57 protein-coding genes and 1 tRNA gene (2 of these 58 cut by a window edge) are annotated in these 55990 nt (G+C 63.5%); 26 read left to right on the forward strand and 32 right to left on the reverse strand.

Annotation, left to right across the window (positions count from 1 at the left end; translation table 11 throughout):
* Both ggt and WA950_RS16540 read left to right on the forward strand, forming a co-directional pair.
* Positions 1 to 598, forward strand: the 3' end of a protein-coding gene (gene ggt / locus WA950_RS16535; RefSeq protein ID WP_424552810.1) for a gamma-glutamyltransferase. The gene continues 1157 nt to the left of window position 1, outside the view; only the last 598 of its 1755 coding nucleotides appear in the window; its start codon lies off the left edge, out of view; its stop codon occupies positions 596 to 598.
* A gap of 63 nt (positions 599 to 661) precedes the next feature.
* Positions 662 to 1912 (forward strand): cytochrome P450, encoded by a 1251-nt coding sequence (locus WA950_RS16540; protein ID WP_424552811.1) that lies wholly within the window; start codon positions 662 to 664, stop codon positions 1910 to 1912.
* A gap of 41 nt (positions 1913 to 1953) precedes the next feature.
* Here WA950_RS16540 and WA950_RS16545 read toward each other — a convergent pair whose 3' ends face one another.
* The 4 genes from WA950_RS16545 to WA950_RS16560 all read right to left on the reverse strand — a co-directional run bounded on the left by WA950_RS16545 (position 1954) and on the right by WA950_RS16560 (position 4684).
* The gene (locus WA950_RS16545) at positions 1954 to 2298 is read right to left on the reverse strand and encodes a cupin domain-containing protein (RefSeq protein ID WP_424552812.1); all 345 of its coding nucleotides are present in this window, start codon (positions 2296 to 2298) and stop codon (positions 1954 to 1956) included.
* A gap of 57 nt (positions 2299 to 2355) precedes the next feature.
* Positions 2356 to 3639, reverse strand: coding sequence for an O-acetylhomoserine aminocarboxypropyltransferase (locus tag WA950_RS16550; protein WP_424552813.1), 1284 nt, complete (start codon positions 3637 to 3639; stop codon positions 2356 to 2358).
* A gap of 115 nt (positions 3640 to 3754) precedes the next feature.
* Complete coding sequence (locus tag WA950_RS16555) at positions 3755 to 4183, reverse strand: CoA-binding protein (RefSeq protein WP_424552814.1); 429 nt, start codon at positions 4181 to 4183, stop codon at positions 3755 to 3757.
* A gap of 63 nt (positions 4184 to 4246) precedes the next feature.
* Positions 4247 to 4684 (reverse strand): CoA-binding protein, encoded by a 438-nt coding sequence (locus tag WA950_RS16560; protein ID WP_424552815.1) that lies wholly within the window; start codon positions 4682 to 4684, stop codon positions 4247 to 4249.
* Positions 4685 to 4933: 249 nt separating this feature from the next.
* Here WA950_RS16560 and WA950_RS16565 point away from each other — a divergent pair, with 249 nt between their 5' ends.
* Positions 4934 to 5770, forward strand: coding sequence for an EamA family transporter (locus WA950_RS16565; protein WP_424552816.1), 837 nt, complete (start codon positions 4934 to 4936; stop codon positions 5768 to 5770).
* 3 nt (positions 5771 to 5773) lie between these two features.
* Here WA950_RS16565 and WA950_RS16570 read toward each other — a convergent pair whose 3' ends face one another.
* Positions 5774 to 6595, reverse strand: a complete 822-nt coding sequence (locus tag WA950_RS16570; RefSeq protein WP_424552817.1) for an enoyl-CoA hydratase — start codon at positions 6593 to 6595, stop codon at positions 5774 to 5776.
* 136 nt (positions 6596 to 6731) lie between these two features.
* Between WA950_RS16570 and WA950_RS16575 the strand changes: the two genes are divergently transcribed.
* The 5 genes from WA950_RS16575 to argC all read left to right on the forward strand — a co-directional run bounded on the left by WA950_RS16575 (position 6732) and on the right by argC (position 10482).
* Complete coding sequence (locus WA950_RS16575; protein WP_424552818.1) at positions 6732 to 7163, forward strand: PaaI family thioesterase; 432 nt, start codon at positions 6732 to 6734, stop codon at positions 7161 to 7163.
* Between the two features lie 228 nt (positions 7164 to 7391).
* Complete coding sequence (gene rplM / locus WA950_RS16580; protein ID WP_424552819.1) at positions 7392 to 7856, forward strand: 50S ribosomal protein L13; 465 nt, start codon at positions 7392 to 7394, stop codon at positions 7854 to 7856.
* Positions 7857 to 7858: 2 nt separating this feature from the next.
* Positions 7859 to 8335, forward strand: a complete 477-nt coding sequence (gene rpsI, locus WA950_RS16585) for a 30S ribosomal protein S9 (protein ID WP_424552820.1) — start codon at positions 7859 to 7861, stop codon at positions 8333 to 8335.
* A gap of 188 nt (positions 8336 to 8523) precedes the next feature.
* A complete protein-coding gene (gene speB, locus WA950_RS16590; protein WP_424552821.1) occupies positions 8524 to 9477 on the forward strand; it encodes an agmatinase in 954 nt (317 codons plus the stop codon).
* A 72-nt stretch (positions 9478 to 9549) separates the two neighbouring features.
* Positions 9550 to 10482 carry an N-acetyl-gamma-glutamyl-phosphate reductase gene (argC, locus tag WA950_RS16595; RefSeq protein WP_424552822.1) on the forward strand — a complete coding sequence of 311 codons (933 nt, stop codon included), beginning with the start codon at positions 9550 to 9552 and terminating at the stop codon, positions 10480 to 10482.
* Positions 10483 to 10504: 22 nt separating this feature from the next.
* On the opposite strand, the gene WA950_RS16600 is transcribed toward argC, so the two are convergent.
* Complete coding sequence (locus WA950_RS16600; protein ID WP_424552823.1) at positions 10505 to 11581, reverse strand: COX15/CtaA family protein; 1077 nt, start codon at positions 11579 to 11581, stop codon at positions 10505 to 10507.
* Positions 11582 to 11777: 196 nt separating this feature from the next.
* On the opposite strand from WA950_RS16600, the gene WA950_RS16605 reads away from it, so the two are divergent.
* Both WA950_RS16605 and WA950_RS16610 read left to right on the forward strand, forming a co-directional pair.
* A complete protein-coding gene (locus WA950_RS16605) occupies positions 11778 to 11996 on the forward strand; it encodes a DUF2842 domain-containing protein (protein ID WP_424552824.1) in 219 nt (72 codons plus the stop codon).
* A gap of 168 nt (positions 11997 to 12164) precedes the next feature.
* Entirely contained in the window at positions 12165 to 13412 is a 1248-nt protein-coding gene (locus WA950_RS16610; RefSeq protein WP_424552825.1) for a GNAT family N-acetyltransferase, read from the forward strand.
* Here WA950_RS16610 and WA950_RS16615 read toward each other — a convergent pair.
* The gene (locus WA950_RS16615) at positions 13409 to 15640 is read right to left on the reverse strand and encodes a GumC family protein (protein WP_424552826.1); all 2232 of its coding nucleotides are present in this window, start codon (positions 15638 to 15640) and stop codon (positions 13409 to 13411) included. The two genes, WA950_RS16610 and WA950_RS16615, sit on opposite strands and share 4 nt — an antisense overlap.
* 197 nt (positions 15641 to 15837) lie before the next feature.
* On the opposite strand from WA950_RS16615, the gene WA950_RS16620 reads away from it, so the two are divergent.
* From WA950_RS16620 to WA950_RS16640, 5 genes are all read left to right on the forward strand, one after another.
* On the forward strand, positions 15838 to 16413 hold the full coding sequence (locus WA950_RS16620) for a polysaccharide biosynthesis/export family protein (protein WP_424552827.1): 576 nt from the start codon (positions 15838 to 15840) through the stop codon (positions 16411 to 16413).
* Positions 16414 to 16418: 5 nt separating this feature from the next.
* Positions 16419 to 17558, forward strand: coding sequence for a glycosyltransferase family 4 protein (locus WA950_RS16625; protein WP_424552828.1), 1140 nt, complete (start codon positions 16419 to 16421; stop codon positions 17556 to 17558).
* Between the two features lie 105 nt (positions 17559 to 17663).
* On the forward strand, positions 17664 to 19217 hold the full coding sequence (locus WA950_RS16630) for an undecaprenyl-phosphate glucose phosphotransferase (protein ID WP_424552829.1): 1554 nt from the start codon (positions 17664 to 17666) through the stop codon (positions 19215 to 19217).
* Positions 19214 to 20461: an O-antigen ligase family protein gene (locus tag WA950_RS16635; RefSeq protein WP_424552830.1), complete on the forward strand. Its 1248-nt coding sequence runs from the start codon at positions 19214 to 19216 to the stop codon at positions 20459 to 20461. Before WA950_RS16630 ends, WA950_RS16635 begins: the two co-directional genes overlap by 4 nt.
* Positions 20458 to 21612 carry a glycosyltransferase gene (locus WA950_RS16640; RefSeq protein WP_424552831.1) on the forward strand — a complete coding sequence of 385 codons (1155 nt, stop codon included), beginning with the start codon at positions 20458 to 20460 and terminating at the stop codon, positions 21610 to 21612. Before WA950_RS16635 ends, WA950_RS16640 begins: the two co-directional genes overlap by 4 nt.
* A 53-nt stretch (positions 21613 to 21665) precedes the next feature.
* Here the strand turns inward: WA950_RS16640 and WA950_RS16645 are convergent, their stop codons facing one another.
* Both WA950_RS16645 and WA950_RS16650 read right to left on the reverse strand, forming a co-directional pair.
* A complete protein-coding gene (locus tag WA950_RS16645) occupies positions 21666 to 21917 on the reverse strand; it encodes a GlsB/YeaQ/YmgE family stress response membrane protein (RefSeq protein WP_424552832.1) in 252 nt (83 codons plus the stop codon).
* A 119-nt stretch (positions 21918 to 22036) separates the two neighbouring features.
* Positions 22037 to 22113 (reverse strand) — tRNA-Pro (locus tag WA950_RS16650).
* Positions 22114 to 22508: 395 nt separating this feature from the next.
* On the opposite strand from WA950_RS16650, the gene WA950_RS16655 reads away from it, so the two are divergent.
* Positions 22509 to 22727: a dehydrogenase gene (locus WA950_RS16655; RefSeq protein WP_424552833.1), complete on the forward strand. Its 219-nt coding sequence runs from the start codon at positions 22509 to 22511 to the stop codon at positions 22725 to 22727.
* Positions 22728 to 22936: 209 nt separating this feature from the next.
* Here WA950_RS16655 and WA950_RS16660 read toward each other — a convergent pair whose 3' ends face one another.
* From WA950_RS16660 to WA950_RS16685, 6 genes are all read right to left on the reverse strand, one after another.
* Positions 22937 to 23467, reverse strand: a complete 531-nt coding sequence (locus tag WA950_RS16660; RefSeq protein ID WP_424552834.1) for a MerR family transcriptional regulator — start codon at positions 23465 to 23467, stop codon at positions 22937 to 22939.
* 128 nt (positions 23468 to 23595) lie between these two features.
* A complete protein-coding gene (locus WA950_RS16665) occupies positions 23596 to 23934 on the reverse strand; it encodes an integration host factor subunit alpha (RefSeq protein WP_424552835.1) in 339 nt (112 codons plus the stop codon).
* Positions 23935 to 24079: 145 nt separating this feature from the next.
* Positions 24080 to 25051, reverse strand: a complete 972-nt coding sequence (locus WA950_RS16670) for a beta-ketoacyl-ACP synthase III (RefSeq protein ID WP_424552836.1) — start codon at positions 25049 to 25051, stop codon at positions 24080 to 24082.
* 1 nt (position 25052) lies between these two features.
* On the reverse strand, positions 25053 to 26108 hold the full coding sequence (gene plsX / locus WA950_RS16675) for a phosphate acyltransferase PlsX (protein ID WP_424552837.1): 1056 nt from the start codon (positions 26106 to 26108) through the stop codon (positions 25053 to 25055).
* A 118-nt stretch (positions 26109 to 26226) separates the two neighbouring features.
* Positions 26227 to 26781 (reverse strand): YceD family protein, encoded by a 555-nt coding sequence (locus tag WA950_RS16680; protein ID WP_424552838.1) that lies wholly within the window; start codon positions 26779 to 26781, stop codon positions 26227 to 26229.
* Between the two features lie 18 nt (positions 26782 to 26799).
* Positions 26800 to 27354 carry a ubiquinol-cytochrome C chaperone family protein gene (locus WA950_RS16685; protein WP_424552971.1) on the reverse strand — a complete coding sequence of 185 codons (555 nt, stop codon included), beginning with the start codon at positions 27352 to 27354 and terminating at the stop codon, positions 26800 to 26802.
* Between the two features lie 152 nt (positions 27355 to 27506).
* On the opposite strand from WA950_RS16685, the gene WA950_RS16690 reads away from it, so the two are divergent.
* Positions 27507 to 27974: an outer membrane protein assembly factor BamE gene (locus WA950_RS16690; RefSeq protein WP_424552839.1), complete on the forward strand. Its 468-nt coding sequence runs from the start codon at positions 27507 to 27509 to the stop codon at positions 27972 to 27974.
* Between the two features lie 74 nt (positions 27975 to 28048).
* Here WA950_RS16690 and WA950_RS16695 read toward each other — a convergent pair whose 3' ends face one another.
* From WA950_RS16695 to ribH, 4 genes are all read right to left on the reverse strand, one after another.
* On the reverse strand, positions 28049 to 30184 hold the full coding sequence (locus WA950_RS16695; protein WP_424552840.1) for a sodium-translocating pyrophosphatase: 2136 nt from the start codon (positions 30182 to 30184) through the stop codon (positions 28049 to 28051).
* 191 nt (positions 30185 to 30375) lie between these two features.
* Positions 30376 to 31602, reverse strand: a complete 1227-nt coding sequence (locus WA950_RS16700; RefSeq protein ID WP_424552841.1) for an MFS transporter — start codon at positions 31600 to 31602, stop codon at positions 30376 to 30378.
* Between the two features lie 12 nt (positions 31603 to 31614).
* Positions 31615 to 32094 (reverse strand): transcription antitermination factor NusB, encoded by a 480-nt coding sequence (nusB, locus tag WA950_RS16705; protein ID WP_424552842.1) that lies wholly within the window; start codon positions 32092 to 32094, stop codon positions 31615 to 31617.
* The gene (ribH, locus tag WA950_RS16710) at positions 32091 to 32552 is read right to left on the reverse strand and encodes a 6,7-dimethyl-8-ribityllumazine synthase (protein WP_424552843.1); all 462 of its coding nucleotides are present in this window, start codon (positions 32550 to 32552) and stop codon (positions 32091 to 32093) included. Before ribH ends, nusB begins: the two co-directional genes overlap by 4 nt.
* 196 nt (positions 32553 to 32748) lie before the next feature.
* Here ribH and WA950_RS16715 point away from each other — a divergent pair, with 196 nt between their 5' ends.
* Entirely contained in the window at positions 32749 to 33252 is a 504-nt protein-coding gene (locus WA950_RS16715; RefSeq protein ID WP_424552844.1) for a cupin domain-containing protein, read from the forward strand.
* A gap of 5 nt (positions 33253 to 33257) precedes the next feature.
* On the opposite strand, the gene WA950_RS16720 is transcribed toward WA950_RS16715, so the two are convergent.
* From WA950_RS16720 to WA950_RS16755, 8 genes are all read right to left on the reverse strand, one after another.
* Complete coding sequence (locus WA950_RS16720; protein ID WP_424552845.1) at positions 33258 to 34394, reverse strand: GGDEF domain-containing protein; 1137 nt, start codon at positions 34392 to 34394, stop codon at positions 33258 to 33260.
* 135 nt (positions 34395 to 34529) lie between these two features.
* Positions 34530 to 35147 (reverse strand): riboflavin synthase, encoded by a 618-nt coding sequence (locus WA950_RS16725; protein ID WP_424552846.1) that lies wholly within the window; start codon positions 35145 to 35147, stop codon positions 34530 to 34532.
* A complete protein-coding gene (ribD, locus tag WA950_RS16730) occupies positions 35147 to 36247 on the reverse strand; it encodes a bifunctional diaminohydroxyphosphoribosylaminopyrimidine deaminase/5-amino-6-(5-phosphoribosylamino)uracil reductase RibD (protein WP_424552847.1) in 1101 nt (366 codons plus the stop codon). Before ribD ends, WA950_RS16725 begins: the two co-directional genes overlap by 1 nt.
* Entirely contained in the window at positions 36248 to 36727 is a 480-nt protein-coding gene (gene nrdR / locus WA950_RS16735; protein ID WP_424552848.1) for a transcriptional regulator NrdR, read from the reverse strand.
* Between the two features lie 9 nt (positions 36728 to 36736).
* A complete protein-coding gene (gene glyA / locus WA950_RS16740) occupies positions 36737 to 38035 on the reverse strand; it encodes a serine hydroxymethyltransferase (RefSeq protein ID WP_424552849.1) in 1299 nt (432 codons plus the stop codon).
* A gap of 191 nt (positions 38036 to 38226) precedes the next feature.
* Positions 38227 to 39549 (reverse strand): L,D-transpeptidase family protein, encoded by a 1323-nt coding sequence (locus WA950_RS16745; RefSeq protein ID WP_424552850.1) that lies wholly within the window; start codon positions 39547 to 39549, stop codon positions 38227 to 38229.
* Between the two features lie 284 nt (positions 39550 to 39833).
* A complete protein-coding gene (ldtR, locus tag WA950_RS16750; protein ID WP_424552851.1) occupies positions 39834 to 40346 on the reverse strand; it encodes a transcriptional regulator LdtR in 513 nt (170 codons plus the stop codon).
* A gap of 130 nt (positions 40347 to 40476) precedes the next feature.
* Positions 40477 to 40914: a DUF6163 family protein gene (locus WA950_RS16755; protein WP_424552972.1), complete on the reverse strand. Its 438-nt coding sequence runs from the start codon at positions 40912 to 40914 to the stop codon at positions 40477 to 40479.
* Positions 40915 to 41068: 154 nt separating this feature from the next.
* On the opposite strand from WA950_RS16755, the gene hemB reads away from it, so the two are divergent.
* The 5 genes from hemB (at position 41069) to WA950_RS16780 (ending at position 44839) form a co-directional block, all read left to right on the forward strand.
* Positions 41069 to 42085 (forward strand): porphobilinogen synthase, encoded by a 1017-nt coding sequence (gene hemB, locus WA950_RS16760; protein ID WP_424552852.1) that lies wholly within the window; start codon positions 41069 to 41071, stop codon positions 42083 to 42085.
* A 121-nt stretch (positions 42086 to 42206) separates the two neighbouring features.
* Complete coding sequence (locus WA950_RS16765; protein WP_424552853.1) at positions 42207 to 42671, forward strand: RDD family protein; 465 nt, start codon at positions 42207 to 42209, stop codon at positions 42669 to 42671.
* Between the two features lie 162 nt (positions 42672 to 42833).
* A complete protein-coding gene (locus WA950_RS16770) occupies positions 42834 to 43598 on the forward strand; it encodes an arginyltransferase (protein WP_424552854.1) in 765 nt (254 codons plus the stop codon).
* 18 nt (positions 43599 to 43616) lie between these two features.
* A complete protein-coding gene (locus WA950_RS16775) occupies positions 43617 to 44534 on the forward strand; it encodes a DMT family transporter (RefSeq protein WP_424552855.1) in 918 nt (305 codons plus the stop codon).
* A complete protein-coding gene (locus WA950_RS16780; protein ID WP_424552856.1) occupies positions 44531 to 44839 on the forward strand; it encodes a type II toxin-antitoxin system death-on-curing family toxin in 309 nt (102 codons plus the stop codon). The genes WA950_RS16775 and WA950_RS16780 overlap by 4 nt, the downstream gene beginning before the upstream one ends.
* Here WA950_RS16780 and parC read toward each other — a convergent pair whose 3' ends face one another.
* Positions 44840 to 47092: a DNA topoisomerase IV subunit A gene (gene parC / locus WA950_RS16785; RefSeq protein WP_424552857.1), complete on the reverse strand. Its 2253-nt coding sequence runs from the start codon at positions 47090 to 47092 to the stop codon at positions 44840 to 44842.
* Positions 47093 to 47301: 209 nt separating this feature from the next.
* Here parC and WA950_RS16790 point away from each other — a divergent pair, with 209 nt between their 5' ends.
* Complete coding sequence (locus WA950_RS16790) at positions 47302 to 48492, forward strand: hypothetical protein (RefSeq protein ID WP_424552858.1); 1191 nt, start codon at positions 47302 to 47304, stop codon at positions 48490 to 48492.
* Positions 48493 to 48565: 73 nt separating this feature from the next.
* Here WA950_RS16790 and creD read toward each other — a convergent pair whose 3' ends face one another.
* The 4 genes from creD to WA950_RS16810 all read right to left on the reverse strand — a co-directional run bounded on the left by creD (position 48566) and on the right by WA950_RS16810 (position 55018).
* Positions 48566 to 49990, reverse strand: a complete 1425-nt coding sequence (gene creD / locus WA950_RS16795; RefSeq protein WP_424552859.1) for a cell envelope integrity protein CreD — start codon at positions 49988 to 49990, stop codon at positions 48566 to 48568.
* A 182-nt stretch (positions 49991 to 50172) separates the two neighbouring features.
* Positions 50173 to 51963 (reverse strand): aspartate--tRNA ligase, encoded by a 1791-nt coding sequence (aspS, locus tag WA950_RS16800; protein WP_424552860.1) that lies wholly within the window; start codon positions 51961 to 51963, stop codon positions 50173 to 50175.
* A 255-nt stretch (positions 51964 to 52218) separates the two neighbouring features.
* Positions 52219 to 52821 carry an NUDIX domain-containing protein gene (locus WA950_RS16805; protein ID WP_424552861.1) on the reverse strand — a complete coding sequence of 201 codons (603 nt, stop codon included), beginning with the start codon at positions 52819 to 52821 and terminating at the stop codon, positions 52219 to 52221.
* Between the two features lie 16 nt (positions 52822 to 52837).
* Complete coding sequence (locus WA950_RS16810) at positions 52838 to 55018, reverse strand: molybdopterin-containing oxidoreductase family protein (protein WP_424552973.1); 2181 nt, start codon at positions 55016 to 55018, stop codon at positions 52838 to 52840.
* Between the two features lie 36 nt (positions 55019 to 55054).
* Here WA950_RS16810 and WA950_RS16815 point away from each other — a divergent pair, with 36 nt between their 5' ends.
* The gene (locus WA950_RS16815) at positions 55055 to 55915 is read left to right on the forward strand and encodes a 23S rRNA (adenine(2030)-N(6))-methyltransferase RlmJ (RefSeq protein WP_424552862.1); all 861 of its coding nucleotides are present in this window, start codon (positions 55055 to 55057) and stop codon (positions 55913 to 55915) included.
* 74 nt (positions 55916 to 55989) lie between these two features.
* A protein-coding gene (locus WA950_RS16820; RefSeq protein ID WP_424552863.1) for a ribonuclease T2 family protein crosses the window boundary here: on the forward strand, position 55990 shows a 1-nt sliver of it. The gene runs 728 nt beyond the window's last position; only 1 of the gene's 729 nt is visible here; the start codon is cut by the window's right edge — 1 of its three bases falls inside, at position 55990; the stop codon falls past the right edge of the window.

Consider the following 55990-nt stretch of genomic DNA (forward strand, 5'->3'; position numbering starts at 1 on the left):
GGAATGGGACCATGCCTTCAATTTCGGCCGGGATGCGGCGATCGAGCTGCCTTCCACCAGCCATTTCGTCATCGTCGACAAGCAGGGCAATGTCGTCTCCATGACGACGACCATCGAGAACGGTTTCGGCTCGCGGTTGATGACGGGCGGCTTCCTGCTTAACAACGAGCTTACCGACTTCTCCTTCAATACGCATGACGAGGGGCTTCCCGTCGCCAATCGCGTGGAGCCGGGAAAACGCCCCCGCTCCTCCATGTCGCCGACCATCGTCCTGAAGGACGGCAAGCCGCTCCTCGCCATAGGTTCGCCCGGCGGCAGCCAGATCATCGGCTATGTCGCACAGGCGCTGATCGCCTATATCGACTGGGGCATGGACGTCGGAGAGATCGTCGCCATGCCGCATCTCATCAACCGCTTCGGCACCTATGACCTCGAGGCCGGCACAGAGGCTGAAAAACTCGCCGAGCCGCTGAAGGCGCTGGGCTACGAGGTGAAGGTCGGCGACATGAATTCCGGCCTGCACGCCATCGAGCTTTCAACGGAAGGCCTGAAGGGCGCCGCCGACCCGCGCCGCGAGGGTGTTGCGGTCGGAAAGTGATGTGGCTGTTGAATGCTGATCGCCGCGCTTTCATGGCGCGGCGAAATCCGCTAGGTCATTGCCATGACCACGACACCATTTCCCTTCCTTTCCATCGACCCCGCCAGCCGCCGCGTCAGCCTCGATGGCCGCAATCCCGATTTCTACCGCGACCCCAATCCGGTCTATGCGGCGCTGCATGCGCATTGTCCCACCTTCTGGTGGGAAGAGCAGAAGCAATGGTATTTCACGGGCTACGACCATGTGAATGGCCTCCTGCGCGACCGTCGCTTCGGCCGGCAGATCCTGCATGTGGCGACGCGCGAGGAACTCGGCCTGCCCGAGCCGCAGGACCATGTCCGGCATTTCGATGCTGCGGAGGCCTGGTCGCTGCTGGAACTGGAGCCGCCGGAGCACACCCGGCTGCGAACGCTCGTCAACCGCGCCTTCGTTTCGCGCGTTATCGACCGGCTGACGCCGGAAATCACCGCACTCTGCCATCAGGCGATCGACCGTTTCGAGAAGGACGGGCGCGTCGAGCTGCTTTCCGCCTTCGCCGACATCCTGCCGGTGACCATGATCGCCCGCATGATCGGCATTCCGGACGAGATGGGGCCGCAGCTCCTGAAATGGTCGCATGCCTATGTGCGCATGTACATGTTCGGTCGCACCCGCGAGGATGAGCTTGCGGCCGACAGGGCGGCGCAGGAATTCGCCGACTATGTGCGCGGCGTGATCGCCGAGCGCCGCGCGGAGCCGCGCGACGACCTGCTTTCGCACATGGTGCATACGGAGCATAAGGGCCAGCTGCTCACCGAGGACGAGCTGATCTCGACGACCATCGTGCTGCTCAATGCCGGCCACGAGGCGACGGTGCACCAGATCGGCAATGCCGTGCGCACCATCCTGGAGGCCGGCGCGGACCCGTCCGCCCTCTTCGCCGACGCGAAGGCGACGGAACGCACGGTCGAGGAATGCCTGCGCATTTCCGCGCCCGTTCACATCTTCCAGCGCTATGCGCTCGAGGACGTCGAACTGGACGGCATCCCGTTCCGCCGCGGCGACAAGGTGGCGATGATCCTCGCCGCCGCCAATCTCGATCCGCAAAAGTTTACCGACCCGCAGGCCTTCCAGCCTGCTCGCGACGAGGGCGCGAACCTTTCCTTCGGGGCCGGTATCCATTTCTGCATCGGCGCGCCGCTTGCCCGGCTGGAGCTGAATATCGCGCTCCCGATCCTCTTCCAGCGCCTGCCGGGGCTGAAGATCGCGAAGCCGCCGGTGGTCAAGGACGTCTATCACTTCCACGGCCTGGAGGCGCTGGAACTGACCTGGTGATCGGAGCACGTCGCGAAAGCCGCGACGTGCCTTTGCCTGCCCTAAAGCCGGATGACGTAGTCCTTGCGAGTCGTTTCAACGACTTCCCAGGTTCCCTTGAAGCCGGGTCTGAGGATCAGGCGGTCGCCCGCCTTGAGGTGGAAGACCTCGCCGTCATCCGAGGTGACGGTCGAGCGACCTTCGAGAATGTGGAAATATTCCCACTCGTCGTACTGGATGCGCCACTTGCCGGGCGTCGATTGCCAGATGCCGGAATAGATGCCGCCTTCCGCCTCCTCGATATTCCAGCTGGTGAAGACCGGATCACCGGAGATCAGCCGATCCGCCGCCGGCCGGCCCTCTTCCGGTTCGATGCCGGAAATGTCGAAGGGTTGCGCCTTGTTCATGGTCTTGTCCGCCCGATAAAATGAGAAAGGGCGGCCGCGAGGGCCGCCCGTTTGGACTCAGGCCTTGGCGAGCGCCTGCTCGATATCGGCGATGATGTCGGCAACGTCCTCGATGCCGATCGACAGGCGCACGACATCGGGGCCGGCGCCCGCAGCCACCTGCTGCTCTTCGGTGAGCTGGCGGTGGGTGGTGGAGGCCGGATGGATGACGAGCGAGCGCGTATCGCCGATATTGGCGAGGTGCGAGAGCATTTCCAGCCCTTCGACAAAGCGCTTGCCGGATTCATAGCCGCCCTTGAGGCCGAAGGTGAAGACGGCGCCTGCGCCCTTCGACGAGTAGCGCTGCTGGAGGCCATGGTTCGGATCGTCCTCGAGGCCGGCATAGGTGACCCAGGAAACCTTGTCGTGGCCCTTCAGCCACTTGGCGACGGCAAGCGCGTTGTCGCAATGGCGCTGCATGCGCAGCGGCAGCGTCTCGATGCCGGTGAGAAGCTGGAAGGCATTGAACGGCGAAATGGCGGGGCCGAAATCGCGAAGGCCGAGGACGCGGCAGGCAATCGCGAAGGCGAAATTGCCGAAAGTGGCATGCAGCACCACGCCGGCATATTCCGGGCGCGGCTCGGAGAGCGCCGGGTACTTGCCGGAGGCGGACCAGTCGAAAGTGCCGCCATCGACGATGACGCCGCCCATGGAATTGCCGTGGCCGCCCATGAACTTGGTCAGCGAATGCACGACGATGTCGGCGCCATGTTCCAGCGGGCGCAGGAGATAGGGGGTCGCCATCGTGTTGTCGACGATGAGCGGCAGGCCGTGGCGATGAGCGATCTCGGCAATGCCGGCAATATCGACGAAGGTGCCGCCCGGATTGGCAAGGCTCTCGATGAAGATCGCCTTGGTCTTGTCGTCGATCTGGCTTTCGAAGCTCGAAACATCGTCGGTGTCAGCCCAGCGGACCTGCCAGTCGAAGCTCTTGAAGGCATGGCCGAACTGGTTGATCGAACCGCCGTAGAGCCGGCGTGCGGCGATGAAGTTGTCGCCCGGGCGCATGATCGTGTGGAAGACGAGGAGCTGGGCGGAATGGCCCGAGGCGACGGCGAGCGCCGCGGTGCCGCCTTCAAGCGCGGCGACGCGCTCTTCCAGCACGGCCTGCGTCGGGTTCATGATTCGGGTATAGATATTGCCGAAAGCCTGCAGGCCGAAGAGCGAGGCGGCATGATCCGTATCGTTGAAGACGAAGCTCGTGGTCTGGTAGATCGGCGTTGCGCGTGCACCCGTCGTCGGGTCCGGCTGTGCGCCGGCATGAACGGCGAGCGTGGAAAATCCGGGCTTGTTCTTGGTCATGAAATGGCCTCCCTGGCAAAAGTTTTGGGGACTATTTCAGAGAGTTAGAGGCCGGTCAAAGAAAGATTTTCCACAAAGGCGCGGGTTCGGCAAAGCGCTTTGCCCGCAGAAAATCTCAGGCGACGAGGCGCGGATATTCGATGGCCGGGCAGCGATCCATGACAACTTTGACACCCGCTGCTTCCGCCACGGCGGCAGCCGCATCATGGCGCACGGAAAGCTGCCCCCAGATCGCCTTGGGCAGCGGAGAAAGCGCAAGCGCCTCTTCCACGACGGACGGCAGCGCATCGGCGGCGCGGAAGACATCGATCATGTCGACCGGCTCGACGATATCGGCAAGGCGGGCGACGACCGGCTGGCCGAGGATCTCCTTGCCGGCCTGTCCGGGATTGACCGGAATGACGCGGTAGCCCTTGCGCAGCAGGAAGGCCATGACGCGGTAGCTCGGGCGCTCGGGATTGGGGGACGCGCCCACAAGCGCGATCACCTTCGTCGAACGAAGGATATCGGCGAGGTAATAATCCGGATAGGAATCGTGGTTCATGGCGCTGTCCCGTTTCTGCCCGGAGAATTGGGGTAACGCAGCGTGAAGTCAACCCGCGCGCCGTCAGGATGCCTTGAGCATCAGCACCGGATATTCCGTGACGGGGCAGCGATCCATGACGACCTGGATACCGGCAGCCTCCGCGCGGGCCGCGGCCGCATCGTCGCGCACCGTGAATTGCCCCCAGAGCGCCGACGGTAGCGGCCAAAGTGTCAGCACCTCGTCGACCACCGACTGCAACTGGTTCGCCGCGCGAAAGACGTCGACCATGTCGATCGGCTCGGGAATATCGGCTAGGCGCGCATACACGGTCTGGCCGAGAATAGTCTTTCCGGCATGGCCAGGATTGACCGGGATGACGCGATATCCCTTGCCGAGCAGGAAGCCCATCACGCCATGGCTCGGCCGCGTGTCGTTCGGCGATGCGCCGACCACGGCGATCGTATGCACGGATTTCAGGATGTGGCGGATATAGTCGTCGGCATAGTGATCGTGGTTCATCGCTGCCTCCTCGGGCGTTCGCGACCGTCTCTCACTGGTCTTCCAGTCACGCAGCCTAGCGCGAAACCTTAAAGAAGACGACCGGCCCGAAAGGCCCGCGCGCGGGCCGATTGTGTCAATCCGGATCAACTTATGCGGTTTCGGCCGCAAACGGCGTAGGAAATGCTGAAATCCTGATTGCAAATCGCCGGTTTTGGGCGGATGAAGAGGCCGCTCCCCTTCCCAAGCCGCCCCTTCCGAGGTTCCCGATTGCCGTTAGACGTTCTCCTTCTCGTGCTGTTCGGCGCGGCGCTGCATGCGACCTGGAACGCCCTCGTCAAATCCGGCACGGACAAGTCGCTCGACGCCTCGATGGTGTCGCTCGGCGGCGGCCTGGTCGGCCTCTTCTGCCTGCCGCTGGTCCCGATGCCGCATCCCGAGGCATGGCCCTTCATCCTGATGTCCGCCGTCCTTCAGTTCGCCTATTTCCAGCTTGTCGCCGCCGCCTACCGGACAGGCGATATCGGCGTCGTCTATCCGCTGATGCGCGGCGCCGCGCCGCTTCTCGTTGCCATGACGAGCGGCTTTGTCCTTGGCGAACACCTGACGCCTGCCGCCACGGTCGGGGTGCTGGTCATCTGCGCCGGCGTGCTGACGCTCGCCTTCGAAGCACGCCACGGCGGACGGCGGGCCATCCTTTACGCGCTCGCCAACGCCGTCGTCATCGCCAGCTACACCTTCGTGGACGCGGCCGGCGCTCGCGTCTCGGGCAATGCCGTTTCCTATACGCTCTGGATGTCGCTGCTGCCGCCCTTCCTGCTGTTCGGCTGGGCGGTCTGGCGGCGCGGTTCGACCACGGTCTGGACCCATGTGCGCAAGAACTGGGCGCGCGGCCTTTTCGGCGGCGTCGGCTCGATCTCTTCCTACGGCCTTGCGCTCTGGGCCATGACCAAGGCACCGGTCGCAACCGTTGCGGCCCTGCGCGAATCCGCCATCCTCTTCGCCCTTTTCATCTCCGTCTTCATTCTCAAGGAGACGGCGAGCATCTGGCGATACATCGCCGGCGCGGTCATCGCGGCGGGCGTGCTGGTGCTGAAACTGGCGTAACTGTTACTTGCGGTCCCATTCCGGCATGCGCTTGCCGAGGAACGCGCCGATACCTTCCCTGGCGTCGTCGACAAGCATGTTCTCCGTCATCGTCGCGACCGCGACATCGTAAGCCTCGGCCAGCGGCAGCCCGGCCTGGGCGCGGAAGGCGACCTTGCCGATGCGCAGCGCCTGAGGCGATTTCGCCGCGATGACGGCGGCGTATTTGTCGACGACCTGGCGCAGGTACTGCTGCGGCACGATGCGGTTGACGAGGCCGAAATCCTTAGCGGTCGAGGCGTCGATGGTCTCGCCGGTCAGCAGCATTTCCATTGCCTGCTTGGGGTGCGCCGCGCGGCTGACGGCGACCATCGGCGTCGAGCAGAACAGCCCGATATTGACCCCCGGCGTGCAGAAGGTGGACGTGTCGGTGCAGATGGCAAGATCGCAACTGGCGACGAGCTGGCAGCCGGCGGCCGTGGCAAGCCCGTCGATCTCGGCGACCACGGGCTGCGGCAGCGCGGCGATCTTCAGCATGATATCCGCCGCCATGCGTATGGTCCTCTCGAAGAATCCGCGCCCGCCATCGCCATCGTCGCGATGCGCGGTCATTTCCTTGAGGTCATGGCCGGCGGAGAACACCTTGCCCGTTGAGGCCAGCACGACAACGCGGATAGCCTCGTCGGCGGCCGCGGCATCGAGCGCTTCGCCAAGGGCCTCCATGACGGCTATGGACAGGACGTTGGCCGGCGGATTGTTGAGCGTGATCCGCAGGATGGGTTCAAAACGCTCGACCCGCACGAGGCCGCCAGCTTCCTCTTTCCTGAACGACACCACATCCGCCATGACTGTCTCCTTCGTTTGCCTTCCCGTGGTCGTACCCCTCACGGAGGATCGTTTCAAGCGCGTCAGCATAGACTTTGAGAGGGCTTGCCGCCGCCTTCAAATCGGTCTGTAAAGCAGGCGACAGGAGATGCACGCCATGGAACTGACGCCGATCATGGACCGGGAAGCGCTGAACCGCTTCCTCGAAACCGACTTTCCGCAATTGCACACGGATGGAAAGATCTTCGAGGTGATGGAGGTCGTCCCCGGTTCGGTGATCATGCGCCTCGTGCCCAACGAGCGGCATCTGCGCCCCGGCGGGACGATTTCCGGCCCGACCCTCTTCGCGCTGGCCGATGTGAGCGCCTGGTGCACGGTGCTCGCCCATATCGGGCCCGTGGCGCTTGCCGTCACCACCAGCCTCAACATCAACTTCCTGCGCAAGCCGGAACCCGGCCCCCTCTCCTGCACATGCCGGCTTCTCAAACTGGGCAAGCGGCTGGCGATCATGGACGCATCGATTTTCGACGAGGCCGCAGACAATCTGGTGGCGCACGCGACCGCGACCTATTCGATTCCGCCGCGATAATTTGTGGTATCCAAACACCACAAAGCTAACACGCTGTTTTTATTGACATATCATTAGTCGCGCCCGGATTGCGTCCCTTGACGTCAAATCGGCGCTCGCTTATAAGCCGCTCCAGATCGAGGCCCTCGCTGGCCACGGTCGCCTTTGGCATCCGCAAGGCGCCAAACCAAGCAACAAGAAACGCCCATGGCCGCAAGGTTATGGGACCTGAAAAGAGAGAGACCTCCCATGGCAACCTTCGTACAGAAGCCCGCCGAGGTAGAGAAGCAGTGGATCCTCATCGACGCCGAAGGCCTCGTTGTCGGTCGCCTCGCTACCCTCATTGCCAACCGCCTGCGCGGCAAGCACAAGGCCACCTTCACGCCCCACGTCGACGACGGTGACAACATCATCGTTATCAACGCTGACAAGGTCGTGTTCACCGGCAAGAAGTACTCCGACAAGAAGTACTACTGGCACACCGGTTACCCGGGCGGCATCAAGGAGCGCACGGCTCGCCAGATCATCGAAGGCCGCTTCCCGGAGCGCGTCCTTGAGAAGGCTGTCGAACGCATGGTTCCGCGCGGCCCGCTCGGCCGTCGCCAGATGAAGAACCTGCGCGTCTACGCCGGTTCCGACCACCCGCACGAAGCCCAGCAGCCCGTCACCCTCGACGTCGCCAAGCTGAACAGCAAGAACACAAGGAGCGCCTGATAATGGCCGACCTCTCCTCGCTCAAGGACCTCGGCGTTGCCGCTGCAGCTCCGGCCGCTTCCGCCCCGGTTCACGTCAAGAAGGTTGACGCCCAGGGCCGTTCCTACGCAACCGGCAAGCGCAAGGACGCCGTCGCCCGCGTGTGGGTCAAGCCGGGCTCCGGCAAGATCACCATCAACGGCAAGTCGTTCGAAGCCTATTTCGCCCGTCCGGTCCTGCAGATGATCCTGCAGCAGCCGATCGTCGCAGCTGCCCGTGACGGCCAGTTCGACATCGTCGCCACCGTCGCCGGCGGCGGTCTTTCCGGCCAGGCCGGTGCCGTTCGTCACGGCATCTCCAAGGCACTGACCTACTTCGAGCCGGGCCTGCGTCCGGTCCTCAAGAAGGGCGGCTTCCTGACCCGCGACTCGCGCGTCGTCGAGCGCAAGAAGTACGGCCGTGCAAAGGCACGTCGTTCGTTCCAGTTCTCCAAGCGTTAATCGCTCGGAAGACTTGTTCTTCAGGAAAGGCCGGGGTTCGCCCCGGCCTTTTCGTTTTCCGGACCAGCCAAATCCAACGAAGGAGCGCAGGGGCTGGTCGTCCGCGCCGGCGCAGGATCGCCGAAAAAATCCGCTTGCCTTGAAGGCCGCGATTGGCGAACGTCCCGCCAGACTTCGGAGGAGTTTTCATGGCCAACAAGACGATCGACCACGCCATCACCGCAAGGGCGCTGAAAAGCGCCGCTTCGGATCCGACCCATGCGGGCATCCTCTCCTTCATGCGCCGGCGCTATACGAAGGTGCTGAAAGATGTCGACGTGGCGGTATGGGGTATTCCCTTCGATGCAGCCACCTCCAACCGTCCCGGCACGCGCTTCGGGCCGCAGGCGATCCGCCGCGCCTCCGCGATCATGGACAACGACCCGCAATATCCCTTCGAGCGCGATCTCTTCGAGGACATGGCCGTCATCGACTATGGTGACTGCCTGCTCGACTACGGCAACCACCAGAAGACACCGGCAACGATCGAGCGCGAGGCCAGGAAGATCCTCAAGTCCGGCGCCTACCTGCTGACGCTCGGGGGCGACCATTTCATCACGCTGCCGCTGCTGCGCGCCCATGCGGAAAAGCACGGCCCCCTCTCCCTCGTCCAGTTCGATGCGCATCAGGATACCTGGGCGGATGAGAAGGGCCGCATCGATCACGGCTCCTTCGTCGGCACTGCCGTGCGCGAGGGACTGATCGATCCCGCGACCTCGATCCAGATCGGCATCCGGACGATTGCGCCGGACGATTGCGGCATCCGCATTCTCTACGGCTATGACGTCGAGGACATGAGCGCCGGCGCGATTGCCGAAACGATCATCCGCCATGTCGGCGACCGGGCCACCTATCTGACCTTCGACATCGACTGCCTCGACCCGGCATTCGCCCCGGGCACCGGGACGCCGGTCTCCGGCGGACCCTCGAGCGCAAAAATCCTTTCCGTCATGCGCAAGCTCGGTGCGCTGAATGTCGTGGGCTCCGATGTCGTGGAGGTCGCGCCAGCCTATGACCATGCGGACATCACCGCCATCGCCGGTTCGACCATTGCCATGTACATGCTCGGCCACCGCGCCGAATGGCTGGCAGAGCGCCGCTGAAGCGGCATTGAATGCGACAAGGCAAGGGGCTATATCGGCCGCATACAGGGCTTTGACAGGATTGGATTGCAGATGAAACCGAAGATCTTCATCGATGGCGAACACGGCACGACGGGTCTGCAGATCCGCACGCGCATGACCGACCGCAACGATGTCGAGCTGCTCTCCATTCCGGAAGCCGAGCGCCGCAACGCCGCGCTGCGCGAAGACCTCCTGAACAGCGCCGACGTCGCCATCCTCTGCCTGCCGGACGATGCGGCAAGGGAAGCGGTCGCCATGGTTTCCGGCAACAACCAGGTGCGCATCATCGACACCTCGACGGCGCACCGCGTCCACCCGGACTGGGCCTATGGCTTTGCCGAAATGGACCGGGAGCAGCCGAAGAAGATCGCCGAGGCCCGCTATGTCGCCAATCCCGGCTGCTATCCGACCGGCGCCATCGGCCTCGTCCGCCCGCTGCGGCTCGCCGGCCTTCTGCCGGAAGACTACCCGATCACCGTCAACGCCGTCTCCGGCTATACGGGCGGCGGCAAGCAGATGATCGCGCAGATGGAAGATGCGGGCCACCCCGAGCACATCGATGCGCCGCACTTCCTCTATGGCATGCCGCTGAAGCACAAGCATGTGCCGGAAATGCAGGTGCACGGCATGCTGTCGCGCGCGCCGCTCTTCTCGCCTTCGGTCGGAAAATTCGCGCAGGGCATGATCGTACAGGTACCGCTCTATCTCGCCGACCTCAACGACCATGCCTCGCTGGGCTCGATCCATGCGGCGCTGGCCGATCACTATGCCGGCCAGGACATCGTCGAGGTGGTTGACCTGAAGGAAAGCGCCGCGCTCGCCCGGGTCAACGCCGTGGAACTGGCCGATACGGACCGCATGAAGCTCTATGTCTTCGGCACCGCCGGCGCGCCGCATGTCAATCTCGTCGCCCTGCTCGACAATCTCGGCAAGGGCGCCTCGGGTGCGGCGGTGCAGAACATGGATCTGATGCTGAAGGGCTGATTCACAGCCCTTCCATCCCCTCCTACCGCTCCATTTCTCCATAGAAGCCGCGCCAGTGGGCGATGGCGAAGCCAAGAACGATCAGCGCGCCGCCCTGATGGGCGAGCGCCCAGCCGATCGGGACCTGCCAGACCAGCGTCAGGATGCCGATCGCGGCCTGCACGCAGACGAGGCCGAACAGCACGAGGGAACGGCGGGCATGCGTCGTTTCCGGTGCGGCGCGCAGCGACGAGACCATGTGAACCAGCGCGAGCGCGAAGAGCACATAGGCGCCGATGCGGTGCACGAACTGGACGGTCTTGGGATTCTCGAACAGATTGATCCACCACGGCTGCTGCAGGAAGAGCCCGCCGGGCACCACCGCCCCGTCCATCAACGGCCAGGTATTGTAGCTGAGGCCCGCATGGAGGCCGGCGACGAGCGCCCCGAGATAGATCTGGAAGATGGCCATGCAGGCGATGATGCCGGCCAGACGCTTCGAGGACACGGTCGGCGCGGCATCCTCGCTATGCGGTGCGAGCGCCCGCATCAGCCACGCCGTCCAGGCGAAGATCAGACAGGCGATGGTAAGATGCGCCGCCAGCCGGTACTGGCTCACCGAAACACGTTCGGCAAGCCCCGACGTCACCATCCACCAGCCGATGAATCCCTGAAAGCCGCCGAGCGCCAGAAGGCCGACAAGCGGCCAGCGCATCTTCTTCTCGATGCGGCCGGTCAGCCAGAAAAAGGCGAGCGGCACGGCAAAGACGAAGCCGATGGAGCGCGCGATCAGCCGGTGCGCCCATTCCCACCAGAAGATCGTCTTGAACTCCTCGACGGTCATGTCCTTGTTGATCTGCTCGTATTGCGGAATGCGCTGGTAGAGCGCGAACTCCTCCTGCCATTCGGCAGCGGTGACCGGCGGGATAACGCCGTGGATCGGCTTCCATTCGGTGATGGAGAGGCCCGAGCCGGTAAGGCGCGTCGCCCCCCCGACCAGCACCAGCACGAACAGCGTGAACAGCACGAAGCCAAGCCAGCGGCGAACCTGCCGGCGATTGCGGTCGATCCTGTCCGTTTCGTTCAGGCTGCGGTATGCGGTCACGGTCGTGGCGCTCATTCTATCGGCTCCTGTCAGCACGGCGGCCAGGCCGCCATTCTGCTAATTCTTCGCAATTTTGGCGGCAAAACCGCGCGCGCGCTTTTGCCTTGACTGCTCCAGCGTTGATTTGCCTGACCGGCCCGTGCAAAACAAGGCCCGAACCTTTGCGGCATGCCGTCGCGGCCCTGACGCGCCATGAAATGAAAGACCGAAAATGCCCCCTCGCCTCAGAAAACTGATCGGCACGGTACTGATCATCATCCTCGTGCTCGTCTATGCGCTGGTCGCGACGACCGTCGCCACCGCCACGCTCGGACAATCGCCGTGGTATATCCATCTGCTCTATTTCACCGTCACCGGCATGCTCTGGATCCTGCCGGCCATGCTCATCATCAAGTGGATGGAAAAACCGGGCAAATCGCGCGACAAGTAAGCCGCGACCTCGATCGTCGGCGTCATTATGGAATTGCTAACCGCGCCTGCCGATTTCCTCGACCGAGGAAGCAGGCTGGTGGAAGGTTTAAACCATTTTCGCAAGCCTCGCGCCTATACTTGTGCCGTGGCGGTGCAGCCGCTGGCCAGAGACATTGAGGTCGGAGCGATGGGACTGCAGACGAAGGAGCCCGGGCGCGAGCTGGCGGATCCCGCTTCGGCAAGCGCCGAAGACGGCCTTCGCATGCCCGCCGCCCTGCCGCTCACCCTTCGCCTGCATGATCGCATCGAACCGCTGGAGACACAGTGGCGGCTGATCGAGGCCGACAACCACCTGTCGCTGCACCAGAGCTACGACTGGTGCCGGGCCTGGATCGAGACGCATGGCTGCACGCTGCTGATCATTGAGGGCGTTTGCGACGGGCGCACCCGGTTCATCCTGCCGCTCGAAATCCTGCGCCATGGGCCGGTGCGCATCGCTCGGTTCATCGCCAGCGACTTCAGCAATATCAATACCGGGCTCTACACCAACGAATTCCGCGCGCCTTCCGCGCCGCAACTGCTGCATCGGGCACTGCGGCAGGCCCGCAGGCAGCTTGCCGGCTTTTTCGATCTTCTCGTGCTTGAAAAAGTACCATTGGACTGGCGCGGCATGGCGAGCCCCTTTGCCGGCCTGCCTTCCACGGTGAACCAGAACGCCGCCTTCCAGCTCGAACTCTTCGCGGATTTCGAGCAGACGCTGGAGCAACTCAACGCCAGACGCCGGCGCAAAAGGTATCGCAGTTCCGAGCGGCGGCTCTCCACGCTCGGCGGCTATGAGCATGTGGTGGCGCAGGAGGGCGAGCAATCGCTTGACCTGCTGGAGCGGTTTTTCCGCCAGAAGGCCGCGCGTTTCGAGGCGATGGGCCTGCCGGATGTCTTCCACGACGAACAGACCCGCAGCTTCTTCCGCAGACTCGTCACAATGCCGGCAGCGGACGAAGACTATCCACTTCGTCTTCACGCCCTGCGGCTCAGGGGCGAACATGAGGGGCATGTCGCGGCGATCACCGGCCTGTCGCGCAAGGGCGACCATGTGATCTGCCAGTTCGGGTCGATCGACGACAGCATCGCAGCCGATGCCAGCCCCGGCGAGTTCCTTTTCCATCTGGCGATCGAGCGGCTGTGCGGCGACGGCGCCCGCCTCTTCGATTTCGGCATCGGCGACCAGCCCTACAAACGCTCCTGGTGCAGGATCGAAACGGTGCAGCACGACCTGCTCCTTCCGGTAACGATGGCCGGCCGGGCAGCGGCGGTCACGCACCGGGCGAAAACCGTCGCCAAGCGCTTCATCAAGCAGAACCCGCAGATATATGCCGTGGTGCGACGCATCCGCTTCGGTAAGGCCGAACCGGACCGCAGCGTGGAGGCCGACTAGGCCGCCCGACGCCCCGGATGGCGGGGCGGTTCTGCCCCCTCACCCGTCATCAGGACGATCTCGTTGTAGCCGGCCTCGCCGAACGCGCCGATCAGTTCGACGATCTCGTCTTCCTGCGCGCCGGGAATGGAGAGGATGATGTCGGTTTCCTGGCCCCGCGTCAGGCGTCGCACGCCTTCCACTTCCGCCGGACCGCATTCGACAATCACCGTATCATAGGCGTCTGACAGCGAATCGATCACCATCGCCAGCCGGTCGATGCCGCGCATGGCGCGCTTGATGTTGGCATTGCCGCGCGGAATGATATGCGCGCCGGAGAGCCGGTCGCCGTGAATGATATCGCCGAAGGCAGCGTCCCCGACCAGAAGGTCGGTGATGCCGGGCAGATGGACGGATTGCGCCATCAGGCGCGTTGGGCAGGCCGAGCCCGTCAGGTCGATGATCAGCGTCTTGCGGTGTTCTTCCGCAATGTGGCGGGCAAGCATGACGGTTGCGGTCGAGCCGCGATCGCCGGAGGGCGAGACGGACACCGTGACGGAAATGTTGTTCTCGATCAGATGCCTGGCGACCGCGGCAACCGAAAAGTCGCCGTCATCTGCCGGGCCGGCTTCAGCAACGGGGGCTTCCTGCGCCTCGTCCTCGTCTTCCTCCACCGGACCGATGTCCGACAGCAGGGATCGTGCCGGCGCATGGATATCCCGGATGGCGCCATAGTCGGGGCGGGTCGCGCTATCCTTCGGGATGACAGGGTCGCGCAGCGTTGCGACGGGGACCAGTTCTGCCTCGTTCTCCTCGCGGCGATAGGGCGCGACCGCGGCGGCCCCCACCGGCTTCAGGGCACGGCCGCTGAAGAGTTCGGCCAAGAGGATGGCGATGGCGCTGAGCGCAAAGCCGGCAATGCCGCCGACGACGGTGATCGGCACGACCTTCGGGAAGGAAACCTCCGTCGGCTCGACGGCGGCGGAGATGACGCGGGCATCGGCCGGGGTGGAGCTGCTGTCGGTGCGGGTCGTCGCTTCGCGGTAGCGCGCGAGATAGGTTTCGAGAAGCTGGCGCTGGGCCGTCGCCTCGCGCTCGAGGGCCTTCAGGTCCACCTCTTCCTCACCGGCGCGGGCGGCGTTCGCCTTCAACACATTGAGCTGCTGCACGAGTTGCGATTCGCGCAATCCCGCCGTCTTGGCCTCGTTTTCGAGGCTGGAAAGAATCTTCTGGGTTTCCGCCTTGATCTGTACGCGGACGCCGGCGAGCTGCGCGCGCAGGCCCTTCAGCCGCGGATGCCCCTCGAGCATGGACGTGGAGAGGTCGGAGATCTGGCCCTGGATCTGCGCCTCGCTCTCCTTCAGCCGCTGGATCATCTGCGAGCCGACGACATCGGTCAGCGTATCGGGCGCGCCGCCGGACTTCAGCATCGCGCGCACACTTTCAGCACGCGCCTCGGCATTGGCGCGCTCGCCGCGAACGCGGGCGACCTCCGCCGAAATATCGTTCAGCTGCTGCACGGCGAAATTGGAATTCTCGCCCGTCGGCAACAGGCCGGATTGCGAGCGGTATTCGGCGACCTTCTGCTCCGCCTCGCGCACCTTTTCGCGCAAATTGGCGATTTCCGGCTCCAGCCAGCGCGTCGCCTCGGAATTGGTATCGAGCTTGGCGCCGCTCTGGAGGGACAGATAGACCTTGGCCATCTCGTTGGGGATTTCGGCGGCAAGGCGCGGATCTTTCGAGGAGAACTCGATGCCGATAACGCGCGAGCGCTCCACCTGATAGACGACCAGCTTCGAGGTGAACTCCTTCAGCACCCGCTCTTCCGGCGGAAGATCGAGCGGGTTCTTCTTTATGCCGAGCAAAACGAGGAGGTCGGAGACGGCCGAAGGTTTCGCCGTCGTATCGAACTCGTCCAGTTCGTAGAGCTTCATGTTGCGCGCGACCTGCTTGATAAGGTCGGAGGACTGCAGGAGCTGCACCTGGCTGGCGATCCCGAGCTCGTCGAAGGCAGGCCGTTCGCCGCCCTGCGCGCGGTCCTGCCCCGTCGTGAAGGCCGGCTCGCGCGTTTCGATCAGAAGACGCGCCTCCCCCTTGTATTTGGGCGCGATCAGGTTGGCGCCGACGAAAGCGACACCCGCGCAGGCGACGGTCGCCAGTAGGACGCGCATGCGGTTACGCCAGATCGCGCCGAACAGACCGCCAAGGTCGATGTCGACATCCTGCTGTCTCTCGTGAACGCCCGACATATCCGCACTCCAAACACAACGATTTCCGCGCACGGTAAACAAACATGGTAACGCAACAGTTAACCACCATAAGTAGCAAAAATATAATTCACCCTCATTTCGAGAATTTTTTCGCCAAGGTGCGCAGTTTTTACCAGTCGTTAACCCTAACGGATTGATAACGGGCCCAGACTTCAGATTTGGGATTGGAACCGCGAATGGGTTTCGCATCGATCAACAAGGGCATGCTGCTCGCGCTGGCGCTCATCGCGCCGGCCGTTTCGGGCTGCAGCGGCTATCGCCCCGCTCCCAAGGCTTTTCACGAGGCCACCATCCAGCCTTACCGGCTGGACAGCGGCGACCGCTTGCGCGTGACCGTCTTCGAACAGGCCGGCCTCAGCAACACCTACACGATCGATCAGGCCGGCTATGTCGCCTTCCCGCTCATCGGCGCGGTGCCGGCGCGCGGCCAGACAATCCAGGAACTCGAGAAGACCATCGCGACCAAACTGCGCCAGGGCTACCTGCGCGATCCCGATGTCTCCATCGAGATCGATCGTTACCGCTCCATCTACATCATGGGCGAAGTCGGGCAGGCCGGACAGTACAGCTATGTCGCCGGCATGACGATCCAGAACGCCATCGCCGTTGCCGGCGGCTTCTCGCCGCGCGCCAACCAGCGTGACGTCGATGTAACCCGCAAGATCAATGGCAGGGTCATCACCGGACGCGTCTCCATCTCCGATCCGATCCTGGCCGGCGACACTATCTATGTCCGTGAACGGCTGTTCTGAGAACCATGGATGACGATGGGCGGCTGCGCATCATTCATTGTTTCCGGTCCCCCATCGGCGGCATCTTCCGCCATGTGCGCGATCTTGCGGAATTCCACGTCAAGGCGGGCCATGACGTCGGCATCATCTGCGACAGCCTCACCGGCGGCTCGTTCGAGGATTCGCTTTTCGACGAGATCCGCCCCTATCTTCCGCTCGGCCTCGTGCGCCTGCCGATCAGCCGGTCGATCAGCCCGAGCGACCTCGTCGCCTTTCGGGAAAGTTATCGTGAAATAAAAGGTTTGCGGCCGGATGTCCTGCACGGGCACGGCGCCAAGGGTGGCGCCATTGCCCGGCTCATCGGCTCAGCCCTGCGGGTCAACAGGTATCGCGTAGCCCGCCTCTATTCGCCGCATGGCGGCAGTCTCCACTACACCAACCGCACGGCGGCAGGACTGACGATCCTGACGGCCGAGCGGCTTCTCGAACCGCTCGGCGACGCGCTCACCTTTGTCTGCGACTACGAGAAGGAGGCCTATGCCGCCCGTGTCGGCCGGCCGCGCGTCAGGGCGGAGCGAATCTACAACGGCATACACGACCGCGACTTCGAGATGGTCTATCCGCGCGAGGATGCGGTCGACTTTCTCTATATCGGCATGCTGCGCGACCTGAAGGGGCCGGATGTCTTCATCGACGCCTTCGCCCGCACCGAGCGCCTCGTCGGCCGGCCGCTTTCGGCCCTGATGGTCGGCGACGGGCCGGACAAGGAAAAATACGAGCAGATGATGCTCCAGCTCGGCCTCGGCCGTCGCATCGGCCTCATGCCCTCCATGAGGGCGCGCGATGCCTTCGCGCTCACCCGCAATGTCGTCGTCCCCTCCCGCGCCGAGGCGATGCCCTACATCGTGCTCGAGGCCCTTGCCGCGCGCAAACCGGTCATCGCCAGCCGCGTCGGCGGCATTCCGGAAATCCTCGGACACGACAGCATCGCGCTGACGGAACCGGGCGACGCGCAGTCGCTCGCCGCCGCGATGGCGCAGGCGGTGAGCGATCCGGCCTGGCTGCGCACGGTCATGCCACAGCCCGATGCCTTCAAGGAGGCATTCTCCGCCTCCGCCATGTCAGGCGCGCTGCTTGACCTGTATCGCGATCTCCTCGTCCGCTGAAGCGGCGTGAAACGGGACGCCTTACGAGGCCCGCGCCCGCTACAACGTAAACGTTTCTTAGGGGCTTGATGCTATGCCGGGAGAAAGCCTCCACAGGTGCGTATCATGAACCATGTCGACAAACCCGCATCCTTCGATCCTGAAGCTCTGAGGCGCAAAGTCTCGGAAATCCGGGCGAATGCCTCCGGAGACGATGCGGAAGACGCGATCGTCGAACTCAATCCGCTCGCCCAGAAGATCGCGCAACAGTTCCGTCAGGACACCTATTCGCCGGCCATGATCACCGGCCTGCTTCGCCTTGGCGAGTTTGCGGCGCTTCTGGCCATCGGCTATCTGGTCCATTCGATCTATGTCGGCATGGGCATGACCGCACTCTATGTACTCGTGCTCGTCGGCGGTGCGGCGATCGGCGTGCTGTTGCTCCAGCTTGCCGATGCCTATCAGGTTCCCGCGCTCCGCTCACCGCTGCGCATGACGCCGCGCATCCTCGCCGCCTGGGCCACGACCTTCGCCGCCATGGCGCTCGTGCTGTTCTTCTTCAAATCGGGCGATCACTATTCCCGCGTCTGGTTCGCCTCCTGGTTTGCAACCGGCGCCGTCTATCTCGTCATTGAACGCCAAGTGATCGCCTATGCGATCCGCCGCTGGGCCCGCAACGGCACCATGGAGCGCCGCGCCGTCATCGTCGGCGGCGGCGAGCCCGCCAAGGAACTCATCCGCACGCTCGAGCACCAGCCGGAAAACGACATCCGCATCTGCGGCATCTTCGACGACCGTGACGAGCGCCGCTCGCCCTCGATCATCGCCGGCTACCCCAAGCTCGGCAATGTCGCCGAACTCGTCGAATTCGCCCGCCTCGCGCGGATCGACATGCTGATCATCTCGCTGCCGCTGTCGGCCGAAACGCGCATCCTGACGCTTCTCAAGAAGCTCTGGGTGCTACCCGTCGATATCCGCCTTGCCGCCCATGCCAAGGGCCTGCGCTTCCGTCCGCGCAGCTATTCGCAGGTCGGCAGCCTGCCAATGCTCGACATCTTCGACAAGCCGATCGCCGACTGGGACAATGTCGCCAAGCGCATCTTCGACATCTTCTTCAGCGTCGTCGCGCTCCTCCTGCTCTGGCCGGTGTTCATCGGCGCGGCAATTGCCGTGAAGCTGTCCTCGCCCGGCCCTGTCCTCTTCAAGCAGAAGCGTCACGGCTTCAACAACGAGATCATCCAGGTCTACAAGTTCCGCTCGATGTACACCCACCTTTCCGACCCGACGGCGCGCGCCGCGGTCACGAAGGGCGACCCGCGCGTGACCCGCGTCGGCCGCTTCCTGCGCAAATCCTCGATCGACGAACTGCCGCAGATCTTCAACGTGCTGAAGGGGGAGCTTTCCCTCGTCGGCCCGCGCCCGCACGCCATCGAGGCCCAGTCGCACGACCGCAAATATGTCGATGTCGTCGACGGTTACTTCGCCCGCCACCGCGTGAAGCCGGGCGTCACCGGCTGGGCGCAGATCAACGGCTGGCGCGGCGAGATCGACCATGACGACAAGATCCGCTTCCGCACGGAGTTCGACCTCTACTATATCGAGAACTGGTCGCTCTGGCTGGACCTCAAGATCCTGTTCCTCACACCGCTCCGGCTGCTCAATACGGAAAATGCCTATTGAGCGACGCGGCCCTCCCCTACACAGCACCCTTCCGGCCGCAACTGGCGGCCCTCGGCATTATCGGCTCCATGCTGGTGGCGGTGGGCGTGTTCCTGTCGGGGTTCGTCATCAGCGAGCCGGCGCCCTACGAGCTGTTCATGGCGGGCCTGATCGGCCTGTGGGCGATCGTCGGCCTGCGCATCTCGCGCGGCGTCGCACCGCTTCTGGTGTTGCTCGTGCTGTTCAATGTCGGCGGCATGCTCTCGCTGACGGTCATGAAGGAACTTGCCGGCGGGCCGATGTATGTCGCCGTCTCGCTGTTCCTGGCGCTCTCCGCCGTCTTCTTCGCGGCAATCGTCGAGGCAAGGGCAGCGCGGCTCGAACTCATCTTCAAGGCATGGGTGGCCAGTGCGCTGATCACCTCGCTGCTCGGTATCCTCGGCTACTTCCACGCCTTTCCAGGCGCGGAAGCCTTCACGCTCTATGACCGCGCCAAGGGCGCCTTCCAGGACCCGAACGTCTTCGGCCCCTTCCTCATCGCCCCTTCGCTCTACCTCATGCACGGCCTGCTTTCCGGCCGCATTCTCGCCGCGCCGCTGAAGGTGATCGGTGTTCTGATCCTGGCGCTCGGCGTCTTTCTCTCCTTCTCGCGCGCGGCCTGGGGGCTCTATCTCTTCTGTGTCGTGGCGCTCGTCTTCATCATGCTGCTCAAGGAGCGGACCGGTACGTTCCGGCTGAAGATCCTCATCCTCAGCCTGTCGGCGGCCGGCCTCATGATCCTCGCTCTGATCGTCGCGCTGCAGTTCGACAAGGTGGCCGATCTCTTCTCCAGCCGCACGCAGCTCGTACAGGAATATGACAGTGGCCATCTTGGACGTTTCGACCGTCACCGCATCGGCTTCCTGATGGCCATGGAAAGGCCGCTCGGCATCGGCCCCATGGTGTTCAGCACGATGTTTCCCGAAGACGAGCACAATATCTACCTGAAATCCCTGACCACCTACGGCTGGCTCGGCTTTGCCTGTTATATCGTGCTGATCGGCTGGACGCTTTCGGCCGCTTTCAAGGCCCTCCTGCGCGACCGGCCCTGGCAACCCTTCCTGATGATCTCCTTCATCACTCTCCTCGGCCACAGCGTGATCGGCATCGTCATCGACACGGACCACTGGCGTCACTTCTACCTGCTGCTCGGGGTGCTGTGGGGATGCCTTGCCCTGGAACGGCGCCACAACCGCAAGATTGCAGCGGACGCCCGCGCACCATGAACAGCCCGGCAAACCGCAGCCCGCGCCAGTTGCGTCTCATGGAGGTGCTGGAGCCGAGCGGTGGCGGCTCCGGCCGCCATTTCATCGATCTGTGCCGGGGCATGCAGGCGCACGGCCACATCGTGCATGCCGTCTATTCGCCGGTGCGGGCGGATGCGCGTTTCGTGGAAGAACTCACCTCGCTGGGCCTTGCCGGCGTACACACCGTCGCCATGGCGCGCAGGCCCGGCCTTTCGGACTTTGCCTCCTGGTGGGCGCTTCGCCAGGCCATGCGCCGCGCCGGCCCCCTCGATATCATCCACGGCCACAGTTCCAAGGCGGGGGCGCTTGCCCGCATCCGTCTTCCCGGCCGCCATGTGCCCCGGGTCTACACGCCGCACGCCTTCCGCACCATGGATCCAGGCCTCGGCGCCGTCGGGCGCACCATCTACGGTTCGATCGAAAAGCTGCTCGCCCGCGCCTTCACCGACCGGCTGATCTGCGTCTCGGCGGATGAATATGCGCATGCCCGCACCCTCGGCATGGCGCGCAACAGGCTTGCAATCGTCGTCAATGGCGTTGACACGCCACCTTCGGGCTCCCGCGCGGCTGTGCGCGATACGCTCGCCATTCCGCGCGATGCCCTGCTCTTCGGCTTCGTCGGCCGCCTCAGCCATCAGAAGGCGCCTGAACGCCTCGTCGCAGCCTTCGACCTTCTGGCCGGTCGCATGCCGCACGCGCACCTCCTGATGATAGGCACCGGCGAGATGCAGGGCCGGCTTCGCCTGCAGATCGAGGCCAGCAGCCACGCGGCCCGCATCCACCTTACCGCAGGCCTCACCGGCGTGCAGGCCATGGCATCGATCGATGCGCTCGTCGTGCCGAGCCGCTACGAAGCAATGTCCTATGCCATGCTCGAGGCGGCCGCAGCCGGAAAACCCTTGATCCTGTCGGATGTCGGCGGCGCTTCCACCGTCTTGAAGGATGGCGAGAACGGCATGCTGGTCGAAAATGCCGACGACCCGAAACACCTTGCCAACGCCATGTTGCGCCTCAGCGAGCCCGAGTGCCTCGCCCGCCACGCCGCCGCCGCCCATGCACGCAGCCGCGACTACAGTCTCGAGCGGATGATCAACGAAACGGAAGCGATCTATCGCAGCCTCGCGGCATAACAAAAAGCCGCCCCTCTTGCGAAGGGCGGCTCTGAAAAAATGCCGGCACCGGTCTATCGTCTGATCGCTCGGGCCAGCGCGATAAGGATACAGGCGCCGATGAAGCCGGCGATGAGATAACCGATCCAGCCGCCCAGCGAGACGCCGATCAGGCCCAGCAAGAGATTTGCCACCGCGGCGCCTACGATCCCGAGCACGATGTTCATCAGCAGGCCCATGCTGCTTTTCATGAACATTTCGGCGAGCCAGCCGGCGACACCGCCGATGATGATGGCCGCGATCCAGCCGATACCTGCGTCTTCCATATGCGTCTCCTCAAGCTCCAGATGTTACCGGCGCGACAGCCGGCACATGGAAACGCAACGGGAGGATGAAAGTTCCATGCGGGGGGAACTTTCATATGTATCAGCGATAAAAGGAAAAATGGTCGGAATGGCGGGATTCGAACCCACGACCCCTTGACCCCCAGTCAAGTGCGCTACCGGGCTGCGCTACATTCCGGACCGCGCAAACCTCTATATTCTCAGTGTTTTGGATGCAAGCCCAAAAATCGGAAGATGGAACAAATGTGGATAATTGTCTGCCGTCGGGCGGCGGGATCCCCCTGGATTTCTTTTCGTAACCGTACCGGAAACGCCAAATCGGACCTTCCCGGACATTAGACGAAAGTCGTACAGTGCCTTTGCTCGCTTGTCATTTGCGAGCACTCCCCCGCGTCACCGAGCCAAACCGTGACGCTTGTTTGCCCCGCCATAGTGCGGGGCTTTTTCGTTTGGGATTGCCCTTTGGCTGGTTGACTCCAATGCAAATTGGAACATAATAAGAACAAACATCAGAACATTCATTTTCGGCAGTTCATTCAAAGGCTTGCTGTGCACCCACAGGAGATTGCAGTCGTGCGACCGCTTCACGAGTACGAAGCCGAGAAGGCTCCAGGCCTGGACGAGAACGATGCCATATGCGCCACGCTAGCCTGGCATGACGGCGATGCCCGAGCCGCGATCGCGACGCTCCTCGCCGATTGCGCCCATCTCCGGCGCCAACTGGAACTGACGCGCGCCGCGATGGGGCGTGGTTTCACGCGCGGTTGGGAACCGACAGCGCTGCGCGAGTGAGACAGCTGCACCGGCATGCTGCTTCCGCATTCCTGCTACGGGCCGCGCTGGAAATTGCCGGTATTGACGCCCACGAAAACAGCATGAAAGGCCGCATGGCCTGACAGGCTTGGCTGGTTTCAGCAAATTCATGCGGGATATGGCGCGGGGCCGCAACAGGGCATGTGTCCTCGCTTGAAGGAGCACGAATGCCCTGCCCGCCCTGAGGATCAGCGTACCTGATCGAGCAGACGCTTGCATTCGAGCAGGTCGTAGAGCGCTTCCTGAAGCAGGGCGCGGTCTTCCTTGCCGACGCTCGTCTTGCCGAGCGAGATTTCCGGCGCTTCGTCGCTGCCGCCGACGAAGGAAAAGAAGCGGCGGCTGGCGGGCGCCTTTGCGCGGCCGACGATCTGGTCCTCGTCGCTGCCGGCCTTCGGTGGTGTGGGATCCTCGTGGCTGGCGGCGGCCAGCGCCTCGACGGTGGCAAGATCACCGCTCGCGATGGCGGCGACAAACCTGTTGCCATTGACCTTGAGCAGCTTCTGCACGCCCTTGATCGTATAGCCGTGATCGTAGAGCAGATGCCGGATGCCCTTCAGGAGATCGACGTCCTCGGGGCGGTAATAACGCCGTCCGCCGCCGCGCTTCATCGGCTTGATCTGCGTGAAGCGCGTCTCCCAGAAACGCAGCACATGCTGCGGCAGGTCGAGATCGTCGGCAACTTCGCTGATGGTGCGGAAAGCGTCCGGGCTCTTTTCCATTCTACCCTCGATGAAAGGTTACGCCACCGGCACAACGGGGCGCTGGCGAATCGTATTCATTTCAGCGGGTTGTCGGGCGGTATTCAAGTTTCAAATTGCCGCCGCCCGGCAACAGGCATGAAAATCGCTCAGGCTGCGGGCGAAGCCGGCTTCAGTTTCGCCTTGCGCGAGAGATGGGACTTCAGCACCCGCTGCTTCAGCACGTTCGACGCCTTGAAGGTCATGACGCGGCGTGGCGAAATCGGCACTTCCTCGCCGGTCTTCGGGTTGCGGCCGATGCGCTCGTTCTTGTCGCGAACCTGGAAGGTCGCAAAGGAAGAGAGCTTTACGCTCTCGCCCCGCACGATGGCGTTGCAGATCTCATCGATCACGGTTTCCACAAGCTCTGCGGATTCGGTTCTGGAAAGGCCGACCTTTCGGAAAACCGATTCGGCCAGATCTGCGCGTGTCACCGTTTTTCCGCTCATCGTTCCTCACCGATTTCCTATTGAAAGCGTATGGTTAGTGGCGGAAGAGTATTGTCCTTGGCCCCTCGGGTCAAGCGGCCCCGCGCAGGCTTCGATCCGTGCCGGCACATGCCGCGTTTCCCACTTTTGCCGAGCGTGTTCGCGCCTACCAGCGCAGCAGCACCGCGCCCCAGGTGAAGCCGCCGCCCATGGCCTCCAGAAGCACCAGATCGCCTTGCTTGATCCGCCCGTCCTCAGCCGCCGTGGCGAGCGCCAGCGGGATCGACGCCGCCGACGTATTGCCATGCAGGTCGACGGTCACGACGACTTTTTCCAGCGGAATGCCCAGCTTCTTCGCCGAACCATCGATGATGCGCTTGTTCGCCTGGTGCGGCACAAGCCAGTCGACGTCATCCGCGTTGAAACCGGTCGCGTCGAAGGACGAGTAGACGACATCGGTGATCATGCCCACCGCATGCTTGAAGACCTCGCGGCCCTCCATGCGCAGGTGCCCGACCGTTCCGGTCGTGGACGGGCCACCATCGACATAGAGCTTTTCGCGGTGCGCGCCGTCGGAGCGCAGCTGCGTCGTCAGCACGCCGCGGTCTGTATTGGTCCCTGCCCCTTCCTGCGCTTCCAGGATGATCGCGCCCGCACCGTCGCCGAACAGCACGCAGGTCGTGCGGTCTGTCCAGTCGAGGATGCGCGAAAAGGTCTCTGCGCCGATCACGAGGACGCGCTTTGCAAGGCCGCCGCGGATATAGGCATCCGCCGTTGTCACCGCATAGACGAAGCCGGAGCAGACGGCCTGCACGTCGAAGGCAAAGCCGTGATGCATGCCGAGGCGGTTCTGGATGTTGACCGCGGTCGCGGGAAAGGTGTTGTCCGGCGTCGAGGTCGCAACGATGATGACGTCGATGTCAGCGGCGGTGAGGCCGGCCTTGTCCAGCGCGGCGCGCGCGGCGGATTCGCCGAGCGAAGCCGTGGTCTCCCCCTCGCCGGCAATATAGCGCTGGCGGATGCCGGTGCGCTGCACGATCCACTCGTCGGACGTGTCGACCATGCTTTCCAGCTCGGCATTGCTGAGCACCCGCTTCGGAAGCGCCGCTCCGAAACCGCGGATCACTGAACGAATCATTCTATACCTCGTCGTTCACGCCCTGGGCGCCTTCGACAGGCCGGCCCGCGTGATACTTCTGCAAATCTTTTTCGATCTTGTCCCTGAGACCGTTGCGGGCCATGTCGTAGCCGACATCCACCGCCGCGGCAAAGCCCTCGACATCCGTGCCGCCGTGGCTCTTGATGACGATGCCGTTCAGGCCAAGGAATACACCACCGTTGACCTTGCGCGGGTCCATCTTCTCGCGCACCCGGTCGAAGGCGCTTTTGGCCAGAAGGTAGCCGAGCTTGGCAAGCCATGTGCGCGACATGGCGGAGCGCAGATATTCGGCGATCTGCCGCGCTGTGCCTTCCGCCGTCTTCAGCGCAATATTGCCGGCAAAACCTTCCGTCACCACGACATCCACCGTACCGCGACCGATATCGTCGCCTTCGACGAAGCCATAGTAGTCAATCGTGTCGAAATTGGCCTCGCGGATGAGCTGGCCGGCGGCCTTGACCTCTTCCTGGCCCTTGATCTCCTCGACGCCGACATTGAGCAGGCCGAGCGTCGGCTTGTCGATCTCGAAGAGCGCGCGCGCCATGGCGCCGCCCATCAGCGCGAAGTCGAAAAGCTGGTTGGCATCGGCGCCGATCGTCGCGCCGACGTCCAGCACGATACTTTCCCCTTTCAGGGTCGGCCAGATGCCGGCAATGGCCGGGCGTTCGATATTGGCCATCATGCGGAGACAGAACTTCGACATGGCCATCAGCGCGCCGGTATTGCCGGCGGAAACGGCGACGTCGGCCTCGTTCTTCGCCACGGCATCGATCGCCTGCCACATCGAGGATTTGCCACGGCCGCGGCGCAGCGCCTGGCTCGGCTTCTCGTCCATGGCGACGGCGACATCGCAGTGATGGAAGACGCTTGCCGCTTTCAGCTTCGGATACTGATCCAGCAGGGGCTCGCATTCAGCGGCAATGCCGTAGAGCACGAAGCGTATTTCGGGATGACGCTCAAGGGCCTTGGCTGCGCCGGGGATAGCGACCTTCGGACCGAAATCGCCACCCATGACGTCGACTGAAATTCTGACCACGCGTGTCTCGCCTTACTTTCTTGTTCCAGCGGCAGAGGGGCCCACCATGGCGGAATTCGGCCAAAATACCGCTTTTCGCCGGGGGCACAACTGAATTATCGGGCGCTGTTAGGGCCGTTCAGTCTTTTTTCCAGTCCTTCAGGACGGCAAAGGGCGACGGCTTGCGGTCGTCCTCGTCGCTGCTTTCGATATGGCCAGCAAAGGCCGTATCGGGCTTGCGTGGATAGGGATCGATGGCCAGCGCCACATGTTCGGCAGCGACCGCGCCGGCGTCGATCGTGTCGCCGGTGAAGACTTCCGGTGCGTCCGGGCCTTCGGGGTCGAGCAGCATTTCACCGGTATCGGTTGCCACCGGAAGCCGCGCGAGCTTCGAGCCCTCCGGCACGAAAATCACCTCGATCGGCTCGTCGATATGGGATTCCACCGGATCGAGCGTGACCACGCAGGCCTGCACGATCTCGGCGGTCACGCGGCCCTTGATGCGCACGCCGTCGCGCTTCCAGCGCAACACCTGAAAGGTCGCCGAGAGCGCCTTCACATCCAGAACGGACCAAAGTTCGGCCAGCCCCGCGCGCTCTTCATCATTGGCGCTGATCGTCACCTCGACCGGGTTGGCCGAGATATGCCCCACCTTGACCCGGTAGGAAAATGGAGTCTCGTCGTCGTTCTTCATCGTCTGCCTTCCGGCCGCTCAGGCGGCCGCTTCTTCAGGACCGGGTTCCGCCACATCAAGCGCACCCACCTCGATCTCATTCTCGCCCACCCCCGCCATCGCCTTTTCGGCGGCGAAGAGATAGGCGGCCAATCCTGCCATCGACGGCGCGGTCTCATCCGCTTGCGGATAGATATTACGCCGGAGCGCCGCAGCCAGCCCGTCGCGATCTCCGGTGTCGAGCGCGGCCGCATAGGATTCCAGCCGACCGTAGAACATGCCGGCAAATTTCTTCATGCGCTTCGGCACGCCGACATCGCCGACGCCGAGTTCGCGAATCGAATGATCGACGTCCTCGAAGAACGCATCGACGATCTCCTGGGCGATCTCCTGACCAGACGTACCGCTTGCGCGCGTGCGCCGGAAGTAGAGGATCAATATGGCCGACAGCATATCGAAGCGTCCCATGACCGTGTCAGGAACATCAAGCGTCTCATAGAGATAGGGATGCCGCGCCGCCTTCGTAAGGGTCGCGTACTGCTTTTCGACAATACGCCGATTGCCGTTTTTTTTGCCGAACAGGCCGAAAATCATCATAAAGCCTAGTTTTGCCCGATTCAAATCATGGAGCCGTTGCATGTCATGTTGCATGACGGTCGAAGCTGGTTTACCGAAGCAGGCATGAATTGCAATGGCTGCGCGGCCATCATAGTCCCGGGGATGTTGTGAAGAGAGATTATGTGAATATGAAGTTGCTGCGTAACGCCGCCATTGCCGTCACCCTCTCGACAACGGTTCTCGCTGGCTGCCAGGGCCCGAGCGAAGTGCTGTATCAGGGCTATGTCGTCGACCAGGAAACGCTGGCGCTTGCACCGGTCGGCTCCTCCCGGGAGCAGGTTCTGCTGTCGCTGGGCACGCCATCCTCGACCGCAACCTTCGACAACGAGGTCTTCTACTACATTTCGCAGAAGCGTAAGCGTGCCGCGGCCTTCATGAAGCCGAAGATCGTCGAGCAGAGCGTACTCGCCGTCTATTTCGACAAGGACGGCAATGTGGGACGCCTTGCTCACTACACGCTGCAGGACGGCAAGGTCTTCGACATGATCGCGCGCGTGACGCCGACGGGCGGGGCCGAAACCACCTTCCTCGGCCAGTTGCTGCGTGGCGGGGCCAATCCGGGCTCCATGCTCAAGAACGTCTTCGGCAACAACTGACCGACTTCCACGAACAAACACAAAAAAACCGCGGGGATCGCTCCCCGCGGTTTTTTGTTTGCACATCCTGAAGATCAGGCGAGAACGGCCAGCAGCAGCAGGGCCACGATATTCGTGATCTTGATCGCCGGGTTCACAGCGGGGCCCGCCGTATCCTTGTAGGGATCGCCGACGGTGTCGCCGGTGACGGAGGCCTTGTGGGCTTCCGAACCCTTCATGTGCCGGTTGCCGTCCTTGTCGACGAAGCCGTCCTCGAAGCTCTTCTTGGCATTGTCCCACGCACCGCCGCCGGAAGTCATGGAGATCGCAACGAAAAGGCCGTTGACGATGACGCCGAGAAGCGATGCGCCGAGGGCGGCGAAGGCCGAGGCCTTGGAACCGGAAATGAGCAGCACGCCGAAATAGACGACGAGCGGCGCCAGAACCGGCAACAGCGAAGGCACGATCATTTCGCGGATCGCCGCCTTGGTCAGAAGGTCCACTGCCCGGCCATAGTCCGGCCGTTCCGTGCCGGCCATGATGCCCGGCTTCTCGCGGAACTGCCTGCGCACTTCCTCGACGATAGCCCCTGCCGCACGACCGACGGAGGTCATCGCGATGCCGCCGAACAGATAAGGTATCAGGCCGCCGAAGATGAGGCCCGCCACCACATAGGGATTGGACAGATCGAAGGAGATCGGTCCCATATCCGCGAAATAGGGATACTTCTCCCCGTTCGCCGCAAAGTAGGCAAGGTCGTTCGAATAGGCGGCGAAGAGCACCAGAGCGCCAAGACCGGCCGAACCGATCGCATAGCCCTTGGTGACGGCCTTCGTCGTATTGCCGACGGCATCGAGCGCGTCGGTCGACTTGCGCACTTCCGGATCGAGCCCCGACATTTCGGCAATGCCGCCGGCATTGTCGGTGACCGGGCCGAAAGCGTCGAGCGCCACGATCATGCCGGCAATGCCGAGCATGCCGGTCACGGCGATGCCCGTGCCGAAGAGGCCGGCAAGCTGGTAGGTGGAGATGATGCCGCCGACGATGACGATTGCCGGCAGGGCCGTCGATTCCAGCGAGACCGCGAGGCCCTGGATGACGTTGGTGCCGTGGCCGGTGACCGACGCCTGGGCGATCGAGTTCACCGGACGCTTGTTGGTGCCCGTATAATATTCGGTGATCACCACGATGAGCGCCGTGACCACCAGTCCGAGCACGCCGCAAAGGAAGAGGTTCGTCCCGGTTATCTCCTTTCCGGCCACCGTGCCGATGGCACCCCAGCCGACAGTAAGCGACGTCGCGGCTCCAAGGCCGAGGATCGACAGTGCCCCCGTCACGATCAGGCCCTTATAGAGGGCGCCCATGATCGAGCCGTTGGTGCCCAGCTTGACGAAGAAGGCGCCGATGATCGAGGTGATGATGCAGGCGCCGCAGATCGCCAGCGGATAGATCATGGCGCTCTCGAGAACAGGCGTGCCGGCAAAGAAGATCGCGGCAAGAACCATGGTGGCGACAACCGTCACCGCATAGGTCTCGAAGAGGTCGGCGGCCATGCCGGCGCAGTCGCCGACATTGTCGCCCACATTGTCGGCGATGGTCGCCGGGTTGCGCGGGTCGTCTTCAGGAATGCCGGCCTCCACCTTGCCGACAAGGTCGCCGCCGACATCCGCACCCTTGGTGAAGATACCGCCGCCGAGACGGGCGAAGATGGAGATCAGCGAGGCGCCGAAACCGAGCGCGACGAGCGAATCGACAACCTCGCGCGAGGCAGGTTCCTGGCCGAGCACGCCGGTCAGAACCCAGAAATAGATCGAGACACCAAGAAGGGCCAGACCAGCCACCAGCATGCCGGTGATCGCGCCTGACTTGAAGGCGATGTCGAGGCCGGAGGACAGGCTGACGGATGCGGCCTGCGCCGTGCGCACATTGGCACGGACAGAAACATGCATGCCGATGAAGCCGGCGACGCCCGACAGAACGGCCCCGATAAGGAAACCGACGGCAGCCGTTGCGGAAAGCAGTAGCCAGGCGCCGATGAAGACGACGATCCCGACGATGGCAATTGTTTTGTATTGCCGGGTAAGATAGGCCTGCGCCCCTTCCCGGATATAACCTGCTATTTCCTGCATGCGGGCATTCCCCTGGTCAGCGGCCAGCACCGACCGTGTCGCCCAGATGGCATAGACCACCGAAAGCAACCCGCATGCGATAACGCCAAACAATATGGTCATTTCGCTCTGTCCTCCTTGGAGGCCACAGGGTCCTCCCCCCGCAGCCGAGAAAACGCCCGCCCCTGCCTGCCACCTCACAAGCCGGGAGCGGACGCGCGGCCAGATTGCGGTTGCGAATCGGCTGCGTCAAGCCGCCGCACGCCAAGCGGTGCGCTGCGCTGGATTTTTCGGCTTGGACCTTGGGAAGCAGCTCAGGCGTTTGCGGGGCGCGAACGCAAAAGTAGCAGCAGGACTAGAACGAGGCTGACGCCGGTGATCGGCCAGAACATCAGGTTGATCGCCTGCCAGCCATAGGCGTTGAACACCTGGCCGGAGGAGAAGGAGGCGAGCGCTACGGCGCCGAACAGGATGATGTCGTGGAACCCCTGGACCTTGTCGGCCTCGTGCGGCCGATAGCTGGAGGCGATGATGGCGGTGGAGCCGATGAAGCCGAAATTCCAGCCGACCCCCAGCAGGATGAGCGCACCCCAGAAGTTCCAAAGCTCGATGCCCGAATGCGCGACGGCCGCGCAGGCCATCAGGATGAGCAGGCCGGCGGCAACCACCTTTTCCGTGCCGAACCGCTGGATCAGCATGCCGGTGAAGAAACTCGGCGCGAACATGGCAAGCACGTGCCACTGGATGCCGAGCGTCGCCATTTCCGGCGAGAAGCCGCAGCCGATGACCATGGCAAGCGGCGCGCCGGTCATCATGAAGGTCATCAGGGCATAGGAGGAAATGCCGCAGACCATCCCGGTCAGGAACCGCTGGGTCAGCACGATTTCCATGAGCGGACGCGCCGCCTCCCCGCTCGCGGCGCCCGCCGCCTTGTGGTCGGGCAGACGCAGGAACAGGAACAGCAGGATCGCCAGGCCGCACAGCGGCGCGAGCGCGACGAAAGCACCGGCAAAGAGCACCGGTTCAAAAAGATCCTTGGTAAGGATGACCACCTGTGGGCCGAGCACGGCGGAAATGACGCCGCCCGCAAGAATCCAGGAAATCGCGCGCGGCTTGTAGAAGGACGGCGAGGCATCGGCCGCTGCAAAGCGGATCTTCTGGGCAAAGCCGCCCGAAATGCCGACAAGCACGAAACCGGATGCAAAGAGCCAGAAATCGCCGCGGAACAGCGCGATGGCGGCGATCAGGCCGCCTGCCGCCCCGATGAGCGCACCGACGATGAAACCATAGGCCCGGCCCAGCATGCGCGCCGCAATCGCGACGAAGATGGCGCCCAGCGCCACGCCGATGTTGAAGCCGGTGAGCGGAGCGGTCGCGAGGGACTTGTCCTCGCCGAGCAGATTGTAACCGGCAAGACCGCCGACGGAAAACACGATGGGACCGGCGGAGGCGAGCAGCGCCTGCGCCAATGTCAGCAGGAAGACGTTGCGGCGTGCGGCCGAAAGCTCCCGTTCAAGACCTTCGACCGTACCCGTGCTCATCTCATCTACCGTTTACTTGCGTGTATCGGGCCGGATCTGCTTGGCGATCCGGTCCAGCACCGCATTCACCAGTTTCGGCTCCTCGTCTTCGAAGAACGCCTTGGCGATCTCGACATATTCCGTGACGATCACGGCGATCGGCACGTCCTTGCGCTCGCGAAGCTCGAACGTGCCGGCGCGCAGGATGGCGCGCACGGTCGAATCGAGACGGGAAAGCGCCCAGTCGTCCTGCAGCGCCGCGCCGATCATCGGGTCGAGCTGGCGCTGGTCGCGCACGACGCCCGCAACGATCGAGCGGAACCAGGAAGCGTCCGCCTTCAGGTACGTGTCGCCATCGAGTTCCTGGCCGAGGCGATGCGCTTCGTATTCGGCGACGATCTCGAGCACGCCCGTGCCGCCGACATCCATCTGGTAAAGTGCCTGCACGGCGGCAAGGCGTGCCGCGCCGCGCTGGTTGGCCGGCTTGACCGGCTGCTGGTCCTTGTCCGTCACTGTTCGCCGCCCAGTTTCTTCTTCAGTTCAATCATGGTCAGCGCCGCGCGGGCCGCAAAGCCCCCCTTGTCGCCTTCCGACCGCCGCGCACGCGCCCAGGCCTGCTGGTCGTTCTCGACGGTGAGGATACCGTTGCCGATGGCCAGGCCCTCGCCGATGGACAGGTCCATCAGCGCACGGCTGGATTCGTTGGCGACGATGTCGAAATGGTAGGTCTCGCCACGGATGACCATGCCGAGCGCGACGAAACCGTCATACCAGGTGCCGCCGTTTTCCATGCCGTCGAGCGCCATGGAGATCGCAGCCGGGATTTCGAGCGCGCCCATGACGGTCGCGACATCGTAGGTGGCGCCGGCAGTGTCGAGCGCATGCTTGGCGCCGTCGAGCATTGCATCGGCCATGTCGTCGTAGAACCGAGCCTCGACGATGAGGAGATGGGGATTATCGGTGTTGGCCATGAATCACCTGAAAATTGGAGGCAGGCCACGCATGTGCGGGCAGAGGCGGCGGTCAAACCACGACGGGCGAGGCTTGGCAAGCTATTTCCATCATCCGGGCCGTTTTCACCCGCCGGCGGCGCTTGCGCCCCGGCAACCGGATTGACATTGCAGAACAAACTACGAACGATGTGCGATCGTCACGAGGAGACCTGCCATGAGCGCGCAAAAACCGCCGATCGTCAATCCCGCCGGACTGCAACTCGAGCACTGGACGCAAGGCACGCTTTACGAATCCCGCGACACATCCTTCGGAGCCCTGCTCGGCCTCAAGGATCTCGGCATCAGTTATGGCGAGGTGCCGCCCGGCAAATCCGGCTGCCCCTTCCACAGCCATCAGGTCGAGGACGAGCTTTTCGTCATTCTGGAGGGGCACGGCACCTATCGCTACGGCGACGACCGGCATCTGGTCGGCCCGGGCGACGTGCTCGGCGCGCCGGCCGGCGGGGCCGAGACGGCGCACCAGATCATCAATACCGGCACGGTGCCGCTGAAATACCTCTCCATCTCATCGATGGCGGCCACGGAGATCTGCGAATATCCGGATTCCGGAAAATTCCTCGCGAAGACGCGGCTTTCGACGGGCGGCAGGACTGAATTCCGCACCATGGGCCGCCTCGGCGAGGATATCGCGTACTGGGAGGGCGAGCCCGGCGCCTGACGGCTTCAGGCGACCAGCGATACGCAGTTGCGGCCGTTGCGCTTGGATTCGTAGAGCGCCTTGTCCGCACTACTGAACAGCGCATCGAAACTCGGGCAGTGGGAACCGCCAAAGGCGATGCCGGCGCTCACCGTGCAGGTGATGGAGCGCCCGCCAACGGGGATGAGCTTGGCGGCGAAGCTCGCGCGGACATGCTCGGCCGTGCGGTGCGCCCGGTCCGGCAGCGTCCGATCCAGCACCACGACGAACTCTTCCCCGCCCAGACGGGCGATGCAGGCGCCCGTGCCGCAGGTATCGCGCAGCACATCGGCGAAGACCTTCAGCACTGCATCGCCGGCCGCATGGCCGTAGAGATCGTTGACCGATTTGAAATTGTCGAGGTCGAAGGCAACCGCTGCCCTGTGCTCATTGACCGGCTCGCCGCCGTAGCGCTCGAAGAGGGCGCGGCGGTTGAGAAGCCCGGTCAGCGCATCGGTGAGTGCTGCGCGCTGGTGGCTGCCCGCGACGCGCCATTGGTTGAGCGCCAGCGACATGGCGCCGATGCCGGTAATGCCGATGATCGCCATGACGAGATTGAGATTTTCGGCCCAGTTGTCCGGTGCGCGTCCCATGACCCATTGGCCATCCTGGATGAGCACGGCCGCGCAAAGCGTGAAGGAAACCGCTGTCAGCAGATAGAAGACGACGATACCGGTCAGCGGAATCAGCGCTTCGTCCCGGCTGCGCCAGTATTCCCGCGCCGTTTCGACGAGGCAGACTGCCACCACGAGGTTGAGCGCGATGAAGCCTATCCCGTCATAGCCGGCGACAAGCCAGGGCAGCACGATGACCGAGCTCGCAGCGAAGATGAAGACCATGCGCCGGCGTCCGCTGCGCCCGGTGCGAAAGCGGTAGGCCGCGCCGTAGATGAAGGCGAAGCCCACGAAGTGCATCAGGAAGGCAAAGCATCCGAGGAGCAGATCCGGGTTCTCGAAATAGACGCTGTAGGCGGCGACAGCCGGAACGATGCAGCCGATTCCGATAGACCAGGAGAGCAGGAACCGCTCGACACGCGCGGACATCCACGATGCAAAAAGCGTCACCGAAAGGCAGAAGCCGGACAGCCCGATCGCCAGGAGCAGGGTGTGATAGTCAGGCGTCATGTCGTCAATGGTCTCCCAGGGTCCGATGCGCGCACCCTAGGAGCCGAGAAGTATCGATATCGTTACGCCGAGGGCACTCTACCGCGTCTATCCTGTACTGATATGGAACGGGGCCTGCCGGCAGTCACGCCGTGGTCACGCCTTGGGTGCGGGAAACTCCGCCAGCCGCGCAGCATAGCGCGCCATGGTATCGACTTCGAAGTTGATGAAGTCGCCGGCCTTGCGCTCGCCCCAGGTGGTGACTTCCAGCGTATGGCGGATGAGGAGCACGTCAAAGACCGCGCCGTCGACCGCGTTGACGGTGAGCGAGGTGCCATCAAGCGCGACAGACCCCTTCGGTGCGACAAAGCGCTCCAGGCCTTCCGGCGCGCGGATGCGGAAGCGCGTGGCATCGCCCTCCTCCTCGACGGAGAGGATTTCCGCCTTGCCGTCGATATGGCCGGATACGATGTGGCCACCGAGTTCGTCGCCGATCTTGAGCGAGCGCTCGAGATTGATGTGCGTGCCGGGTTTCCACGTGCCGATCGTCGTCAGCCGCAGGGCTTCTTCCCAGGCCTCGACCTCGAACCAGCGGGAATTGGCCCCCTCTTCCGGCAACGCCGTGACCGTAAGGCAGGTGCCGGAATGGGCGATGGAGGCGCCCATGTCGATGGTGGCGGGATCGTAACTGGTGCGTATGCGCAGGCGAACCCCCTCATTCATGGGCTCGACCTTCTCCACCGTTCCAATATCCGTGACAATGCCGGTAAACATCAATCGTCTCTTTCGTATTCTTGCATTCGGTCCGCACCATAGCGGACGCTATGGCGTAGCGAAAACCCGTCCGGCATCCGCCCGAAGACAAATGGGGATGCGACCCCGTCCTTGCCAATGGTCGCACGGCCGCTGAAAAGCAGGATGCGGTCGACCAGCCCGGCATCGAGGAAGGACTGCGCCGTGCGCGCGCCGCCTTCGACCAGCAGCGAGGAGATGCCGCGCGTGGCGAGAGCGACCAGCAGCGCATCGAGCCGGTGCGGGTCGCAGATGAGCACCTCGACACCCAGCGCTTCGAGCGCCGCCTGCCGGGCTGCCAATGCCGGTTCGTCTCTGCCATCCTTCGCCGTCACCGCAATGACCGGGACCTGTTGCGCCGTCCGCGCCAGCTTCGATGCCGGCGACAGCTCCAGCCGCGGATCGAGCACGATACGCACCGGCGAGCGGGCTTCGAGCCCCGGCAGGCGGCAGGTGAGTTCCGGATCGTCGGCAAGCGCCGTGCCGATGCCGACCAGAATCGCATCGGTCTCGGCCCGCAGGACATGGACCTGTCCACGCGAGACCGGTCCGGTGATTGCCACCTGCCCCGCACCGAGCCGGCCAAGCATGCCATCGGCGGAAACGGCAAGCTTCAGAGTCACATAGGGGCGCTTCTTCGTCTGCCGGGTCAGGTAGGCGGCAAGCGCATCGCGCCCTTCCGCCTCCAGCAGGCCCGTCGCAACCTCGATGCCGGCATTGCGCAACATCGAAAGCCCCCTGCCCGCCACGCGCTCGTCTGGATCGGTCACCGAGACGACGACCCGCGCGACGCCCGAGGCGGTCAGCGCATCGGCGCAGGGTGGCGTCTTGCCGTGGTGCGAACAGGGTTCGAGGGTGACATAGGCCGTCGCGCCGCGCGCGGCCTCGCCGGCTGCAGCCAAAGCCTGCGTTTCCGCATGCGGCCGTCCGCCAGGCGCGGTCACGGCGGAACCGACGATCAGGCCATCCTTGACGATCAGGCAGGCGACGGAAGGATTGGTTGCGGTCAGGCCAAGATTGCGGCGGCAGAGGCGGATCGCCGCCGCCATGAAGCGCTTGTCGTCTTCGGCCCCGCCGGACATCTAGCCGTCTGCGCCCGGATCCCGGGCGATCTTGGCGGAGACTTCTGCGAGAATCTTCTCGAAGTCATCGACATGGGAGAAATCGCGGTAGACCGAGGCGTAGCGCACGAAGCCCACGTCATCGAGCGCCTTCAGCGCCTCGAGCACCTGCAGGCCGATCCCCTCGGACGAGATTTCCGTCTCGCCGGAGCTTTCAAGCCGGCGCACGATGCCCGAGACCGCGCGCTCGATGCGGTCCCGGTCGACGGGCCGCTTGCGAAGCGCGATCTCGAAGGATCTCAGGAGCTTGTCGCGGTCGAAGGGGGCCTTGCGGCCCGTCTTCTTGGCAACCATCAGTTCGCGCAACTGCACCCGCTCGAAGGTCGTGAACCGACCACCGCAATCCGGGCAGATGCGCCGGCGGCGAATGGCGGCCCCGTCCTCTGCAGGACGGGAATCCTTCACCTGCGAATCTTCCGAACCGCAATAGGGGCAGCGCATACCGGCTCCTTACATGTAGGAATACATCGGGAAGCGGTCGGTGAGCTTCACCACCTTTTCCCGCACGGCCGATTCGACCGCTGCATTGCCTTCGTCCGAGTTGGCGACCTTCAGGCCATCGAGAACCTCGACGATCAGGTTGCCGATTTCCTTGAACTCGGCTTCCTTGAAGCCGCGGGTCGTGCCGGCCGGCGTGCCGAGGCGGACACCCGACGTGACGAACGGCTTTTCAGGGTCGAACGGGATGCCGTTCTTGTTGCAGGTGACATAGGCGCGGCCGAGAGCGGCTTCCGCGCGCTTGCCGGTCGCGTTCTTCTTGCGAAGGTCGACCAGCATCAGGTGGTTGTCGGTACCGCCCGAAACGATGTCGAGACCGCCGGCCCTCAGCGTCTCGGCCAGCGTTCTGGCATTCTTGACGACCTGTGCGGCATATTCCTTGAACTCGGGCTGCAGCGCTTCGCCGAAGGCGACCGCCTTGGCGGCGATGATGTGCATCAGCGGACCACCCTGCAGGCCCGGGAAGACGGCCGAATTGATCTTCTTCGCGATGTCCTCGTCGTTGGTCAGGACGACGCCGCCGCGCGGGCCGCGCAGCGACTTGTGCGTCGTGGTCGTGGCGACGTGGCAATGCGGGAACGGCGACGGATGCTGGCCACCGGCGACGAGGCCGGCAATGTGCGCCATGTCGACCATGAGATAGGCGCCGACTTCATCGGCGATCTCGCGGAAACGCTTCCAGTCCCAGATGCGGGAGTAAGCGGTGCCGCCGGCGATGATGAGCTTCGGCTTGGTCTTGCGGGCCTTTTCGGCGACGTCATCCATGTCGAGCAGATGATCGTCTTCACGCACGCCGTAGGAAACGACGTTGAACCACTTGCCGGACATGTTGACCGGCGAGCCGTGCGTAAGGTGACCGCCCGAATTGAGGTCGAGGCCCATGAAGGTGTCGCCCGGCTGGAGCAGCGCGAGGAAGACGGCCTGGTTCATCTGCGAGCCGGAGTTCGGCTGCACGTTGGCGAAATTGACGCCGAACAGCTTCTTGGCGCGCTCGATGGCAAGCTCTTCGGCGATATCGACGAACTGGCAGCCGCCGTAGTAGCGCTTGCCCGGATAGCCTTCGGCATACTTGTTCGTCATGATCGAGCCCTGCGCTTCGAGCACGGCGCGCGAAACGATGTTCTCCGAGGCGATCAGTTCGATCTCATGACGCTGGCGACCGAGTTCCTTCTGGATCGAGCCGAAAATATCCGGATCGGTGTCGGCGAGAGAACGCGTGAAGAAAACGTCGGTGGCGGAAGACTGGCTCATCCTCGAGGCTCCTTAAGGGTCGGTGGCACGGTGTTTATCGTCCTCGCATGGCAAGAGCAATATCCGCTCCACGGTTTGCGCCATTTCCGTACGTCTTACGAAATAAATGCGACACTTCGCCCGAAGCCCGACGAACAAAGGCCCCGCTTCCCGGCGGAAAGCGAGGCCTTTGAAAAATCACATAAATAGCCTTATTGCGGCAGAAGGTCGCTTTCGACGGACTGGCCGCCTTCCTGGTTGTAGCCGGTCTGGAGGGCGAGCTCGGTGGCGCCGTCCTTCTGGTAGATATCGTCGCGGAACTGCACGACGCGGTCCTTGGCCGACCAGGCGGTGATGTAGGTGAAGAAGACCGGAACTTCCTGGGCGAGCTTGACCGGCGTATTGACGCCGCTCTTGATGGTCGCCTCCATCTGCTGGCGCGACCAGCCGGGGGTGTCCTTCAGAAGCCAGAGGGAGAGATCGCGCACGTTCTGCACGCGCACGCAGCCCGACGATTCGAAGCGCATCAGCTTGTTGAACAGGCCCTGCTGCGGCGTATCGTGCATGTAGACCTGATGCTCGTTGTGGAAGTTGATCTTCGTCGAGGACATCGCGTTGATCTTGCCGGGATCCTGACGGAACATCAGGTTCGGCGCCTTTTCGGCGTTCCAGTCGACCGTTTCCGGCGAGACTTCACCGCCGCTACCGTCGAACAGGCGGATCGAATTGCGCGAGAGATAGGTCGAATCCTTGCGCATCAGCGGCATGATGTCCTTCTGGATGATCGAGCGCGGCGCGGTCCAGTAAGGGTTCAGGATGACTTCATAGATCTTGGAGTTCAGCACCGGCGACTGGCGATCGATCTTGCCGACGATGGCGGTGTGACGCAAGGCGACGCGGCCATCCTCGACGGCTTCGATATAGGCGGCCGGAATATTGACCGTGACATAGCGGCGGCCGAGATCGCCGGACATGGCCTGAAGACGAACGAGGTTCGTCTGAAGCTGGCCGAGCCGCACATTGGCCGGAATATTGAGCGCCTTCAGCGTATATTCGCCGACAGAACCGTCGGCCGGCAGGCCGTGGCGGGCCTGGAAGCGCTTGACGGCGCCATCCACGTAGGAATCGAAAGCACCGCTCGTGCCGGCGGAACGCGGCAGGTCGCCCGAGATGATCAGGCGCTGGCGAAGCTCTTGCACGGCCGGATCGGAGACGCCCATTTCCAGCTTCTGCTGCGTGTTGACCATCGGCCAGCCACCATTCGCAACGATGTTCTGGTAATCGACGATCGCCTGCTGGAGGTAGCCGGAGCTGCCGGAGCCGAAAATCGGGTTGTTGGAGACGACGGCGGTGGCGGTACGCGAAGCCTCGGCGTCGAACTGGTCGTCCCAGTTGCCGCGGCGCGGAGCATTGAGGATGTCGTCGAGCGCCGTCTGGGCCAGCGTCGGGCCGGCCACGGCGGCCGCGCCGAAGGTTGCGGCGGAGCGCAGGAACGCGCGGCGCGAGAACACATCAAATCCGTTTTTGCGAGACATCTATCCTACCATCTCCTGAGACGCCGCATCAGCGGCGAGGTGCACGCGGCACGTCGACCAAAGGGTCCATACCCGATGCAGCTATCACGAACAGGGTTAACAAACGCAAACCGGACTTGCCGTTCGCGCATACCTGAACCCATTGTCCGGGTCTCATAGCAATATGGCCAATTCGTGTCTCGCAGCCCCCCGCCCGCCGCGAGCGCCGGCACGAAAAACGGGAAAAGCCGGACGCGCAGGGGACGCGGCCGGCTTTTAGGAGGAGGTCGGAAAATCGTCTGGAATTACAGGCGATACAGGATCGAGTCGTTCCAGAAGCGATCGAGACGCTGGAGCAGCTTGTTCATCTGGTTGAACTCGCCTTCGCCGATGCCGCCGACCTTCTGGATCGAGCCGATATGGCGCTCATAAAGCTTGGCGACGGTCTCGGCGACTTCCTGGCCGCTTTCCGTCAGGCTGATGCGGACCGAGCGGCGGTCAATGCGCGAGCGCTGGTGGTTGATGAAGCCGAGATCGACCAGCTTCTTGACGTTGTAGGAAACGTTCGAGCCGAGATAGTAACCGCGCGAGCGCAGCTCGCCTGCCGTCAGTTCCGAATTGCCGATGTTGAACAGAAGCAGCGCCTGGATGGCATTGACGTCGGAGCGGCCGGCGCGGTCGAATTCGTCCTTGACGACGTCGAGCAGGCGACGGTGCAGACGTTCGACGAGGTGGAGGGATTCGAGATAGAGGTTGCGGATCGCGTCTTCCTGCGGATCGACGGCGGGGACCTGCTGCGTCTTGATCTTGGTGTTCATGGTTTCTGCCTCACTGTTTCGTTTGGCGGTGTTGGTTTGTTTCCCGCCTTGAGTCAGAACCTAACGAATGCATCTAAAATTCTACTTAAACCGCAGCCTTAACAGCACCTTACCAGAGCGCGACCGTGTCTCAGGGTGAATCAGTTCTTACCGTCCGTGCCTGGCGCCGCCGCTGGATGAAGAGCGCCACGTGGAAAAGAACGAAAACGACGGTAACCGTGAGGTGCATATAGACCAGCAACCGGTTGATGCCGAAAATCGACGGATAGACCTCGTGCATGGCGACCTCGGTCGCCGCCGCGATGAGCCAGATCACCGGCCCCCAGGACACCAGAAGCCAGAGCCCGACGGCGGCAACGGGGAAGAGTACGGCAAGCGCCGTGGACGCTGCCTTCCAGGCTGGCGGCAGCAGGTCGAAACGCCCCTGCCCTTCCAGGGAGAAGCCGGTCAGCATCGCCCAGTACTGAAGCGCGAACCATAGCGAGGCCACCGCCACCAGCCGCAGGAACAGCATGAAAAGCGTTTCGGTCAGGCTTGGCCTGGGGCCCTTGGCAGAATCAGAAACCATGAGGCGGACAGTAAGGGCAAGGCCGGCCGGCATAAAGCCCGCAAACGCGTCATGCACGGCCATATGCCGCAGCCCGCTCCCTCGCGCGCGTGATTTGATTGGCGCGGCCGACATGGTAAGGAGGCGGCAACGCATCCACCCGAGGAAAAGCAGCATGACCGGCACACGGAACATCGTCGACGACATCACCGGCCATCGCCGCATGCGGCGCAACCGGAAGGCCGACTGGACACGCCGGCTCGTGCAGGAAAACCGCCTGACGGTCGACGATCTCATCTGGCCGGTCTTCGTCGTGCCCGGCACGAATGTCATCGATCCCATCGCCGCCATGCCAGGCGTCAACCGCATGAGCGTCGACAAGCTCGTCGAGGCAGCCAAGGAAGCGGCCGATCTCGGCATTCCGGCGATCGCAACCTTCCCCAACATCGAGATGCACCTGCGCGACGAGACCGGCTCGAACAGTCTTCTTGCCGACAACCTCATCAACGAGGCGACGCGCGCCATCAAGAAATCCGTGCCCAACATCGGCGTCATCACCGACGTGGCGCTCGACCCCTTCACCAGTCACGGCCATGACGGCGTGCTGCGCGGCGACGTCATCGTCAACGACGAGACGGTCGAACTGGTGGCAAGGGCCGCCGTCGTTCAGGCCGATGCCGGCTCCGACATCATCGCCCCCTCCGACATGATGGACGGGCGCATCGGGGTGATCCGGCAGGCGCTCGACGAAGCCGGGCACCAGAATGTCGGCATCATGTCCTATGCGACGAAATTCGCCTCCGCCTTTTACGGCCCCTATCGCGATGCCATCGGCACCGGCGGCCTGCTCAAGGGTGACAAGAAGACCTACTACATCGATCCGGCAAACGGCACCGAAGCGATCCGCGACGCGGCGCTCGACGTCGAGGAAGGCGCGGACATGCTGATGGTCAAGCCCGGCCTGCCCTATATCGATATCTGCTGGCGCATGAAGGAGGCTTTTGGCCTGCCGGTCTTCGCCTATCAGGTTTCGGGCGAATACAGCCAGATCAAGGCCGCTGCGATGAACGGCTGGATCGACGGCGAACGCGTCATGCTCGAAACCCTGCTCGCCTTCAAGCGCGCCGGCTGCGACGGCATCCTCACCTATTTCGCGATGGACGTGGCGCGGCATCTGGCGCGCAAGGGCTGAACCACGCCTGTCTCCATTCTCCTCCCTCATGGCGGAGGAGAGTGATCCGACAACCTTCTGCCGTTGTTTTCCATCAGAACATTCCCATATGTCAGGCATGTTCCATGCAGGAGACAACCAGATGAGCGCTGATTTCAACGAAACGCGGATTCCGTCTTCGGACTGGCAGGCCTATCGCGGCGTGCTGTCGCGGCGGATCTTCGCCTTTCTGATCGACTATGCGATCGTCGCCCTTTTGTGGATTCCCGCAGCCGTCGTGGTTTTCTTCCTCGGCATCCTGACGCTCGGCCTCGGCTTTTTCCTGTATCCGGCGCTGTTTGTCATCGTCGCCATGCTCTATTTCGGCCTGACGATGGGCGGCCCGAGCCAGGCGAGCGCCGGCATGAATGTCATGGGCCTTGCCCTGGCCCGCGTCGACGGCCGGTCGGTGGATTTCCTGACAGCGATCGTTCACCTCGTCCTGTTCTGGATAGGCAATGCGCTGCTGACGCCGTTCATCGTGCTTGTCGGCCTCTTCACCGATCGCGGCCGCCTGCTGCACGATCTCCTGCTCGGCACCGTCATGGTCCGCCGCGGCTACGCCTGACGGGCGACAAGCCCGAAGGGCGAGCCGCGTCGTCCCCTGCGCATGGCCCTTTCTCCGGATCGAATATGCCGGGAAGGGTCATGCGGCAGTTGACCTTTTTGTGAACTGAGCCATGGTATTGGCATACAAGCGTCACACACCGACGGAGTCGCCTCACGGCCGATGAATACGCAGGCAACATCCTCTCCGCAGTTCTATCTGACCGCGCCGGCGGCTTGCCCCTATCTGCCGCAGGAGATGGAACGGAAGGTGTTTACCCACCTGGTGGGTGAGCGTGCGCCGGAACTGAACGATCTCCTGACCCAGGGCGGCTTCCGCCGCTCCCAGAACATCGCCTATCGCCCGGCCTGCGAGACCTGCCGCGCCTGCATTTCCGTGCGCATCCTCGTCAACGAATTCGAGCCCCGCCGTACCATGCGCCGCGTGCTGGCGCAGAACCGCGACCTGATCTCGCACGAATATCCGGCCGAGCCCTCCAGCGAGCAATATTCCCTCTTCCGCCACTATCTCGATGCCCGCCACCAGAAGGGCGGCATGTCCGACATGTCGGTGCTCGACTATGCGATGATGGTGGAGGATACCCACGTCAACACGAAGATCATCGAATACCGCCTGCGCGAGGAAGGCTCCGGCCTCAAGGAACGCCCGCAGGGCGAATTGCTTGCCGTGGCGCTGACCGACCGCATGAGCGACGGCCTGTCCATGGTCTATTCCTTCTACAATCCGCAAGCCGCCGACCGTTCGCTCGGCACCTTCATGATTCTCGACCATATCCGCCGGGCAAGGACGCTCGGCCTGCCGCACGTCTACCTCGGCTATTGGGTCAAGGGATCGCGCAAAATGGACTATAAAACAAAGTATCTGCCGCAAGAACACCTGATGCCGCGCGGCTGGGAGCGCTATGATGGCGAAAATTCCGCCGCATAAACCAGAACTGGTCCCGACGTGCCCTCAACAAGCAATGCCGCCCTTCACCGCAAGGGCCTCCTGATCACCGCCATCGGCGGCCTTGCCCTCTCCTTCGACATTCCGCTGATCCGTTCCGCCGATGGTGAATTCTGGTCGATGCTCGTGCTGCGGAATCTCTCGGTGTTCCTGATGGCTCTCGTCCTGTGGGCTTTCCTGAACGTCGTCCTTCGCCGGAAGACCGTCCTCGTGCCCGGCCGCAAGGGCCTGTTGATCGCCTTGTTCTACGCCGTCAACTCGCTGACCTTCATGCTGGCGGTCTTCAATACGACGACGGCGAACGTCGTCTTCATCCTGGCGTTCACCTCGATGTTCGCCGCAATCCTTTCCTGGATTTTCCTCGGGGAACGGCCGAGCAACGCAACGCTGGCAACCATGGCCGCCATGGTCATCGGCGTCATCCTCATCGTCAACGAGGGGCTGGCGAGCGGAAACTTTTTCGGCGATGCGATGGCCGCCTGCTCGGCGCTGATGCTCGCAAGCGCCCTGACGCTCAGCCGCAGCAGCGGCGCCGACATGGGATTCGTTCCATTGGTCGCATCCCTCATATCGGGCGGGGCCGGCCTGTTCCTGCTTCCCGAGGGCGGCCTCACGGTCGCCGAGCCCATCTACATCCTGTTCAACGGGATCGTCCTGCTGCCGCTCGCCTTCTGGTGTCTGGCGACAGGCCCGCGCTACCTCTCGGCGCCGGAGGTCGGCATGTTCTATCTCGTGGAAACAGTGCTCGCGCCCATCTGGGTCTGGATCGTCTTTACCGAAACACCCACCACCCAAACCCTCATCGGCGGCACCATCCTCATCCTCGCGCTGCTGGCCCATTCGCTCTGGCAGATGCGCTCAAAGACCCGCGCCGCCAAGGATGGCGACCCGGCGGCGGAGGTCCCGGCTACGGGGTGACGGTTGAGAATGCGCTGGAAGCTGCCCTGGCGCACCCTCTCGACAAGGCAGCCTATGGCACCCCGGCTCTATTCGAGCTTGCGGCCGCCTACCTTTACGGCATCGTGCGCAACCATCCGTTTTCCGATGGCAACAAGCGAACGGGCTTCCTCGCCGCATTCTCGTTCCTGATATTGAACGGCTTCCTGATCGAGGCGTCGCAGGCTGATGTGGTCGCCTTCGTCCTCGCCGTCGCAGCCGGCGAGATCGATGAAGAGGGCGCGACACGCTTTTTGCGCGACGTCAGCGCCCCCTACCCCGGCTGATCAGCCGCTGAATTTTCCGCTGCGCGGAAAACCCTTCGGGACCGTGCGGCCGGCGCTGGCGCGGTCGCCCATCCACTCGGTGAGTTCGTCCTTGTTGCGCACGAAGTTGCGGCCGGCGCTGTCGTCCCATGTAAGACCGTCGGCGAGCGCGAAGCAGCGGAGGTCGGAGACGCCGCCGTCCTTGTAGCGTTGCAGGCGCACGCCCTTGCCGCGCGTCATTTCCGGAAGCTGCGCCAGCGGGAAGACCAGCATCTTGCGGTTTTCCCCGACGACGGCGACATGATCGCCGCGCACCGGCACGACGAGCTTTGCCTCGTCCGGCATGCCGACATTCATCACCTGCTTGCCCTTGCGGGTATTGGCGACCATCTCGGTTTCCGAAACGACAAAACCGTTGCCGGCCTGCGAGGCGACGATGACCTTGCGGGACGGGTCATGCACAAAGGCCGTCAGCACGTCCTGGTCGTTTTCCATGTCGACCATGATGCGCAGCGGTTCGCCATGGCCACGACCGCCCGGCAGCTTGTCAGCGCCGAGCGTGAAGGCCTTGCCGCCCGTCGTGAGGATCAGAACCTTGTCCGTCGTCTGCGCGGGGAATGCGACCTTCAGTGCGTCGCCCTCCTTGAACTGGAGGCCGGACGTATCGGCGATATGCCCCTTCAGCGCGCGGATCCAGCCCTTTTCCGAGATGACGACCGTGACCGGCTCCTTCTCGATCATGGCCTGCTGGATCGCCTCGATATCGGCCTCAGGCGCGCTGGCGAACTGGGTGCGGCGGCGGCCGAGTTCGGTCGCCTTGGCGAATTTCTTGCGGACCTCGCCGATTTCCCAGGCGACGGTCTGCCACTGCTTCTCGTCGGATGCGAGCAGCGCCTCGATCTCCGCCTTCTCCTTCGACAGGTTGTCGAATTCGGTGCGGATTTCGAATTCCTCGAGCTTGCGCAGCGAGCGCAGGCGCATGTTGAGGATCGCCTCGGCCTGCACGTCCGTCAGCGAGAAGGTCTCCATCATGGAAACCTTCGGCTCATCCTCCTCGCGGATGATGCGGATCACCTCGTCGAGATTGAGATAGGCGACGAGATAGCCGCCGAGGATTTCAAGACGCCGGTCGATGGCCGCAAGTCGATGCCGCGAGCGGCGCTGCAAAACCTCACGCCGGTGGGCGAGCCATTCGACGAGCACGTCCTTGAGGCCCATGACGCGCGGCACGCGGCCCATGGACAGGACGTTCATGTTGAGCGGAATGCGGCTTTCCAGCTCGGAGAGCTTGAACATCGATTCCATCAGGATCGTCGGATCGACGGTGCGGCTCTTGGGCACCAGCACGATGCGCACATCCTCGGCCGATTCGTCGCGGACGTCCTCGAGCAGCGGCAGCTTGCGGGCGATGAGTAGCTCGGCGATCTTCTCGATCAGGCGCGACTTCTGCACCTGATAGGGAATCTCGGTGATGACGATCTGGTAGCCGCCGCGGCCGAGATCTTCCGTCTGCCACTTGGAGCGGACGCGAAAACCGCCGCGGCCCGTCCGGTAGGCCTCGATGATGCTTTCGCGGCTATCGATGATGATGCCGCCGGTCGGCAGGTCCGGGCCCTGCACGAATTCGACGAGCTTCTCCACTTCCGCGTCGGGATTGCGGATGAGATGGAGCGCCGCGTCGCACAGTTCATGCACGTTGTGCGAGGGAATGGAGGTCGCCATGCCGACGGCGATGCCGGAGGAACCGTTCGCCAGCAGGTTCGGGAAGGCGCCCGGCAGCACGACCGGCTCTTCGTCTTCCTCGTTGTAGGTCGGGCGGAAATCGACGGCATCCTGTTCGATACCTTCAAGCAGCAGCGAGGCGACCTCGGTCATGCGCGCTTCGGTGTATCGGTAGGCGGCGGCGTTGTCGCCGTCGATATTGCCGAAATTGCCCTGGCCGTCGACGATCGGGTAGCGCTGCGAGAAATCCTGCGCCAGGCGCACCAGCGCGTCGTAGACCGACTGGTCGCCGTGCGGGTGGAACTTACCGATGACGTCGCCGACGATACGCGCGCATTTCTTGAAGGAGGAATTGGACTTGAGGCCCAGTTCGCTCATCGCGTGGATAATGCGGCGATGGACCGGTTTCAGGCCGTCGCGGACATCCGGAAGCGCGCGCTGCGTGATGGTCGAAAGCGCATAGGCAAGGTAGCGCTCTTCCAGCGCTGCCTTCAGATCGACCGGTTGGATGTTGTCGTCTCCGCCGTCCGGCGGCAAAGTGTTTTGTCCCATGGGTCTTGACTAGACGCTTGACCGATTCGCGGCAAGGAATCAGGCCAATCGGGCTGTGGATAGCGGTTTGTGACGCTTCTTTGAAATCTGCCATCAACAACACAGAATTGCGTGGAAACTGCCGCTGGCATGAATATATTCGCCGCACCGCTCGTCTATGAGCGGTAACGGCATAGCAGCCGTAGAAAAATCAGAAAGAGAACCAATCAATGATGCGCACCTCCCATTTCCGCACCCTTCTCGCCGGCGCAGCGCTCGCCACCCTGGCAAGCCCCGCCTTCGCGCTTGATGGCGCGGATCTGATGGCCAAGCTGAACGCCACCTATGCCACCAGCGGCGTATCGATCAGTTCCACGAATGTCGGCGTCGACGGCTCGACCGTGACGCTGGAAGGCGCCGAACTGACGGCGACGGGCAGCGACGCACCGGTCAAGCTTGGCACCATCACGATGGACGGCGTCGAGGAAGACGGCGACGGCGGCTACACGATCGAGACCGTCTCGTTCGAGGATATCAACGTTACCGAAAAGGAAACGACGGTCACGGCCGAGGATCTCGCGATCACCGGCGTCTCGATCCCCGGCGAGGTCGTTGCCGGCACGCTCGAATCGTTGATGATGTACGAATCGGCCTCCTCCGGCCCGGTCAGCGTCTCCGCCAACGGCAAGGAAGTGTTCTCCATGTCCGGCATGGAAGCGAACATGACCCGCATGGACGACGATGCCGGCCTCGAATTCAACGCGACGATGTCCGACCTCAAGGCGGACCTCACCTCGGTCGAGGACCCCAAGGCCAAGGAAACGCTCGACAAGCTGGCTCTCCACTCGCTGGAAGGCAAGGTCAGCATGTCCGGCAGCTGGGAACTGGCCAGCGGCAAGCTGACCGTCGATGAATATGCCTTCGACTTCAAGGATATCGGCCGCCTCAACCTGAGCCTCGCCTTCTCTGGCTACACGCTCGACTTCCTGAAGAGCATGCAGGAAACCCTCAAGGCAGCAGAAAGCAACCCGAACAAGGAAGAGGCCAATGCCGCCATGGGCATGTCCATGATGGGCCTCGTCCAGCAGCTGACCTTCAACAACGCCTCGATCTCGTTCGAGGACGCCTCGATCACCAAGAAGCTGCTCGACTACGCCGGCGGCGAACAGGGCGTGACGGGCGACCAGATGGCCCAGTCCCTGAAGGGCCTTGTTCCGCTCATGATCGCGCAGCTCAACATGCCCGACCTGCAGAACCAGATCTCGGCTGCCGTCAACACCTACCTCGACGACCCGAAGAGCATCCGGATCAGCGCCGAGCCGAAGGAGCCGGTGCCGTTCCCGATGATCATGGGCGCCGCCATGGGCGCACCGCAGACCATCCCGCAGGTTCTCGGCGTTTCCGTTACGGCCAACCAGTAACAGGCCGTTCCAGACCTTTGGAAATGAAAAGCCCGGAGCATCGCTCCGGGCTTTTTTTGCTGCAGACGAGGTCTCAGCGGGTCTGCGCCGGGGCAGACCAGTCGACGCGCCGCGTCGCGTACATCGTCGCGGCAATGGTGACGAAGGAGATCAGCGCGCCGGCGAGCAGTGCATATTCGTCCTCGCGCAGCACCAGATACATCACGCCATAGGCTGACAGCAGCACGGCGCCGAGCGCCAGGCCGTTCCTGCGGCTGCCCGTCGCACTGCCGAGATAGGCCGCGATCAGGAGGGTCGTGGCAAGTGCGGCAACCGCATAGGCGATGGTGAAGCCGGTGTGCTCGGCAAGGGCCAGCAGCAGCACGTAGAAGACGATGAGCGCAAGCCCCGTCAGCACATACTGGATCCAGTGCACCATGCGCCCGCCCTTCAGCTCCACGACGAAGACGGCGAGGAAGACGAGCGAGATGAAGCCGATCGAATATTTCAGCGTGCGTGAGACCACCTGGTAGAACTGCACGGGCTCGACGAGGTTGATGCTCATGATGCTGCCCGCGAGCGGCAGGGTCGGGCCGACGGCGACACGATCGATGCCGCGGGCAAGATAGGGGATCGTCCACTTCGCGGAAAATCCCGCTTCCGTCACGCTCTTCTCCTCCGGCAGGAAGACGCCCTCGAAACCCGGATGCGGCCAGTTCGCCTTCGCGGAGAAGGTCGTCGTCTGGCCGGCCGGTGCGAGGGCGAAGCTGCGCGAACCGTTGAGCGACAGGGCGATCTCGAAGGCGAAGCCGTTTTCGACGAGCGGACGCTCGATTGCCCTATGCACGCCGACACTGCTCTGCGGCGTGGCATAGCCGTCCGCCCCCGCTTCGGCCATGGCGGAAATCTGCCGCATGCCGGGATCGAACGGCCGCACCGCGCCATTGTCGATCTTCACGCCGGCATCGGAGCGGATGCCGGTAATGTCGTTGATGTTGAGCACGAGGATGGCACGGTCGAGCTGCGGCGTGCCGGCGATTTGCGCAAGGTCCTGCAGGATGTTGCTGCCGAAGCGGCCCTTCAGCGTCAGCGCACCGTTATAGACCGGCAGCGTGTAGATCGAGAGCCGGCGCTCCTCTGTCGTCAGGTCCGCCGTCACGTCCAGCGTTTCGGGCATGACGAGCGCCCATTCGGTGACCGGCTCGACGATGGTGCGGCCATCCACCTGGCGGCTGCGCTGCACGTCGAAGGGCACGGCGATGTAGGGCCCGTTGATCGACTGCGCGCCGCCCCAGCCCGTGGCGATGCGGCGCGAGACATCCGTTGCCCGCTGCGCCCGCTCTTCCGTCAGGCCCCAGACGAGGAGCAGCGGCACCAGCAGCGCCACGGAGATAATGCCGATCATGATGAACTTGACGCCGGGCGAACGCAGGAACGTCGAGAGGTTGCCGCGCGGCTCGCTATCGCGTGCCGGCCGGGATGGTGTCGGGACGGCATCGTCCCTTTCGGTATTGGTCATGAAAGTCCCTCCAGTCATGGTTCGCCTCTTCGGGCGAAAATTCACGCTAAGGGTGCATTTCGACTGATTGCGCACGAAATTGGGATCGACTGGCGGCGAATTCGCGGCTTTGTGGCGTCTTTCGTCAAAAAAAGGGGCCGGTGTTTCCACCGGCCCCTTTTCAGGAATATCCGCTCCGCAGCTTAGTCCTTCTTCGGCGAAGGAACGACGCGCAGCGCCAGTTCGCGCAGCTGCGCGGGCGTTGCCGGCGACGGCGCGTTCATCAGCAGGTCCTGCGCCTGCTGGTTCATCGGGAAGAGCGAGATTTCGCGCAGGTTCTTCGCACCGACGAGCAGCATGACGACACGGTCGATGCCGAAGGCGCAGCCGCCATGCGGCGGGGCACCGTACTGGAAGGCGCGGTAGAGGCCGCCGAAGCGCTCTTCCACATCCGACTGGCTGAGACCGACCTTCTCGAACGCCTTGACCATCAGGTCCGGCGACTGGTTACGGATCGAGCCCGAAGCGATCTCAAAGCCGTTGCAGACCGCGTCGTACTGGTAGGCCTTCAGCTCCAGCGGGTCCTTGCCGTCGAGCGCCTCGATGCCGCCCTGCGGCATGGAGAAGGGGTTGTGGGCGAAGTCGATCTTCTTTTCTTCCTCGTTGTATTCGTAGAACGGGAAGTCGACGATCCAGCAGAATTCAAAGCGGTCGCGATCGACGAGGTTCAGCTCCTCGCCGGCGCGGGTGCGGGCTTCGCCGGCAAACTTGTAGAACTTGGCCGGATCGCCGGCAACGAAGAAGCAGGCGTCGCCGTCCTCGAGGCCGAGCTGCGTGCGGATCGCCTCCGTGCGCTCCTCGCCGATGTTCTTGGCGAGCGGACCTGCGCCCTCCATCTTGTCGGCTTCCTTGCGCCAGAAGATATAGCCGAGGCCGGGCTGGCCCTGGCTCTGTGCCCAGGCGTTCATGCGATCGCAGAAGGCGCGCGAGCCGCCGGTCCGGGCCGGAATCGCCCAGACCTGGACCTTCGGGTTGGACGCGATCATGTTCGCGAAGACCTTGAAGCCGGAACCGGCGAAGTGGTCGGTGACAGCTTCCATGACGATCGGGTTGCGCAGGTCCGGCTTGTCGGAGCCATATTTGCGGATCGCCTCGTCATAGGGAATGCGCGGCCACTTCTTGGTCACGGGCTTGCCGTCGGCAAACTCCTCGAAGACCGACGTCATCATCGGCTCCATCGTTTCCCAGACGTCCTCCTGGGTGACGAAGCTCATCTCGACGTCGAGCTGGTAGAACTCGCCCGGCAGGCGGTCGGCGCGCGGGTCTTCGTCGCGGAAGCACGGCGCGATCTGGAAGTAGCGGTCGAAGCCGGCAACCATCAGGAGCTGCTTGTACTGCTGCGGCGCCTGCGGCAGCGCGAAGAACTTGCCTTCATGGGTGCGGGACGGCACGAGGAAGTCGCGCGCGCCTTCCGGCGAGGAAGCGGTCAGGATCGGCGTCGTGTATTCGGCAAAGCCCGCCTCGCCCATGCCCTTGCGCATGGAGGAGATGATCTGCGTGCGCTTGACGATGTTCTTGTGCAGCGTCTCGCGGCGCAGGTCGAGGAAGCGGTACTTGAGGCGCACGTCTTCCGGATAGTCCGGCTCGCCGAAGACCGGCAGCGGCAGTTCCTTGGCGGCGGAAAGCACTTCGATTTCCTGCGCGTACAGCTCGATCTCGCCGGTCGGCATGGTCTTGTTGACCGTGTCGTCGGTGCGCGCCTTGACGGTGCCGTCGATGCGGATCACCCACTCGCCGCGCACGGTTTCAGCCTTCTTGAAGGCCGGGCTGTCCGGGTCGGCGACGACCTGGGTGATGCCGTAGTGGTCGCGCAGGTCGATGAACAGCACGCCGCCATGATCTCGAACGCGGTGGACCCAGCCGGAAAGACGGACGTTGCCGCCGACATCCGACTTGCGGAGAGCGGCGCAGGTGTGGCTGCGGTATGGGTGCATCGTGGTATCCTGAAATACTGAAAGGCCGCGCGGGAAGAACCCGGCGCAGCGACCAAGAAAATCGCGCGGAAAAGCGCATGACCACGTCCGTTTGTCAAGGCTTGCGGGTCTTTTGCCGGGTGATCTGCGGCGGTTGCCACCCGCAAACCGGCGGGATCGGGCAAGAAGGACGGGCGGTTCACCAGCGCGGAACGACGCCGCATCTTTCCCGTTCCGCGACAAGCCCACGGCCCGCGGAGGGAATCACCCGTCGCGTCAGCCGAAAGTGCCGCGGTGAAGCATCAGCCATTGCAGCAGCATGATCGTCTTGGCATCGACGATACCGCCGGTTGAAACGAGGCCATAGGCTTCGTCTATCGGCATTTCGACGACCTCGATATCCTCGCCCTCGCCCTCGCCGTCCACGCCACCGCCCTCGCCTTGGCGCCTGGTGGCATCGATATGGGCGGCGAAGCAGGAGACGCGCTCCGTCAGGGTGCCGGGACTTGCAAACATATCGAAGACATGGCGCAGATCCCGCACGGCATAGCCGGTCTCCTCCATCGCCTCGCGGCCGATTGCCTCCTGCGGGCTGTCGTCATCGAGAAGGCCCGCCGGCACCTCCAGCAGGAAGCCGTCCGCATGGCCGCCGAGAAAGGCGCCCGGACGAAACTGCCGCACGAGGATGACGGTCTGGCGGGCGCGGTCGACCAGCAGCACGGCGGCGGCCGCGCCGTGATCGTGCACCTCACGGTCGAGCCGTTCGACCCGGCCATCCTGGCGCACCTGCTCCAGAACGAGGGTGCTGAGATGGATGAAGCGCTTCCAGACCGTCTTCTGTTCGACGATGCGGACGGGCGACGGCTTTTCTACGCGCATGAGAGATCCTTCGAGGTCAGGCCTTGCGCAGCCAGACGCGGTTGTCGTGGAAAGCAGCGCCGCCATAGGGCGCGATGGGATCGGCACCGGTCAGCACATTGATGCCTTCACCATCGAGATGGGCGGAGTTCGGCCAGATGCCCTCGGCGATCAGCACGCCGGGCTTCGCCCCGTCCGTCACCTTCGCATGCAGGCGGATGTCGCCGCGCACATTGCCGATGCGCACGATATCGCCTTCCGCGATGCCGCCCGCAACCGCATCCACCGGGTGGATCATCACCTCCGGCCGGCCCTCGCGTTCACGCGAGCCCTTGGTTTCGGTGAAGGTGGAATTGAGGAAGGTGCGCGCCGGCGAGGTCGCAAGGCGGAACGGGTGCGCCGCGTCCGCCGTCTCGATGACGTCGACATGATCAGGGAAAGCCGGCAGCGCCTCGTGCGGGCCGAAGGCGCCGAGCACCTTGGGCGGCTTGTTGGGCGCCGGCGTGTCCGTCCAGTTCGGGCGGAACCGGAATTTCCCGTCCGGGAAACCGAACCCCTTGGCGAAATGCGCCGTTTCGAAGTCCGGCTGGCAATCGATCCACTTCTCCTGCTGCAGCCCGTCAAAATCCATTTCGTAATAAGGCAGCATGCGAGTGATGTGCTCGCGCTCGGAAAGGCCGAAGCCCGGCAGGGTGTCGACGCCGAGACGCCTGGCCAGTTCCTCGATGACGAAGAGATTGGTGCGCACGCCCCCCGGCGGGTCGACCAGCTTCGGGCCGAGCAGGATGTGCTGGTGGCCGCCGCCGCGATAGATGTCGTCATGCTCGACGAACATCGTGGCGGGCAGCACGATATCGGCAAGCTTTGCCGTATCGGTCATGAACTGCTCGTGCACCGCGACGAAGAGATCGTCACGCAGGAAGCCCTGCTTCACCAGGCGCTGCTCGGGAGCGACATTCACCGGATTGGTGTTCTGGATGAGCATGGCCGTGACGGGACCGCGATCGCGCAGCGCGACGGCGTCACCGGTAAGAATGCGGCCGACCTGCGACTGGTCGAGCATGCGGATATCCGGGTCGACGAACTTCATGCCCATCAGCTCGCTCTTGCGCAGATGGAAGATGCCGGAATTGCTGTGGAACGCGCCGCCGCCTTCATATTGCCAGGAGCCCAGCACGGTGGCGACCGAGAGCGCCGCATGCATGGAGACCGCGCCGTTGCGGCTGCGGGTAAAGCCGTAGCCGAGGCGGAAGAAGCTCTTCTTCGTCTGCCCGACGAGCGCGGCGAAGGTCTCGATCTCCTCGACGGCAAGGCCGGTGATGTCGGCCGCCCAGGAAGGGCTGCGGGTCGCAAGATGCGCTTCGAGGCCAGCGGGATCGTCGGCGAATTTTTCCATATAGGCGCGGTCGGCATAGCCGTCGCGGAAGGCGACATGCATGACGGCGCAGGCGAGCGCCGCGTCGGTGCCTGGCCTCAGCTTCAGCGCGATATCGGCCTGCTTCATCGTCGGGTTGTCGTAGACGTCGATGACGACGATCTTCGCGCCGCGCTCCTTGCGGGCCTTCACCGCATGGGTCATCACGTTGACCTGCGTGGACACGGCATTGGTGCCCCAGATCACCACGCAATCGGACTTCGCCATTTCGCGCGGATCGGGACCGCGCAGCGTGCCGGCCCCCATGGTGAAACCGGTCCAGGCCGGGTTGGTGCAGATGGAATCGAAGAATCCGGAATAGCGTTTCGCGTGGCGCAGGCGCTCGATGGAATCGCGCTGCACGAGGCCCATCGTACCGGCGTAGTAGTAGGGCCAGACGGCCTCCGTGCCGTAGGCCTGCTCGGCCTTGACGAAGCTTTCGGCGATGGCGTCGAGCGCGGCCTCCCAGGAGATGTCGGCCCATTCGCCGCCGCCCTTCTCCCCCTTGCGCACCAGCGGCTTCATCAGCCGGTCGGGATGGTAGAGGCGCTCGGCGTAACGCGCGACCTTGGCGCAGATGACGCCGGCCGTATAGCTGTTGTCGGCGCTGCCCTTGACGCGGCCGATGCGGCCGTCCGCGCATATCTCGACATCGAGCGCGCAGGTCGAGGGACAGTCGTGCGGGCAGGCTGAATGGCCGATCCGCGGTTTTCCAAGATGGGGGGTCGCAACGTTCATGGCTTTTCTATATTGCAGAGCGTGAATGGCCAAAAGGCAAATCATTCTACCATCGCAACAATTCATCGTCGCATCAGGGCGCTTGATCGCCGCGGGGACCGCATGAACTATCGTCACATCTACCATGCCGGCAATTTCGCGGACGTGCTGAAACATGCCGTGCTCGCGCGGCTCATCGCCTACCTGCAGGCCAAGGACAAGGCCTTTCGCGTGCTCGACACCCATGCCGGCATCGGGCTTTACGATCTTTCCAGCGAGGAAGCCCAGAAGACCGGCGAATGGCGCGACGGCATCGGCCGGCTGCTCGACGGCGAGATGCCGCCGGCTGCCGCGGAAATCCTCGCTCCCTACCTGAAGGCCGTTCACGATTTGAATCCGGACGGCGGGCTAACCTATTATCCGGGCTCGCCAAAACTTGCCCGCATGCTCTTCCGTCCGCAGGACCGGCTTTCGGCCATGGAACTGCATCCGGACGACTACGAGACCCTGCACCGCCTCTTCGACGGCGATTTCCAGAGCCGCATCACCCAGCTCGACGGCTGGCTCTCGCTCGGCGCGCATCTGCCGCCCAAGGAGAAGCGCGGCATCGTGCTGGTCGATCCGCCCTTCGAGATCGAGGGGGAATACGAGCGGCTGGTGGACGGGCTGGAAAAGGCCGTGCGCCGCTTTGCCGGCGGGGTCTATTGCCTGTGGTATCCGCTGAAGAAGAACGCCCCCATCGCCGCCTTCCACAAGGCGCTGAAGGAAACCGGCATTGCGAAGATGCTCTGCGCCGAACTCACGGTCAGGAGCGACCGGGAAACGACGGGATTGACGGGCTCCGGCCTGATCGTCGTCAATCCGCCCTATACGCTGAAGCAGGAACTGGACGTGCTGCTGCCCTTCCTCAAGGAGCGGCTGGCGCAGGACCGCTTCGCCTCGGCGCGCGCCTTCTGGATCGCGGGAGAAGCAAAGACCTCTTGACCTTTGCCGTTCGGCGGCAACAATCGCGCGCCGAACCGGGAGATCCGCATGACGCCTTTCCTTGCAGCCGCAGAA

Source organism: Shinella sp., assembly GCF_049651085.1.
In the GTDB taxonomy this organism is placed as follows: domain Bacteria; phylum Pseudomonadota; class Alphaproteobacteria; order Rhizobiales; family Rhizobiaceae; genus Shinella.

Bases quoted from the DNA above. Each gene is read 5' to 3' on its own strand.
- creD (WP_424552859.1), bottom strand. From the start codon at position 49,990: ATGACCAATACCGAAAGGGACGATGCCGTCCCGACACCATCCCGGCCG.
- WA950_RS16545 (WP_424552812.1), bottom strand. From the start codon at position 2,298: ATGAACAAGGCGCAACCCTTCGACATTTCCGGCATCGAACCGGAAGAG.
- WA950_RS16700 (WP_424552841.1), bottom strand. From the start codon at position 31,602: ATGAGCACGGGTACGGTCGAAGGTCTTGAACGGGAGCTTTCGGCCGCA.
- WA950_RS16815 (WP_424552862.1), top strand. From the start codon at position 55,055: ATGAACTATCGTCACATCTACCATGCCGGCAATTTCGCGGACGTGCTG.
- WA950_RS16745 (WP_424552850.1), bottom strand. From the start codon at position 39,549: ATGTCTCGCAAAAACGGATTTGATGTGTTCTCGCGCCGCGCGTTCCTG.
- speB (WP_424552821.1), top strand. From the start codon at position 8,524: ATGGCCAACAAGACGATCGACCACGCCATCACCGCAAGGGCGCTGAAA.
- WA950_RS16810 (WP_424552973.1), bottom strand. From the start codon at position 55,018: ATGAATTGTTGCGATGGTAGAATGATTTGCCTTTTGGCCATTCACGCT.
- WA950_RS16720 (WP_424552845.1), bottom strand. From the start codon at position 34,394: ATGACGCCTGACTATCACACCCTGCTCCTGGCGATCGGGCTGTCCGGC.
- WA950_RS16725 (WP_424552846.1), bottom strand. From the start codon at position 35,147: ATGTTTACCGGCATTGTCACGGATATTGGAACGGTGGAGAAGGTCGAG.
- WA950_RS16770 (WP_424552854.1), top strand. From the start codon at position 42,834: ATGAATACGCAGGCAACATCCTCTCCGCAGTTCTATCTGACCGCGCCG.
- WA950_RS16755 (WP_424552972.1), bottom strand. From the start codon at position 40,914: ATGGTTTCTGATTCTGCCAAGGGCCCCAGGCCAAGCCTGACCGAAACG.
- WA950_RS16620 (WP_424552827.1), top strand. From the start codon at position 15,838: ATGGGTTTCGCATCGATCAACAAGGGCATGCTGCTCGCGCTGGCGCTC.
- rplM (WP_424552819.1), top strand. From the start codon at position 7,392: ATGGCAACCTTCGTACAGAAGCCCGCCGAGGTAGAGAAGCAGTGGATC.
- WA950_RS16570 (WP_424552817.1), bottom strand. From the start codon at position 6,595: ATGGCGGATGTGGTGTCGTTCAGGAAAGAGGAAGCTGGCGGCCTCGTG.
- WA950_RS16555 (WP_424552814.1), bottom strand. From the start codon at position 4,183: ATGAACCACGATTCCTATCCGGATTATTACCTCGCCGATATCCTTCGT.
- WA950_RS16680 (WP_424552838.1), bottom strand. From the start codon at position 26,781: ATGAAGAACGACGACGAGACTCCATTTTCCTACCGGGTCAAGGTGGGG.
- nrdR (WP_424552848.1), bottom strand. From the start codon at position 36,727: ATGCGCTGCCCCTATTGCGGTTCGGAAGATTCGCAGGTGAAGGATTCC.
- WA950_RS16550 (WP_424552813.1), bottom strand. From the start codon at position 3,639: ATGACCAAGAACAAGCCCGGATTTTCCACGCTCGCCGTTCATGCCGGC.
- WA950_RS16790 (WP_424552858.1), top strand. From the start codon at position 47,302: ATGATGCGCACCTCCCATTTCCGCACCCTTCTCGCCGGCGCAGCGCTC.
- WA950_RS16600 (WP_424552823.1), bottom strand. From the start codon at position 11,581: ATGAGCGCCACGACCGTGACCGCATACCGCAGCCTGAACGAAACGGAC.
- WA950_RS16615 (WP_424552826.1), bottom strand. From the start codon at position 15,640: ATGTCGGGCGTTCACGAGAGACAGCAGGATGTCGACATCGACCTTGGC.
- WA950_RS16715 (WP_424552844.1), top strand. From the start codon at position 32,749: ATGAGCGCGCAAAAACCGCCGATCGTCAATCCCGCCGGACTGCAACTC.
- WA950_RS16670 (WP_424552836.1), bottom strand. From the start codon at position 25,051: ATGATTCGTTCAGTGATCCGCGGTTTCGGAGCGGCGCTTCCGAAGCGG.
- ribD (WP_424552847.1), bottom strand. From the start codon at position 36,247: ATGTCCGGCGGGGCCGAAGACGACAAGCGCTTCATGGCGGCGGCGATC.
- WA950_RS16695 (WP_424552840.1), bottom strand. From the start codon at position 30,184: ATGACCATATTGTTTGGCGTTATCGCATGCGGGTTGCTTTCGGTGGTC.
- glyA (WP_424552849.1), bottom strand. From the start codon at position 38,035: ATGAGCCAGTCTTCCGCCACCGACGTTTTCTTCACGCGTTCTCTCGCC.
- WA950_RS16660 (WP_424552834.1), bottom strand. From the start codon at position 23,467: ATGGAAAAGAGCCCGGACGCTTTCCGCACCATCAGCGAAGTTGCCGAC.
- WA950_RS16690 (WP_424552839.1), top strand. From the start codon at position 27,507: ATGAAGTTGCTGCGTAACGCCGCCATTGCCGTCACCCTCTCGACAACG.
- hemB (WP_424552852.1), top strand. From the start codon at position 41,069: ATGACCGGCACACGGAACATCGTCGACGACATCACCGGCCATCGCCGC.
- WA950_RS16765 (WP_424552853.1), top strand. From the start codon at position 42,207: ATGAGCGCTGATTTCAACGAAACGCGGATTCCGTCTTCGGACTGGCAG.
- WA950_RS16540 (WP_424552811.1), top strand. From the start codon at position 662: ATGACCACGACACCATTTCCCTTCCTTTCCATCGACCCCGCCAGCCGC.
- WA950_RS16685 (WP_424552971.1), bottom strand. From the start codon at position 27,354: ATGATTTTCGGCCTGTTCGGCAAAAAAAACGGCAATCGGCGTATTGTC.
- WA950_RS16625 (WP_424552828.1), top strand. From the start codon at position 16,419: ATGGATGACGATGGGCGGCTGCGCATCATTCATTGTTTCCGGTCCCCC.
- WA950_RS16640 (WP_424552831.1), top strand. From the start codon at position 20,458: ATGAACAGCCCGGCAAACCGCAGCCCGCGCCAGTTGCGTCTCATGGAG.
- ribH (WP_424552843.1), bottom strand. From the start codon at position 32,552: ATGGCCAACACCGATAATCCCCATCTCCTCATCGTCGAGGCTCGGTTC.
- ldtR (WP_424552851.1), bottom strand. From the start codon at position 40,346: ATGAACACCAAGATCAAGACGCAGCAGGTCCCCGCCGTCGATCCGCAG.
- WA950_RS16645 (WP_424552832.1), bottom strand. From the start codon at position 21,917: ATGGAAGACGCAGGTATCGGCTGGATCGCGGCCATCATCATCGGCGGT.
- aspS (WP_424552860.1), bottom strand. From the start codon at position 51,963: ATGCACCCATACCGCAGCCACACCTGCGCCGCTCTCCGCAAGTCGGAT.
- WA950_RS16805 (WP_424552861.1), bottom strand. From the start codon at position 52,821: ATGCGCGTAGAAAAGCCGTCGCCCGTCCGCATCGTCGAACAGAAGACG.
- WA950_RS16575 (WP_424552818.1), top strand. From the start codon at position 6,732: ATGGAACTGACGCCGATCATGGACCGGGAAGCGCTGAACCGCTTCCTC.
- WA950_RS16605 (WP_424552824.1), top strand. From the start codon at position 11,778: ATGCCCCCTCGCCTCAGAAAACTGATCGGCACGGTACTGATCATCATC.
- parC (WP_424552857.1), bottom strand. From the start codon at position 47,092: ATGGGACAAAACACTTTGCCGCCGGACGGCGGAGACGACAACATCCAA.
- WA950_RS16560 (WP_424552815.1), bottom strand. From the start codon at position 4,684: ATGAACCACGATCACTATGCCGACGACTATATCCGCCACATCCTGAAA.
- WA950_RS16610 (WP_424552825.1), top strand. From the start codon at position 12,165: ATGGGACTGCAGACGAAGGAGCCCGGGCGCGAGCTGGCGGATCCCGCT.
- rpsI (WP_424552820.1), top strand. From the start codon at position 7,859: ATGGCCGACCTCTCCTCGCTCAAGGACCTCGGCGTTGCCGCTGCAGCT.
- WA950_RS16630 (WP_424552829.1), top strand. From the start codon at position 17,664: ATGAACCATGTCGACAAACCCGCATCCTTCGATCCTGAAGCTCTGAGG.
- argC (WP_424552822.1), top strand. From the start codon at position 9,550: ATGAAACCGAAGATCTTCATCGATGGCGAACACGGCACGACGGGTCTG.
- WA950_RS16665 (WP_424552835.1), bottom strand. From the start codon at position 23,934: ATGAGCGGAAAAACGGTGACACGCGCAGATCTGGCCGAATCGGTTTTC.